Consider the following 56333-nt stretch of genomic DNA (forward strand, 5'->3'; position numbering starts at 1 on the left):
GCGCGGCGACGTAGACGTTAGCCGAATCGGCCATGATTGTGCCCCTTTCGAAGGCGTAGTGATCCGGGCCTGCCCAAGCTCATGCTGTTCGACGAGCCGACCTCGGCGCTGGATCCGGAGCTGGTCGGCGAGGTCCTCACGGTCATGCGGGAACTGGCCCGCTCGGGCATGACGATGGTCGTGGTGACCCATGAGATGGGATTCGCCCGCGAGGTCGCCGACCAGCTGGCGTTCATGGACGGCGGCGTGGTCGTGGAGGCGGGGCCGCCCAGGCAACTGCTGGCCGATCCGCAGCACGAGCGCACGAAGGCGTTCCTCTCGCGACTGCTCTGAGCGGGGTTACGTCCCGGCGCGCAATGCGATGCGCAGCTGCCCGAGCAGCACTTTGGCCGCCGGGCTCGCGGGACGGTCGGTGCGCCAGGCCAGTGCCAGGCGCCCGCGCGGTTCCGGTTCGACGATCCGGACGGTCCGCACCCCGAAGGCCGCGGCCTCCTCGGTGCTGAGCGCGGGCACGACCGCGACGCCGAGACCGCGTGCGGCCAGGCGCAGCAGCAGCGCGGGCGCCGCCGCCTCGTAGGCGATCGCGGGCTCGAATCCCGCCGCGGCGCATGCCCGCTCGAAGACGCCGCGGATTCCGGTGCCGGGGGTGAGACAGATCAGCGGACGATCCCGCAGCGCGGTCAGCGGGATCTCCGCACCGTAGTCGAGGTCCGCCACCGCGACGGCGGCGACCACCGCGGTCTCCAGCACCACTTCGATGCCGATGCCCGGTTCGAGGTCCGCGCCGGTCATTCCGATCAGGGCGATGTCGAGATCACCCCGGCCGAGGGCGGCGAGCATCCGCTCGGAGGTGTCCTCGGTGAGGCTGATGCCGACCTCGGGGTGGTCGCCGTGGAATTCGGCGAGCACGGCGGCGACGTCGAACTCCTCGACCGCCGCTCCCGAGATCAGGCCGACCCGGACCTGACCCCGCAGCAACCCGCTGAACTCGTCCACCGTATGGGTGATCCGCTCGGCGGCGGCCAGCGCCGCCTGCGCGTGCCGCAGAACGGCGGCGCCCACCTCGGTCAGGGTCACCGTACGCCCGCCACGGTCGAGCAGCGGTTGGCCGAGTTCGCGCTCCAGCTGCCGGATCTGGGCGCTCAGGCCGGGCTGGGCCAGATGCAGCCGAGCCGCCGCGCGGGTGAAGCTCGCTTCCTGGGCGACCGTGACGAAGTACCGTAGCTGACGCAGCTCCATAAGCGATCATTATAAGAACTAGAAGTGCTATCTGTTTTACTTCTTTACTCTGGCCGGGCAGGGTCGAAGCCATGGGAAACAACGCCGCACAGATCGAAGAAAACAGCGACATCTTCACCGGCCCGGTCTTCCGTCCTGGCGACGACGGCTACGACGCGGAGATCGCCGGGTTCCAGACCGCCTACACCCATCGGCCCGCGCTGATCGTGGGCGCGGTGCACACCGAGGACGTGCGCGCGGCCGTGGAATACGCCGCGCGCCACGATCTGCCGATCGCCGTGCAGGCCACCGGCCACGGACTGTCGGTCGCCGCGGACGGCGGTGTGCTGATCAGCACCCGGCGCATGACCGGCATCCGGATCGATGCGGTGCGCCGGACCGCGCATGTCCGCGCGGGAGTGCGGGCGGGCGCGCTGGTGGACGCGGCGGCGGAGCACGGACTGGCGCCGCTGAACGGTTCGTCGCCGTCGGTGGGCGTGGTCGGCTATCTGCTCGGCGGCGGCGTCGGGCTGCTCGCGCGCCGGTTCGGGTACGCGGCCGAGCACGTGCGATCGATCGAGTTGGTCACCGCCGACGGCCGGGTGCGCACGCTGACGCCGGACGACGAGTTGTTCGGCGCCGTACTCGGCAGCGGGGGCAACTTCGGCGTCGTGACCGCGCTGGAAGTCGGTCTGGTCCCGGTCATCGCGGTGTACGGCGGACAGTTGATGTTCGACACGCCGCTGGTCGAGCGGGCGCTGGACGCGTGGCGACGATGGACCGCGACCGTGCCCGAGGACCTGACCTCGACGGTCACCATGCTCGCCTTCCCGGATATCCCCCAGGTGCCCGCGCCGCTGCGCGGACGGTTCGTCGCCTCCGTCCGGATCGCTTACAACGGGCCCGCGGAAGAAGGGGAACGGCTGGTCGCGCCGCTACGGGCGGTGGGGGAACGACTGAAGGACGATCTGCGCGAAATGCCGTACCCCCAGTCGCACACCATTCACAGCGACCCTGATCATCCACACGCCTACGCCGCTACCAACGCGCTACTCGGCGAATTCACCGAGGAGACGGCCGCTGCCCTGCTCGCCGCCGCGGGCCCGGATTCCGGGGCGGGCGCGGTCGTCGACGTCCGTCATCTCGGCGGGGCGCTGGCCCGCCCGAGCGATACCGGCATCGCCGTGGATCATCGCGAGGCCGCGTATGTCGTGCGAATCATCACCGGCCCCGAGGATGGCGCGACTCGCGCCGCGATCCGCGCCGCGCTGACGCCGTGGACGCTCGGGCACAGCCTCAATTTCCTCTACGGCGCGGGCGCCGAAGCGGACGAGGCGCAGACCCGCGCGGGTTATCGGCCCGACACCTACGCCCGGCTGGCCGCGCTCAAGGCCGAGCACGATCCGCGCAATCTGTTCCGCTTCAACCGCAACATCCGGCCGGAAGCCCGCTGATCGCACCGCCGCCGCGCCCTGGTGCGGCGCGGCGGCGTCATGCTATCTTCGTGATATCACTCTGATATTGGGAGAATGTCATGCAGTTTCGATCCGCGTTCCACGTCGACGGCTTTCTGGTGCTGCTCGGGTGGTTCGTGCTCACGGTCTTGTTCGGCGGCGGCGCGGCGCTCGGTTTCGCGGTGGGCGCCAGGGACGGCAACGGCTTCGCGGTTGCCGGTGCGGTGGCGGCGGTAGTCGTGGTCGTCGTCCTGCTGCTGCTCGCCACCGGGCTGACCGTGGTGAACCCGAACGAGGCCAAAGTGGTGCAGTTCTTCGGCCGCTACGTCGGCTCGGTGAGCGAGCCCGGCTTCTATTCCGTGCTCCCGCTGACCGACCGCAAGAGCATCTCGCTGCGCGTGCGGAACTTCGAGACCCAGAAGCTCAAGGTCAACGACGCCGACGGCAACCCGGTGGAGATCGCCGCGGTGGTCGTCTACCGGGTGGTGGACAGCTTCAAGGCGGCCTTCGCCGTCGACGACTACGAGGAGTACGTCGAGACCCAGTCCGAGGCGGCCGTCCGGCACTTGGCCACGACGCACCCGTACGACGCGCATGAGGCCGATCGCACCAGCCTGCGCGACGGCGCGGAGGTAGCCGGGGAACTGACCGTCGAACTGCGGGAGCGCACCGAGATGGCGGGTATCGAGGTGCTGGAGGCGCGGATCACCCACCTTGCCTACGCGCCCGAGATCGCCCAGGCCATGCTGGTCCGCCAGCAGGCCGCCCAGGTGGTCGCCGCGCGGACCCGGATCGTCGAGGGCGCGGTCGGCATGGTCGGCCTGGCGCTGGAACGGCTCGCTCAGGAGGGCATGGTGGAACTGGACGAGGAGCGCAAGGCGGCGATGGTGTCGAACCTGCTCGTCGTGTTGTGCGGTGACCGTCCCACCCAGCCCGTCGTCAACGCCGGTTCGCTCTACTCCTGAGGCGGGCTGCCCATGGCCGAGCGCAAGAAACTGCTGCTACGCCTCGACCCGGCCGTCCACGACGCCATCGCGAAGTGGGCGGCCGACGATCTGCGCAGCATCAACGCCCAGATCGAGTACGCGCTGCGCCTGGCGCTGGAGCAGGCCGGACGCAAACCGAAGTCGCAGTGACACGACCTCGATACCGATCAGAGATGGTGCCCCGGCCCGAGGGCGCGAAGACTTGCAAGGTGTCAGCAAATGTCCGGCCATCGGAACCGAAAGGGGAAATGATGACCACGGTCGTGCACATCGATGACACCGTCCGGGATTTCGAGACGTGGAAGCCCGCGTTCGACGGTCTGGAGCAGTACTACACCGAGGCGGGAGCCCGCAACTGCCGGGTGGCGCGGTTCACGCACAACCCCAACCGGGTGCTCATCGAGCTGGACTTCGACACCATGGCGGAGGCCGAAGCCTTCCGGGACGGTCTGCACAAGCTGATCGACCTGCCGCGGACGCAGGTGCTACTGGTCAGCCACGAGGTCTTCATCCTCGAGCTGGTCGATGACCGCCGCCTCACGGCCCGGGCTTCCTCGTGACGAAGATGGCCGTACCGGGGAACAGCTCACCGCGCAGCGGGCTCCACTGCCCCCATTCGCGGTCGAGCCATTCCGGCCATTCCGGTTCGACGATGTCCTCCAGCGCCAGGCCCGCCGCGACGATCTCCCTGACCCGGTCGCCGATGGTCCGGTGGTGCTCGACGTAGGTGGGCACATCGTCGCCGTCGACCTCGACGTAAGGGGTGCGGTCGAAGTACGGGATGGTGGCGGTCAGGCCCGCCGGGCCGGGATCGTCCGGGAAGATCCAGCGCATCGGGTGGTTCACCGAGAACACCCAGCGCCCACCGGGGCGCAGCACCCGCGCGACCTCGCGCATCACCTGCGCCGAATCGGCGACGAACGGCACGGCGCCGAACGCCGAGCAGGCCAGATCGAACGACGCGTCCGCGAACGGAAGGGCCTCGGCGTCCGCCTGCACCAGCGGCACTCGCGGGCCGCCGCGCGCCATCACCGCGAGGCCCCGCTCGAGCATCCCGCGCGACAGGTCGAGCCCGACGGGGCGCGCGCCCTGCCCCGCGAGCCAGCGCGAGCACGGAGCGGAGCCGCAGCCGATCTCCAGCACCGCTTTGCCGGTGACGTCGCCGAGGAATTTCATGTCGCCTTCGTGCAGGCCCTCCGGGCACCACACGAACTCGCCGCCGGGGGAGTCCACGCCGAGGAACTCCGCGTGCGTCTCGTGGTACTGCGCGGCGTCGGCGTCCCACCACCGCCTGCTGGCCAGTCTGCTGGCCGCCGATCCGATCCGGGTCCGCACCGTGCCTGCCGTTCCGAGCAGTGCGTTTGCTTGTGCATGGCGATCTTCCGACACGCCGATCAGACTATCGGCGTGGCGACCCGACCGGTTTGCCCGCCCGGACCGAGGTCGCGTACGCTGAACGCGCGAGTGTCTTCCGTACAGCCGTACCGAAGTTCAACCCGTGCTGAGTCTCACGCGCGTCGCGTGCGGTACGTTCCTAGTGTCCGTCTTCACACCTCGCGGTGAGATCGCAGCGTACCGAAAGTTCCAATGTCCGCAACCGACCACAATCCGTCCGGAGCAAACCGACATATGCCCACCACCGTCACCTCGCCGCAGGTAGCCGTCAACGACATCGGCTCCGCCGAGGATTTCCTCGCCGCCATCGACGCCACGATCAAGTACTTCAACGACGGCGACATCGTCGAAGGAACCATCGTCAAGGTCGATCGCGACGAGGTCCTGCTCGACATCGGTTACAAGACCGAAGGCGTCATCCCCTCTCGTGAACTCTCCATCAAGCACGACGTCGACCCCAACGAGGTCGTTTCCGTGGGCGATGAGGTCGAGGCCCTTGTTCTCACCAAGGAGGACAAGGAAGGCCGCCTGATCCTGTCGAAGAAGCGGGCGCAGTACGAGCGTGCGTGGGGCACCATCGAGGAGCTCAAGGAGAAGGACGAGGCCGTCAAGGGCACCGTCATCGAGGTCGTCAAGGGCGGCCTGATCCTCGACATCGGCCTGCGCGGCTTCCTGCCCGCGTCGCTGGTCGAGATGCGGCGCGTCCGCGATCTCCAGCCGTACGTCGGCAAGGAGATCGAGGCCAAGATCATCGAGCTGGACAAGAACCGCAACAACGTCGTGCTCTCCCGCCGCGCCTGGCTGGAGCAGACCCAGTCCGAGGTGCGCAGCGAGTTCCTGCACCAGCTGCAGAAGGGCCAGGTCCGCAAGGGTGTGGTCTCCTCGATCGTCAACTTCGGCGCCTTCGTCGACCTGGGCGGCGTGGACGGTCTGGTGCACGTCTCCGAGCTGTCCTGGAAGCACATCGACCACCCGTCCGAGGTCGTCGAGGTCGGCAACGAGGTCACCGTCGAGGTGCTCGACGTCGATCTGGACCGCGAGCGCGTCTCGCTGTCGCTCAAGGCGACCCAGGAAGACCCGTGGCGTCAGTTCGCCCGCACCCACGCGATCGGCCAGATCGTGCCGGGCAAGGTCACCAAGCTCGTTCCGTTCGGCGCGTTCGTCCGCGTCGAGGAGGGCATCGAGGGCCTGGTGCACATCTCCGAGCTGGCCGAGCGCCACGTGGAGGTGCCGGACCAGGTCGTGGCCGTCGGCGACGACGCGATGGTCAAGGTCATCGACATCGACCTGGAGCGTCGCCGGATCTCGCTGAGCCTCAAGCAGGCCAACGAGGACTACCACGCCGAGTTCGACCCGTCGAAGTACGGCATGGCCGACAGCTACGACGAGCAGGGCAACTACATCTTCCCCGAGGGCTTCGACCCCGACACCAACGAGTGGCTCGAGGGCTTCGACAAGCAGCGCGAGGAGTGGGAGGGCCGCTACGCCGAGGCGGAGCGTCGCCACAAGATGCACACCGCGCAGATGGAGAAGATGGCGGCCGACGCCGCGGCCGAGGCCGCGAACGGCGGTGGCGCGTCGAACTACTCCTCCGAGAGCGGTTCGCAGTCCTCCGCGGGCCAGGCCGAGCCCGCCGGCGGTTCGCTGGCCAGCGACGCCCAGCTGGCGGCTCTGCGTGAGAAGCTGTCCGGCAACGCCTGATCGGCAGTAGCCTGAGCGACTGTGCCCCAACCGGGATTTGGTTGGGGCACAGTCGTTTTCGGTGAGATTTTCAGTCGTTCTCGTGCCGCGAGGGTTTCGTCGTGCCGCGTCGCACTCGTGGCGCGCGAGCGGGCGGCCGTAGCGCCTCGTGTGGCGCCACCATCTGGGCCGTGGTGAGCGCGACGACCTGAATCTGCTCGAGCCGCAACCCGAGCGAGGCCAGCCTGGCGATGACGCCCAGCCGATGTTCCGGCAAGCCGGGGCGGATCACCAGCGGTTCCCGCTCCGGTCGACGCAAAACGTAGGCTCGACGTTCGGCGTCGAACCGCACGGGGACACCGTCCCGGATCGCCCGGTAAGCGGCCAGATCCAGTGTGCTGTGCCGGATCGGGTCGATCAGCAGCGACTCGACGAATTGATCCGCCTGCCGCAGGAACGGCTCTTGGTCCGACGGGTCCAAATGCTCGACCCGCTGGGCCACGCGGTACCGGTAATCCTCCGCGGCGGGGCGCAGCAGGGCACGGTGCCGCTCGATCTCCGCCGCGAAGGCCACGAGCTCTTCGTGGTCCACGGCGAGACGGTCGGGCGTCGAAGCAAGGACGTCGGGCATGGTGACCCCTATCTCTCGGGTTGCGGATTACTTTGTGTGGCAACCTGATCGACGTCCGACGTCCCTTATTGTGCCGGAGGGGTCCGACAGAAACCGTGCGCGGCGCCTGGCTGTTCGCCCGCACGCCCCGGATTGTTCGGCAGGCGACTCCCGCCTCAGTAGCCCACGGTGAAGCGGCGCTGAACGAAACGCGGCTGCTCGGCCTCGTCGATGAGGGCGACCGCCACGTCTTCGGCGGAGAGGTCTCCGCCGCCGACCAAGAGTTGATCGCCGCCGATCCGGAAGCGGCCGGTGCGCTCGCCCGGATCGATCCGCCCCGAGGAGGGGCTCAGGTAGGTCCAATTGCGGTTGGACAGCCGGTAGATGTTCAACGCGTCGCGCAATGCGCGCACCACCCGCGCGTAGTCCGCGGGAACGTCGAGCACTTCGGTGAGGGTGCGAGTGAAATCGGCTCCGGTGTCCAGTAATTGGATGCCGGGCGCGACTTCCAGGCTGCCCGCCCCGCCCACCGCGATCAGCCGCACGCGCGGCCGCCGGTCGAGTGCGGCGACCATCGCCCGTGCGCCCACCACGAAGTCGTCCGCTCTGGCGATGGTGTCGGCGATGCCGTGCCCGGCGTTCACCGCGCTCACGACGACGTCGAGCCCGGCTATGGCCTCGGTGATGCTGTCGGTGTCCAGCCAGTCGGCCACCGCCCACGTTTCGCTCCCCCCGCGGGTCGGGACACGCGCCGGGTCGCGCGTGAATGCGGTGACCCGGTGCCCCCGCCGCAGTGCTTCGGTGACCACGCGGGACCCGATGACGCCGGTCGCCCCGAAAACTCCGATGTCCATCATTCTCCTTATCAATGTTCACTTACTACACGCCGTTCAGTAACAACACGGCAGATAGTACCCACACGCTGTAGGGTGTCAACCGTGGCCGAGATCGTGAGAAGTCGCCGGGAGCGCCTGCGCGCCCAGACGCTGGAGGACATCACGACGATCGCGATGCGGCTGCTCGCAGAGGGCGGTCCGGACGCGATCTCGCTGCGCGCCATCGCTCGGGAGATGGGCATGACGGCGGGCGCGATCTACGGCTACTTCGCCACCCGCGACGACCTGATCTCCACCCTCATCTCGGACGTCTACACCGCCTTGGTCGACCGGCTGGAAGCGGCGCGCGACGCCGTTCCGGCGGCGGATCCGGCCGGCCGCATCATGGCCTGGGCCGAGGCCGTGCGCGCCTGGGCAATCGAACGGCCCGCCGAATTCCGGCTCATCTACGGCGATCCGGTGCCCGGCTATCGGCCGCCGCCGGGCGGACCCGCCGTCGCGGCCGAATTGCGCGCCTGTACCGGCCTGGTCGGTCTCGCGGCCGCCGCGTGGCCACGGGCCGCGGCTACCCAGTCCGCGGGTGACTGCACGTGGTCCGACTTCGACGCGAGCTTGGTCGACCATGTCCGGTCCGACTTCCCGGATCTGCCTCCCGATGCGCTCGCCCTCGCCCTGCGTCTGTGGGGCCGGATGCACGGCCCGATCGCGCTGGAGGTGTACGGCCACCTGCGTCCGCAGTCGCAGGACCCGGGGAAACTGTTCCGCGCCGAGATGCGCGACCTGGTTCGTTCGCTCGGCTTCTAGCCCGTCGGGTTCGGCGGCGGTTCCGCGGCGGCGTCGCGGAGCGCGGACGGTCTAGCGTGCCGGTCGTGTTCCCTCGTGCGATCCCGGTTCGGCGGGGCCGTGCGCGATGTCGTGAAAGGCGTTGCGCAGCAAGGCGATGATGCGCTGCGGCGGCGCGTCGCGCAGACCATCGAGTTCGAGCAGATAACGGCCGATCACCACGCCGATGGTGAGGGCTCCCAGCAATCCGGCGCGCAGGTCCGCCTCGTCGTCGCGCAACTGCCCGGCCGCTTCCCGCTGTCGCGCGGTCATGGCCGCGCGTACCTCGTCGGCGGCGTCCGGGTGGGTGAGCATCGAGCGAATCGCCGCCAGCGTGTTGACCGGCTGGTCGGCGAGCTTGATGGCGAGCGCGTCGAGCAGGAGTTCGGCCACCTGCTGCGGCGTCCCGGTGATCGGGTGGTCGTCGGCGAAGACCGCGACACGCGCGAACAAATTCTCTTTCGATCCGAAATAGCGCATCACCAGGCTCGGATCGGTGTCCGCCTCCGTCGCCACGGCCCGGATGGTCGTCCGGTCGTAGCCGATCTCCGCGAACAACCGGCCCGCCGCCGCCAGGATTCGTTCCTCGGTGTTGCGGCGCTGCTGGGCTCGGGTGGGAGTAGCGTCCATGAATTCAGTCTACGTGCGTTGACTCAAAGGCCGCCCAGGGGTAGCTTTCGGTCTACAACTGTTGACCGAATTGGAGAGTGAGGTGGTAGCGATGTGGTCCACTGTCGCCCTGGCCCTCGTTGCCGGGATCCTGGGAGTGAACGCCGTTCCGCATTTCGTGAAAGGGATGATGGGGGAGGAGTTCCCGAACGTCACGGGTAACGCGCCCGTGCGCAACTCCGTGGCCGGATTCCTCGGACTGCTGCTGACGGCGCTGCTGGTGTCCTGGGCCGACTTGGCGAGTCATCCATGGGCCGGTGCGGTGAGCATCGGCATCGGGGGCCTGAGCATGGCGGTCTTCCACGGTCTGGGTGGGGCTTACCGCCTCAATACCGCACTCGGGCTGCCGAATCCGCCTCGGCAGATGCACGCGGGTACTACTGCCTGACCTCGCGTTCCGGGCTGGTGCGGCTTCGGCGAGGCATCCGATGAGGTGTCTCGCCGTCGCCGGTCCATGAATTTCAGCGAGCCGGTGCCGGAGCGGTGCCGGCTTTCGCTGTGATGCCGAGTGCCGCGAGGATCGCCGCCACCGCGAGAATCGCCGAGCTGATTTCGAATGCGAGCCGGAATCCCTGGGTGAGTGCGGATTCGGTGGAGATCCCGGACTCCAGCAACGCGGTGCTGCGGCTGATCGCGACGGTGCTGAGCACGCCGAGCCCGAACGCGCCGCCGAGCTGTTGCGTCGTCGTCACCAGTCCGGAGGCCAATCCGGTGATGTCCTCGTGGGTTTCACCGACCGCCGCGATGGTGATCGACACGAACGCCAAGCCCATTCCGAACCCGGCGGCCAGCATGCCAGGCAACAGCTCCCGATAGCCACCCGTGGGTGACAGCCGGGACAGCGCGAGCATGCCGAGACCGCAGGCGATCATCGCGGTGGTCAGAACCCAGCGGACGCCCAAGCGTGGAGTGAGGGCCGCCGAGGTCGCGAAGCCCGCGATCACCAACGCGCAGAACGGCAGCCAGGCCGCTCCGGTTCGGGCCGGGCTGTAGTGCATGACCTGTTGCAGGTGGAGGGTGAGGAAGAACAGCATCGACAGGATCGCCGAGCAGAACAGGACGTTGGCCGCGTTGGCGACCGCCCGATCCCGATCGCGGAAGAACGACAAGGGAATCAGGGGGGATGCGTGGCGCCGTTCGCGAACGAGGAACGCGATCAGCAGCGCGAGACCCGCACCCAGCCGGAACGCCGTCGCCGCGAGAGATGTTCGGCCGCTGTCGATCAGCCCGTAGTCGAACGCCGCGACCGCCGCCGTGATCAGGGCTGCGCCGAGCCCATCGATGCGCGGCCGCACGGCCCCGCTCCGGGTTCCCGTCTCGACCAGTCGTGGGATCGCGACCAGGGCGATCAGCGCCACCGGCACATTGATGAAGAAGCACCAACGCCAGCTCGCGTACTGAGTGATGACGCCGGAAAGCACCACGCCGAGCGTGGCCGCCAAGCCGCCGAGGCCGGCCCAGATGCCCAAGGCTCGACTTCGCGCCCGTGGGTCGGTGAACAGTCCCGCGACGATGCTCAGCGCGGCCGGGCTGGCGAGTGCGCCGCCGATGCCCTGCCCCGCGCGGCTCGCCACCACCATCAAGCCGTTCTGCGCGAGGCCGGTGGTCAGTGACGCGACCGCGAACACGGAGACGCCCACCAGGAAGACGCGCTTGCCGCCGAACAGGTCGGCGCAACGTCCGCCGAAGATCAGGAACCCGCCGAACAGCAGCAGGTAGGCGTTGACGATCCAGGTCAGGTCGCTTTCGGACATGTGCAGCGAGCGCTGGATGGTGGGCAGTGCGACGTTGACCACGGTGTCGTCCAGGTTCAGCATCATCTGCACCGAGCACAACAGCGTCAACGCCAGATAGCCGGACCTCAGGCCGGGGCGTGGTGCGATCGTCGAAGTAGTCATGGTTCCTTCATTGGTGGTGTACCACTATTACCGAGTTATGGTGACATTCAATTCAATGGTGGTCAACCACTAATTAGTGCGCCGTAGGTAGGCTGTGCCGGTGAGCGAACCGCAAGAGGTGCCGAGCATGGCGGAGTTGGTCGACGTCCTGCAGCGCGCGGTCGGGCTGGTGCGTGCGCATTTCGCCGCCGCCACAGCACGTTTGGGCGTGACCCCGGCGCAGGCGAAGGCCCTGGGGCGCCTGGCTACGCCCCTGACGCCGAAGGATCTCTCCCGTCAGTTGGGTGCCGACCTGTCGAATACCGCGAGCATGGTGGACCGCTTGGAGGCGCTGGGCTTGGTGCGCAAGGACGTGCACCCCACCGATCGCCGCGCGCGCCTGCTGACTCTCACCGAGCGGGGAGTGGAGCTCCGGAGAACTCTCGATCGAGAGGTGTTCGACAACGTGCCCGCATTGGCCGTGCTCGACGAACCGGAGCGCAGGCAACTGTACGGGCTGCTGCGCCGCGTGACGTCGGGCTGATCGCGGAGAGAGACTCGGTAGCTCGGCTCGCTGCGGATGGTTTGCCGGGAGACGCACCACATCGAGAATTCCGTCGACCGCTGGTGAATGGCAATATCCCGCTGGCGATGATGCAGGGAATTCGGTCGTCGGCGCTTTTGGGACCGTTCGGTGGGTCGGGTTGCGGGAGAGGCGGTGGAAACGGCGGCGGTTTCGGAGATGTCTTTCTCTCGTTCCGGTGACGGTCACGAATCGAAATCGAGAGCATGCCGTGGCGTCGCACGGCTTCGTCACCGAATCGCAGGAGAACTCTCGTAATTATTTACGATGGCACCCGGGCATCCCGGTCCGCTCGGAGTTCGCGCTCTGGGAAGCACGGTTTATTCGGGGACGGTCGGCGCGGAGTTCCGCCGGAAGCGAGTTCGCTGTCGCGGCCCGCGACCGATCTTGCATCTGTACTTACATTCTGTCCGGCCGATGTCGGGCACCGAGAACCGCGCGCACCGAGGGTACGCAAAACAGTGGCCCAGCCTTGGCGAGAGGCTGGGCCACTTCGAGCTCGGGTTCAGCTTGCGGTAGCAGGTACCCACCGGACCGCGGGTGCGGCCGGACGGTTCCGCATGGCAGCGAAACTGTGCCGCGCGGGACTGATGAACGCGGTGAACCAAGAGCGACGGTGCTCGGCGAGCGCCGCCGCGACAGCGGGGATCTGAATGCAGTGCACTCGCCCCGCCATGCCCAGGCGGTGGCGACCCGCCCGGTTGATTCTGGTGCCCAATGGTGTTCCTTTGCTTCGCTGGTGTCGGCCTGGATCGCCACGGCGAAGATTAGCGGAACGAAACTGATCGGCAGAGTATTTTGCCCGAGTAATTGCTTCGGCGTGTCGGAAAGTCGACGCGGCCGAACCGTAAACATCCGGAATTGTTGCGAATCGGTCTCGGCGCTGTCACGGATCGGGCAAATGGCTTCCCGGGCGGTGGAATGCGCGACCGCATCGGGTAACCGGCCGGATTGCACGTCGACGGGCCGGGCATACGAGGCGGACCGTCGCCGACGCGTTCGGGGCAGCACAGGCCCGCGCCAGGCCCGGATGCGAGACTGGTCGAATGTTACGAATCGGCCTCACCGGAGGCATGGGAGCGGGGAAATCGACGGTGGCTCGGGCACTGGCCGACCTCGGCGCGGTGGTCATCGATTCCGACCTCATCGCCAGGGAGGTGGTCGAGCCGGGCACCGAGGGACTCGCCGCGCTGGTGGAAGCGTTCGGCGCAGGCATCCTCGCCGCGGACGGCAGTCTCGACCGGCCGGCCCTGGCGGCCGAGGCCTTCGGTGACGACGCGGCGCGCGCGAAACTGAATTCGATCGTGCACCCGCTCGTCGGAAAACGTACCGCGGAATTGATCGCGGCCGCATCCGCGGACGCCGTTGTGGTGCAGGATATTCCGCTTCTGGTGGAAAACGGCCTGGCGCCGTTGATGCATCTCGTGCTCATCGTCGACGTCGACGCCGAAACGCGAATTCGCCGTTTGGTGGAATTCCGTGGTGTCGCCGAATCAGATGCGCGTGCGCGTATTTCGGCGCAGGCCACCGACGAGCAGCGCCGAGCCGTTGCCGATGTATTGCTGGACAACAGTGGCGCGCCGGGTGAGGTCGAGGCGGAGGTGCGCACGCTGTGGGCGGAGCGCCTGGTGCCCTTCGAGCGCAACTTGCGCGCCGGGACGCCCGCGCGACGCGGTGACATCCGGCTGGTGCCCGCCGATCCGGCCTGGCCCGCGCAGGCGCGGCGGCTGATCGCCCGGCTGTGGGTGGCCTGCGGCAGCGCCGCCTCCCGGATCGACCACGTCGGTTCCACGTCCGTGCCGGGGCTGCCCGCCAAGGACGTCATCGATTTGCAGATCACGGTCGCCGACCTGGCCGCCGCCGACGGCCTGCGCGATGCCATCGCCGCCGCGGGATTCCCGGCGCGGCCGGAGAATACCCAGGACAATCCCAAGCCGACGCCGCAGGACCCGGCGGGCGTGGATACCGCGCTGTGGAGCAAGCGCTTCCACCAGAGCGCCGACCCCGGCCGGTTGGCCAACGTGCACGTGCGCGTCGAGGGTTCGCCGGGGCAGCAGTACGCGCTGCTGCTGCGGGATTGGCTGCGCGCCGACGCCGGGGCTCGCGCGGAGTATCTCGCCGTCAAGCGCGAGGGTGAAGCCAAGGCCGCGGGGCTGACGGGCGCGGAGGCCACCGCGGCCTACCTCGACGTCAAAGAGCCCTGGTTCGACGCCGCGTATCCGAGGGCGCTCGCTTGGCGGGAGTCGTCGGCGCCTTGACCGCTCCCGCCCCGGCCGTCCGTCGCGCTGATCGGGTCGGGTGTGCGCAGGTCCGGGACTATAGCCAGGTCAAGGTGATGTCCATGGTCTCCAGCCAGCCCTCGAAGGTGTGACCGTTGGCGGCGATGCCGTCGATGGCGGCGGTGGCGTGCTGAACCGCCGCCTCGGCGTCGGCGAGGCTGATCAGGCCCGCGGCGTGCGCGGCGATCAGCTCATCGACGTCGAGCAGCTGCGTCTCGCGTGCGGAGCGCACGACGATGTCGAGGTAGTGATCGACGGACTTCCACTTCTTCGGAGCGACCGGCGTGAATTCACCGATGTCGAGGTAATAGTCCTGGTCGCGCCGATGCCCGGGCAGGTAGTGGAAGATGGTCGCGCGCAGGTGCAGCTTCGGCAGCAACCAGGACTCGATGTAGTGGAACTGCGGGTGATCCGAGGTGCGCGCCATGTACAGGCCCCACGGCTCGGCGTGGTACTTCTCGACCGGGCGCACGAAGCCTTTCGGATCCGTGTTCGTCAGGTCCGCGAGGTTGAAGTACTCGACTTTGGGCCGGTGCACGTCGACGATGGGTGCCTGCGTCATGCATCAAGAATCTACCGCCGTTCCCGGCGCGTCGAGCCGGAGGCAGTAATCCGCGGGCTACATCCAGGTGAGGGTGATGCCGTGGGTGGCGAGCCAGCCCTCCACGCGGTGATCGTGCGCGGCCAGCCCGTCCAGCACGGCCGTGGCCCGCTCGAACGCCCGGTGCGCCTGCGCCGTCTCGACCAGTCCCGCGGCATGCGCGGCGAGCAGTTCGTCGACGCCGAGCAGTTCGGCGGTGCCGCCGCGGCGCACGACGATGGACAAGTACTGGTCCACCGCCTTCCAGCGTTTCTGGCCGACCCGGCTGAACTCGCCGACGTCGAGGCGGAAGACCGGTTCCCGGTGGTGTGCCGGGTTGGTCCGCGCCAGCGTCGCGCGCAACGAGAGTCCCGGCAGCAACCAGGATTCGAGGTAGTGCGAATCCGGTCCGCCGACCCGGCGGGCCATGTACAGGCCCCACGGCTCGACGTGGAAGCGGTCGACCGGGCGGACGAAGCCCTTGGCGTCGGTGTTGCTGAGTTCGGCCAGATTGAAGAACTCCACCCGCGGCCGGTGCGGCGCCGGTCTGACCGGAGCGATCGGCCCTGGTGGGGCGGCCATGACGGCGCCGGCGACGGAGGGAACCACCGCGCGGATGTCTCTGGCGACGTACCCGGCGATGCCGGTCACAGCCGGCACGGCGACGAGCAATGGAATCAGACCGCTCATGGCTTTTGTCCTTCACCACGTCCGAACAACCAGATCAGGTTACACCTGGGTCGGGGTGACCGCCCGGTTCGCGATAAGGTGTTCTCTCACACGAAACCTGTTGCCGCAACGGACATTTCGGACATGTAACCGTTCGCGCCGAGCGAGGGTGCGGGGGCTGTGAGGATGCGGTCGAGCGCCGGCCGCATGGCGAACTTCCTGCCGCCGAGGTTGATAGGAGCGGGCTCGCACCGCTTCATCGAAAGTCGTTGAAATCGTTCGCTTTCGGTGTACCCACCGCGCGGTGTCGCTTATTCCCCTTCTTCTCGATGGCCGACAGGCGGCTCGATCACGTCCGGGCGCATCAGTGGCACGCGAGCTCGTGAACCTTTCGGCGGACGACCGGCCGGCGACCGATTTCGGTGTGATCGGTTTCACAGCGCCGAAGCGTGGGGAATCGCTCGGCTCGTGACCGTCCGTTGTCCACGGGAACCTGTCGGTAGGTGGGCCTAGGCTGGTGAGCATGGCATTCGCAACCGAGATTCCGGCGGAGGGCTTCGAGGGCAGGGCCGCCGAGCCGCCGCTCGCGCACTCGGAGTTCCGCCCGGTCGGCGAGATCGAGCGCGTCGGCGGCCGGTTCGAGGTGGTCAGCGAGCACCAGCCCGCGGGCGACCAGCCTGCCGCGATCGCCGAACTGGAGCGCAGGATCACCGCGGGAGAGCGCGACGTGGTACTGCTCGGCGCCACCGGTACGGGCAAGTCGGCCACCACGGCCTGGCTGATCGAGCGGTTGCAGCGGCCGACGCTGGTGATGGCGCCGAACAAGACGCTCGCCGCCCAGCTGGCCAACGAACTGCGCGAGATGCTGCCGAACAACGCCGTCGAGTACTTCGTCTCCTACTACGACTACTACCAACCCGAGGCGTACATCGCGCAGACCGACACCTACATCGAGAAGGACAGCTCGATCAACGACGACGTCGAGCGGCTGCGCCATTCGGCGACCTCGAGCCTGCTGTCCCGGCGCGATGTGGTGGTGGTCGCCTCGGTGTCGTGCATCTACGGCCTCGGCACGCCCCAGTCGTATCTCGACCGGTCGGTGCAGCTGCAGGTCGGCACCGAGATCGATCGGGACGCGCTGCTGCGGTTGCTGGTCGACGTGCAGTACACCCGCAACGACATGGCGTTCACCCGCGGCTCGTTCCGGGTGCGCGGCGACACCGTGGAGATCATCCCGTCCTACGAGGAACTCGCCGTTCGCATCGAGTTCTTCGGCGACGAGATCGAGGCGCTGTACTACCTGCACCCGCTCACCGGCGACGTCGTCCGTCAGGTCGACATGCTGCGGATCTTCCCCGCCACCCACTACGTGGCGGGCCCGGAGCGGATGGAGCGCGCGGTGCACGACATCGAGGCCGAGCTGGAGGACCGGCTCGCCGAGCTGGAACGCCAGGGCAAGCTGCTCGAGGCGCAACGGCTGCGCATGCGTACCCAGTACGACCTGGAGATGATCCGGCAGGTCGGCTTCTGCTCCGGCATCGAGAACTACTCCCGCCACATCGACGGCCGCCCGGCCGGTTCGGCGCCCGCGACCCTGCTGGATTACTTCCCGGAGGACTTCCTGCTCGTCATCGACGAGTCGCACAACACCGTCCCGCAGATCGGCGGTATGTACGAGGGCGACATGTCCCGCAAGCGCAACCTGGTGGAATACGGCTTCCGATTGCCGTCCGCGGTGGACAACCGGCCGCTGACCTGGGAGGAATTCGCCGATCGGATCGGGCAGACGGTGTATCTGTCGGCGACTCCCGGTCCGTACGAACTCGGGCAGACCGGCGGCGAGGTGGTCGAGCAGGTCATCCGGCCGACCGGCCTGGTCGATCCGCAGGTCGTGGTGAAGCCGACGAAGGGGCAGATCGACGATCTGATCCACGAGATCAGGCAGCGCACCGAGCGTGACGAACGGGTCCTGGTCACCACGCTCACGAAGAAGATGGCCGAGGACCTCACCGACTACCTGCTCGGGCTGGGGGTCCGGGTGCGCTATCTGCACTCCGAGATCGACACCTTGCGCCGCGTCGAGCTGCTGCGGCAGCTGCGGCTCGGTGAATACGACGTGCTGGTGGGCATCAACCTGCTGCGCGAGGGCCTCGACCTGCCCGAGGTGTCGCTGGTGGCGATCCTCGACGCGGACAAGGAAGGATTCCTCCGCAGCACCACCGCGCTGATCCAGACGATCGGGCGCGCGGCGCGCAACGTCTCCGGCGAAGTGCACATGTACGCGGACAAGATCACCGACTCGATGCAGTTCGCCATCGACGAGACCGAACGCCGCCGCGCGAAACAGATCGCCTACAACGAGGAAATGGGCATCGATCCGAAGCCGCTGCGCAAGAAGATCGCCGACATCCTCGATCAGGTGTACCGCGAGGCCGACGAGACCGAGGTGGAGGTCGGTGGCTCCGGACGCAACGCCAGCCGGGGCAGGCGCGCGCAAGGCGAGCCGGGGCGGGCGGTGAGCGCGGGCGTGTACGAGGGCCGCGACGTCAAGTCGATGCCGCGCGCCGAACTGGCCGATCTCGTAAAGGAACTCACCGCACAGATGATGAACGCGGCTCGGGAGTTGCAGTTCGAACTCGCCGGGCGGTTACGCGACGAGATCGCGGATCTGAAGAAGGAATTGCGCGGCATGGACGCCGCCGGGTTGAGTTGATCCGGGGCGCGGCGGCGCTGCCTCCGCGGTCCGTTCCCGGAACGACCGCGGAGGCAGCCGAGCCCTCAGGCCTGGGTGGCCATCCATTCGTTCACCCGGCGCTCGGCCTCTTCGCGCGAGACGTCCTCGACCTTGGTGAGCACCACCCAGCGGTGCCCGAAGGGATCGATCACCACGCCGAACCGGTCGCCGGTCACGAAGGTCTGCGGCTCCTCGACCTTGCGGGCGCCGTGTACGACGGCGCGCCGCACCACGGCGTCGACATCGGGGCAGTAGTGCACGATCGAGGTGTGCACCCACTCGCCGTTCGGCGCCAGCACGCCGTTGTCCGGGATGGGCAGCCCCATCTGCAGGGTCGAGTCGCCGATCTTCAGTTCGGCGTGCGCGGGCTGCCCGTCGGGCATGTCGTTGCGAGTGACGACCTCGGCCTCGAAGACGGCGGTGTAGAAATCGATCGCTTTGTTGCCGTCGCCGACCGCGAGGAAACAGGTGATCGAGTGGTAGCCATCGGCAATGGGATTCACTGTGTTCGTCATGACCACTACTTTCGCCGGTCCGAGCCCCCGGGTCTTGTAAGAAAGCGACACCGTGCCGCATAGCGCCGAATCATCCGCCGCCGAGCCGCCGCAGGCCCGCAATCCCCCTGCTCCCGCGGACACGAAGGGCATTCTGCATCCGGACGAGCAGGCGAAGCATCGCTCTCTGGTTCGCTTGCCGCCGGGTCCCGCGGTCGACCGCTACGTCGAGTGGTACTGGGCGGTGAGCTGGGATCTGCGGGGCAGGCCGCCGTACCGGGCGGAGGTGCTGTCCTATCCGAGCGTGAACGTCACCTTCGAGCGATCCGAAACGCGCACCGGCGGATTCGTCAACGGCGTGACCACCACGAAATTCATCCGCGAACTCAGCGGGCTCGGGGAGACGTTCGGCATCCGCTTCCGTGCGGGCGGGTTCGGCGCCTTCACCGGCCTGGATGTCGGCTCGTTCCGCGATCGCGCCGTGCCACTCGCCGACGTGCTGCCCGACGCCGCGAGCTTGACCGAACGCGTGCTGGACGCGCCGACGGTCGAGCGGCGTCGCCACGTCGTCGAGGAATACCTCGCCGACCACCCCGCGGTCGAGGACCCGACCTATCGGTCGGTGCTGCGCATCATCGACGCCATGGCGACCGACCAAGAGCTCACCAGGGTCGATCAGATCGCCGAGCGGTTCGATGTGCCCGCCCGCACGCTGCAGCGCATGTTCCGCCGCTACGTCGGCGCGGGGCCGAAATGGGTGCTGCGGCGCTATCGATTGCAGGACGGTGCCGATCTGCTCGCGAAAGGCCGTACCGAGGACCTCGCCGCGTTGGCCGCGGAACTGGGCTATTTCGACCAGGCCCATTTCTCGCGTGAGTTCACCGCGGAAGTGGGTATGGCCCCCCTGGAATACGCCAAGAATTCACTACGTCTCCGGAACGAGGTCACCGCCAAAGTCATCCCGACGAGGGCTTAGTTGCCGGACAGCCGACGAGGAGTTGGACATGGATGTCGTGGTGTTGATCGGACGAGTGTTGTTCGCGCTGCTGTTTCTGGCCTCCGCCCTCGGGCATTTCACTCAGACCGAGGCGATGGCGGGGTATGCGCGGAGCAAGGGCGTCCCGATGGCCAAGGCCGCAGTGTTCGGCTCGGGGGCGCTGTTCCTGCTGGGCGGCCTCAGCGTGCTGTTGGGCATCTGGGCCGACCTCGGTTCGCTGCTGTTGGTGGTCGCGCTGCTGCCGTCGGCGGCCGTGATGCACCGGTTCTGGCAGGAGTCCGATCCGCAGACCAGGCAGGGCGAGATGATCCATTTCAACAAGGACGTCGCCCTGGCGGGCGCCGCCCTGATGCTGTTCGCGTTCTTCGCGCACGTCGACGAACTCGGATTGACGATCACCGGTCCGCTTTTCGACCTCTAGTCCGCGCTAATATTGCGCGTCCTTTTCACCGCAGGAAGAAGAAGCCATGGACATCATCGGAGCGATTCTCGGCATATTCTGGGCAAACTATCGGCAGTGGCCGTAGCCGCACGGTAGTCCGGGCCCGATCGGTCCGTTCCTGGCACGTGATCAACGTGTGGGGCGGACCGATCTTCGTGTGACGGACCTGGCTCTGTGATGAATATCCCAGGCCCGCAACGGCGTTGAAGGCGGTTGTGGCACATCACAGGTTTAGTTCTCCGAAATTGTGTCTGCCCTGGTTGGTCCGGCCCTTCCGGTATTCCCTGGCGAATACGCGGCGGGAATGGCCGGACGGCCCCGGTGTGATGTCTTGCGATTTCTGAAATTTCCGCACCGGTTGCCGCTATGGTCGACCCCAGTCGCCGCGCCGGCGCGCCGTCGAACCAGAGGCGAACCCGTGCGCAGCACCCGACACACCGCATAGTTGGAGGAGAAATGACCGCCTACCGGACCATTGTCGTCGGTACCGATGGCTCGGACTCGTCGTATGTCGCCGTCGAGAAGGCAGGGGCGCTGGCCGGTGTGTCCGGCGCGACCCTGGTCGTGGCCTGCGCGTACTACCCGACCGACGACCGCGATGTCGCCGCCGCGGCCGACGTGCTCAAGGAGGAGGCTTACCAGGTACGCGGTTCCGCGCCGACCAATGAGATCCTGCGCGTCGCCAGGGACAAGGCGATCGCGGCGGGTGCGGCCGACATCATCGAGCGCGCCATCGTCGGCGAGCCGGTGGAATCGCTGCTGGCGCTGGTCAAGGAGGTCGACGCCGATCTGCTGGTCGTCGGTAACCGGGGCCTGAACACCCTGGCCGGACGGCTGCTCGGCTCGGTGCCCTCCGATGTGGCGCGCAAGTCGCGCTCCGACGTCCTGATCGTGCACACCGTGCGCTGAGTCCCGCCTCGACCGAAAGGCTCCGTGCCCATCGCGAATAGCGTTGTGGCACGGAGCCTTTCGTCTTCCGGTGCGTCGGTGATCAGCGCAGCCGGTCGAGCACGGCGGGCAGGTCCGCGCTGTGCACGACGCCGAGCCGCTGGGTGGCGCGGGTCAGCGCGACGTACAGATCGTTCAGCCCACGCGGCGATTCGTCGAGGATGTCCCGCGGTTCCACCAGGTAGACCGCGTCGAACTCCAAACCCTTCACCTCGTGCACCGTCAGCACGCGCACCGATTCGCCCGCGAGGTCGGCCAGCGGTGCCACCAGCGCCTGCGGCGCGATCACCGCCGTGGTCCCCGGCCCCGTCTCGGTGGCGACCAGCCGGGCGACCTCCGCGTGCACGTCGCCGGGCTCGACCCGGTACGCGCGCGGCGCGACGCCGGTCTCGCGGACCGAGCGCGGCGCGGTCGCTGCCGGATCGATCGCGGCGAGGACGTCGGCGGCGACGTCCATGATCTCCGCGGGGGTGCGGTAGTTGACGGTGAGTTCGGTCAGCTTCCACCGGGCCGCGACGTAGGGCTCCAGCATCCGCTGCCACGAGGACGTGCCCGCCGGGTCGCCGGTTTGCGCTACGTCGCCGACCACCGTCACCCACCGGTTCGGGATGCGCCGCATCACCATGCGCCAGGCCATCTCCGACAGCTCCTGCGCCTCGTCCACGATCACATGGCCGTAGGTCCAGGTGCGGTCGCCCGCGGCGCGCTCCGCGGTCGTCTGGCGGGTGCGGAAGTCCTGGCGTTCGGCCAGCTGGCTGGCATCGATCAGGTCGTAGGCCATCAGGATCTCGGGATCGAGGTCGTCCTCCAGATCCTGGGGCGCGGAGCCGGTCAGGATGTCGAGGGCGTCCTGCGCCTCGGCGAGCTGGGCGCGCCAGCGGCGGCGGGCGCGTTCGCGTTCCTCGGTGTCGTCCACGCCGAGCAGTTCGGCCAGCTCGTCCAGCAGCGGTGCGTCCGCCGGGCTGAACCGCCCGTCGTCCGGCCGGAGCAGTTCGGCGCGGTCGGCCGGATCCAGCGAGCCGGCGGCCCGGTCCAGTCGCTTCGGGTCGGCGAGCAGTTCGGCCAGGACATCCTGCGGGGACAGGATCGGCCACAGTTTCGCGATCGCCGCCTGGATCTGCGGGTCGGCGCGCATCTCGTCGCGGATCTCGGTGAGATCGGCCGAGCTGAGCAGACTGGGCCCGCCGGAGAGGTCGGCGCCCATGGTCGCGGCGAGCTGATCGGTCAGCGCATCGATCACCGAGGCGGCGAAGATCGGCCGCGCCAGGTTGTGCGGGCGGCGCGAGGAACGGGCGCGGCCACGGGCCTTGGTGGCGATCTTGCGATCCAGCGTGACCGGATAGCCGTCGAAGCCCAGCCGGATCGGTTCGGCGGGCACCTCCTGACGGTCGCGCACGGCCTGCTTGAGCACCTCGAGTATCGTCAGCGCCCCCTTGATCTCGCCCGCGCGCAATGAGTCCTCGCGCGTGGCCCGCACGCCGGGGTACAGATCGCCGATGGTGGACAGCAGCACGCCGGTTTCGCCGAGCGACGGCAGCACCTGCCCGATGTAGTCGAGGAAGGTGGCGTTCGGCCCGATGATCAGCACGCCGCTCTTGGCCAGCTGCTGCCGGTAGGTGTAGAGCAGATACGCCGCCCGGTGCAGCGCGACCGCGGTCTTGCCGGTGCCGGGCCCGCCCTGTACCACGAGCACGCTCTTGTGCTCGGAGCGGATGATCGCGTCCTGCTCGTGCTGGATGGTCTCGACGATGTCGTTCATGTGGCCGGTGCGCGCGGCGTTGAGCGCGGACAGCAGCGCGCTCTCGCTGCCGACACCGCCGTCCGCGGCCGTGACGCCGGCCCGGTGCGCGGCCGTCAGATCGAGGTACTCGTCGTTGATCGCGGTGACCTTGCGGTTGCGCGAGCGGATGTGCCTGCGCCGGGTCACCCCGTCCGGCGCCGCGGTGGTGGCCAGGTAGAACGGCCGCGCCAGCGGGGCGCGCCAGTCCAGCAGCAGGCTCTCGTAGTCGTCCTTCTCGTCGAGAATGCCGAGCCTGCCGATGTAGCGGTACTCCTCCTGTTCACCGTCGAGGTCGATGCGGCCGAAACACAAGCCGTGCTCGGCGGCGTCGAATTTCGCCAGGTCCTCGGTGTAGAGCTGGCTGAAGGACTCCCGTTCGCTGCGGGCCTGCGGCGTGCCGCCGGTCTCCAGCAGCACGGTGCGCAGGCGGTTGCTCGCGTAGTCGCGCATCTCGTCGAGCCGCTCGTACAGCACCGACAGGTAGGCCTGCTCCTGATCGGTTTCGCGGGTCCGCTCGGGGGCGCCGCCAGCGGCACGGTCCTGAGTGAGGTCGGGCAAACTGAACTCCTTGTCACCGCGAACAGGCGCGAGCACGCCGCCGGGATCGGGCAGGTGCACGCACGGAAAGCAGAGTTGTCGAGTCTACTGGGGTTGCGACGGGCTCGCCGTAACCGCAGGTGAGGCCCCCGGCGCCGGGGCGAGGGCGAGGGGTGCGAGCTGCACCGGCGTGAAGTGCTCGACCACCGGGAACGGGTCGTAGAAGTGGTGTAGCAGGTCCTTCCAGCGCTGATATTCCGGCGAGCCCCGGAATCCGACGACATGATCGTCGAGCCGGTCCCATTCCACCCGGAGCAGGTAGCTGCCCGGCGACTCGACACCGCGCGACAGCGACAGCGACCGGAAGCCGGGCATGCTCGCGATGATCGGCCGTGCCGCGGCGAAGGCGGCTTCGAAATCGGCGGCGAGTTCGGGACGAACCGGCAGCAGTGCGTGTTCGATGATCATGGCGAGCTCGTCAGGACGCGTGGGTGCTGTTGGGTCTGCGGCCTTTGGTGACGGTGCCTTCCCGCCGCCCAGGCGGCTTCGCGCGGTACATCGCCAAGTCCGCGTCGTGCAGCACCGCCTCCGGACTGCGCCGGTCGCCCACCCCCAGTTCGGTGACGCCGATCGAGGCGTTCACCTCGATCCGGTGCCCGCGCGCGATGATCGGGTCGGCCATGGTGGAGCGCAGCCTGCTCACCAGTGCGTCGATGTCGACGCGGCGGGTGCGGCCGGACAGCAGGACCAGGAATTCGTCGCCGCCGAGCCTGCCGACGATGTCGTCGCCGCGCAGCGCGCGCTGCAGGCGCTGGGCGACGATCTGCAGCACGGTGTCGCCGATGGCGTGCCCGAGCGTGTCGTTGATCGTCTTGAACCCGTCCAGATCGATGAACAGCACGGTGGACACCGGCAGCAGTTCCTCGGTGCTGGCCAGCGCGGCGGCCAGCTGGGACAGGATCAGCGAGCGATTGGCCAGCCCGGTCAGCGAGTCATGCGTGGCCTGATACTCCAATTGCCTTCTGCTGGCGCGGAATTCGGTGATGTCGGCGAAGGAGGACACCGCCGACGAGCGCGGATCGCCTGGATTGAGCAGGCGGCTGCTGCCCGACAGCCAGCGCCGCTGGCCGTCCACCCGGTCGACGCCGAAGACATAGCCGGTGATCGTCTCGCCCGTGGCCAGGGTGCGCGCCACCGGATGGCGGCTCGGCGGCAGCGGCTGGGCGTTCGCGTCCAGCAGCACCAGCGGCAACGACTGGATGGTGCGCCCGATGACCATGCCGTCGGGCCCCTCGGTACCGAAGATGCGCTTGGCCGCCGGGTTCATCGACTCGATCCGGCCCTCCGGATCGATCACCACGACGCCCTCCTCCAATTGGGACACGACCGTGGTGAAGTAGTGCTCGGCCCTGCGCTGCGCGGCCTCGGCATGGCGCTGGGCGGTGAGGTCGTGGATGACCACCTGATAGGCGAGGTGATCGTGCCACGCGGTCAGCACCGACACCGTCTCCACGGGCACGGTGCCGCCGTCCAACCGCATCAAGGTCATCTCGGTGGGAATCGAGGCCGCGCCCGCGGTGGTGAGGGTGCTGATGCGGTCGAGCATCGAGGGGACGGAGGCGGGGTGGACGAAGTCGGTCAGCGGGCGGCCGATGATCTCCTCGGCGTCCTCCGCGGCGAGCAACCGGACGGTGGCCGGGTTGACGTAGACGACCCGGCCACGCTCGTGCACACAGATTCCGTCCGGGGTGTGCTCGACCAGGGAGCGGTAGCGCGCGGCCAGCTGTTCGGCGGCGTCGACCGCCGCGGCCAGCTTGTCGTCACCCACTCGAACCCCCGATCATCGACCCCATTATGGCCATTGGAACACGGGATTATTCTGGTATCGACGTGGACAAGATCACATCCTCCACGCTATTGCTTCGATCACAGTACTGGCACGTTCTCTGGCCGGATCCGGCGATCATGGCAGAAACCGGTTTCTGCGTCGAGGCGGGGCAGACGGTTCGGCCCGCCCTGGGAGCCGGTGAAGGAGCGATACATGCCGGGTGCCGACCCGAACGCCGCTACGCGGTTCCGCACCGATCCGCGGCGGCCTCGAGACAACATGACCATCGCCGGGATCGGCGCGATCACCGGGTACGGGTGGGGACGTGAACAGCTGTGGGACGGCTTGCTCAGCGGCAAGTCGGCGGCGGCTCTGCAACCGGGCTACGGGCCCGGCCGCGACGACGACGCGTGGGTCGCGCTCGTCCCCGACGGCGGAGACCCCGAGGTGAGCACGAGCCGGTACGGGCGGGCCGTGCACGAGGCGGCGCGGGAGGCCGTCGCCGACGCACGCGACCGGGGCTGGCGGCCCGGCCGCACCGTCGGCCTGCTGCACGCCATCGTGCTCGGCGACGTGGTGAACTGGCGCGACTTCTACCTCGTCGACGGCGGCCGCCGCCGGTCGAGGGACTACCTGCGGCTGTTGCCGTCCACGCCGGTCTCGATGCTGATGCAGGAATTCGGCTTCCACGGCCCGGCGATGAACATCTCCGCCGCGTGCAGTTCCGCCAACGTCGCGCTCATCACCGCGAAGCTCTGGCTGGACGCGGGCATGGCCGACGACGTGATCTTCGTGGCGACCGACCTGTCGGCCACCCCGGACATGCTGGACAGTTTCGTGCGGCTCGGCGCCGCGGTCGCGGACGCCGAACCGCTGGACGCCTGCCGTCCCTTCCAGGAGGGCAGTCGCGGGTTCAGCATGGGCGAGGCCTCGGTGGCGTTCGTGCTGACCCGTTCGGCGGATCGGCCTTACGCGGCGGTGCTCGGCGGCGCCATGTCCAACGACGCCTATCACGTGGTCTCGGTCGATCCGACACACGAGCAGATCCTCGACTGCACTCGCGGCGCGCTCGCCGCAGCGCACGTCACCGCCGCCGACGTGCGCTATTTCAACGCGCACGGCACCGGGACCCGGCAGTGTGACGTGGCCGAGCACCATCTGCTCGCGGACGTGTTCGCCGACCGCCCGCACGTCTACGCGGTGAAACCGCTGGCGGGCCACTGCCAGGGCGCCGCCGCCGCCGTCGAGGTCGCGGCCGCCGCGCTCGGCTACGACCGGGGCATCGTGCCCGCGGCCCCGATCGTCGCGCCCGCGCATCCACGGCTGCTGGACGGGCCCACACCGTTCGAAGGCGGCATCACCGTGAAGCTATCCCTCGGTATGGGTGGCAACAACTCCGTCGTGGTGCTCGGCGCCGCGTGATCGTGGCCGCCGCGCGCGGCGCGGCGCGTGCCCCGGGACGAGCCTGAATCCGGCCTGCGCCAGTCTTTTTCGCTCAATGGGGACTTTCGGCCCTGTTCGCGGCATCCGCCCGGTGCTGGCATGGGGTGGGACGAGTCGATCCGGAAGGCGGGGCAATGCAGATGGTCTTATCGGGGCTGCGATTCGCGTCGGACCAATGGACGACGGCCGCGGGGCCGGAAGTGGCGGTGACCACGCGTGGAGAGGTCTCGGCCATGGACGTGACGCGGGCGGTGCGCGCCATCACCCGGGTTTTGCGCCGGCATCATCTCGACGCGCCCGCCCGGGTGCGTCTCGGCGCGCCGTCCGATCCGGAGGCGCCGACGGTTGTCCAGGTCGACGTCCACCACCGGGGTGTGGTCACCCGGGTGCAGGTCACCGGGCCGCGCGGGTTCGCGGTGACCTTCGCCGCCGAGCGGCTCGACCGCCGACTGGCCCGCTCGGCCGCGGGCGAGACGCGGACCTGGCCCGATCCGTCCCGCCCTCCGCTGGCCCGCGCGGGTGCGCCACGTCCGATCGTGCGCCGCAAGCGGTGCGTCCTGTCCGTCTGCACGCCCGCCGAGGCGGTCGCGGTGCTGGACGCCATGGATTACGACGCCCACCTGTTCATCGACGCCGAGACCGGTGAGGACGCGGTGGTGCACTGGGCGGAGGCGGGCGTGCGACTGGTCCGCCAGCGGGCGACGTATCCGCCGATCCGGTCGACGGAGCTGGTTCGCGGCACCCCGCCGATCGTGGCCGACGCGGATCCCGCCGCCTGTCTGGACCCGGCCGAGGCCGCGAGCATCCTGTGCCACAAGGGATTGCCGTTCCTGTTCTGTACCGATCCGGGTAGCGGGCGTGGCGGGTTGCTGTACCGGCGCCACGACGGCGACCTGGCGATCGTGCTGCCCGCCTGACTCTCAGGCCAGCGGCGCGGACCAGTGCACCTTGGTGCCGCCGCTGTCGGTCCGCCCCACCGTGCAGTGACCGTCGGACATGCTCGCACGCTGCGCGAGGTTGGCCAGACCGCTCGGTGTCACCTGCGCGGGCATTCCCGCGCCGTTGTCCTCGACGACCACGGTCAGTTCGTCGCCGACGGTGATCTCGACGGCGAGCCGGTTCCCGCCGGAATGGCGCACCGCGTTGCTGACCGATTCGCGCACCACGGCTTCCGCGTGGTCGGCGAGCTCGTCGCCGACCACCGACAGCGGCCCGGAGAACCGCACGCTGGTCCGGAACGCGCCGTCGGCGGTCTGCTGGCGGATGGCGTCCTCGAGCCTACGGCGCAGTGGGTCGCCGCCGTGCAGGTCGAAGATCGACGTACGGATCTCCTGCACGACCTCCTGCAGACCGTCCATCTCCACCGAAAGCCGTTGCCGCAGCACGGGATCCTCGGTGCGGGCCGCGGTGGCCCGCAACCCGAGCCCGACCGCGAACAGTCGCTGGACCACATGGTCGTGCAGGTCGCGTGCGATGCGGTCGCGGTCGGCGAGCACGTCGAGTTCGCGCATTCTGCGCTGGGTCTCGGCCAGTTGCATGGCCAGCGCCGCCTGATCGGTGAACGCGGCGGTCAGGTCCACCAGTTCGCCGGGGTACGGGGCACACCCGGGTGGCCGCACCACGATCAGTACACCGAGCGCGAGGTCCGCGGTCCGCAGTGGCAGCACCAGCGCGGGCCCCGCGGCGCCGACCTCGGCCCCGAGATCGACCGATTCGGCGTCGGCTAACCGCACCGGCGCGCGGCGAGTGAACGCCGTGCCGGTGGCGGTATCCGCGATGCGCACCCGCTCCGGGCCCCTTCCAGGGCCGAACCATTGCGCCACAACGAGTTCCGTGGCTTCATCGGGCGGCGTCCCCGGCGCCACCACGGCCAGCAGCGCCTGCTGCGAACCGGTCAGCGCGCGGGCGCGCGCCACCACCTGCGCGAGCACGAGATCCGGCGCCGTGCCCGCGAGGAACTCGGTCGCGATGTCGCGCGTCGCCTCGATCCACGCCTGCCTGGTCCGCGCGGATTCGTACAGCTTCGCGTTCTCGATGGCGATACCCGCCGCGGCGGCCATGGCGAGCACGATGGCCTCGTCGTCCTCGGTGAACGACTGTCCCCCGGCCTTTTCGGTGAGGTAGAGATTGCCGAAGATCTCCTCGCCGACCCGCACGGGGACGCCGAGGAAACTGCCCATCGGCGGATGGCCGGGCGGAAAGCCCACAGCGGCCGGATGTTCCGACAGATCGTCCAGCCGGATCGGGTGCGGGTGCGCAGGCAGCAGGCCCAGTACGCCGTGTCCCTCGGGGGAGCGGCCGATGTGGGCGGCCATCGCGTCGTCGACGCCATGGAAGATGAACTCGACCAGCCGGTCGTCGTTGCCGCGGATGCCGAGCGCGCCGTAGCGGGCCGCGACCGAGCGGGTGGCGGTTCGCAGCAGGGCGCGCAGGGTGTCGAGCACCGTTGACGGGAGATGCTGGGTGAGGATCGTCATGGATGAGTGGGGGAGGCCGGTGGGGGGCGCACAGCGGGCTCAGTTTAGTCGGGGACCGGTGCGCCCGGGGCGCAGTTGTGCGGAGCGGTGACCGGTCTCTTCGGAGACATCCGCGCCGCGCTGCTGTGGGTGCTCGCACCGTGCTGACCAGTTCGTTCGCCGCGCGTGCTCGAGATTTTCCATCCCACCACCGCGGAGTGATCTCGCGCACCGCGCATCTGTTGGGGCGCCGCCGGCCGTCCTGCGTCGGGCCGCCTGGTGTAACTGCGTCGACCAGGGAATGCCGAATGACGTCGCGCTGTTGACCAGTGGTGCCGGGAGGGCGATGCTACGGAGGCGTCCTGGCCCGTTTCCCGGCTCATCCGCAATGTCCGGCCGCCGGGGTCCCGCCATTCGCCCAGGTGACGGCCGGTCCGCGAAACTTGTCGGTGCCCATGCCTAGCATGGCGGCCGGGGGGATGTCTGGACGCCGAACACGAAGGAGAAGGGACGGCCGTGGCGGAACGCCTCACTGTGCGCGGAGCTCGGGAGCACAACCTCAAGGGTGTCGATCTCGACCTGCCCCGCGACAGCCTCATCGTGTTCACCGGTCTGTCCGGCTCCGGCAAGTCGAGCCTGGCCTTCGACACGATCTTCGCGGAGGGGCAGCGGCGCTACGTCGAGTCGCTGTCGGCGTACGCGCGGCAGTTCCTCGGTCAGATGGACAAGCCCGACGTCGACTTCATCGAAGGCCTCTCGCCCGCGGTGTCCATCGACCAGAAGTCGACCAACCGCAACCCGCGCTCGACTGTGGGCACCATCACCGAGGTCTACGACTATCTGCGGTTGCTCTACGCGCGAGCAGGCACGCCGCATTGCCCCGTCTGCGGCGAGCTGATCGCCAAGCAGACGCCGCAACAGATCGTCGACCAGGTGCTGGCCATGGAGGAGGGCATCCGATTCCAGGTGCTCGCGCCGGTGGTGCGCACCCGCAAGGGCGAGTTCGTCGACCTGTTCGACCAGCTCAACACCCAGGGCTACTCCCGCGTGCGGGTGGACGGCGTGGTCTATCCGCTCACCGATCCGCCGAAGCTGAAGAAGCAGGAGAAGCACGACGTCGAGGTCGTCGTCGACCGCCTGGCGGTGAAGCCGAGTTCCAAGCAGCGCCTGACGGATTCCATCGAGACCGCGCTGCGCCTGGCCGACGGCATCGTGGTGCTCGACTTCGTCGATCGCGATGAGCACGCGCACGACCGGGAGCGCCGCTTCTCCGAGCGCCTGGCCTGCCCGAACGGCCACCCGCTCGACATCGAGGACCTGGAGCCCCGCTCGTTCTCGTTCAACTCGCCCTACGGCGCCTGCCCGGACTGCACCGGCCTCGGCATCCGCAAGGAGGTCGACCCGGAACTGGTGGTGCCCGACCCGGCGCTGAGCCTGAACGACGGCGCCATCGCGCCGTGGTCGCGCGGCCAGACCGCCGAGTACTTCACCCGGCTGCTCTCCGGCCTCGCCGATTCCATCGGCTTTTCCATGGACACCCCGTGGCAGGATCTCCCGCCCAAGGCGCGTAAGGCCGTGCTGGAGGGCAGCGCCGACCAGGTGCACGTCTCCTACACCAACCGCTACGGCCGCAAGCGCTCGTACTACGCGGACTTCGAGGGCGTGATGCCGTTCCTGCAGCGGCGCATGGAGAACACCGAGTCCGAGCAGATGAAAGAGCACTACGACGGGTACATGCGCGACATCCCGTGCCCGGTGTGCAACGGCGCCAGGCTGCGCCCGGAGATCCTCGCCGTCACCATCGCCGCGAACGGCGACAAGAAGTCCATCGCCGACGTCAGCGATCTGTCCATCGGCGAGTGCTCGGCGTTCCTGAATTCGCTCACCCTGGGCGAGCGCGAGGCGGCGATCGCGGGGCAGGTGCTCAAGGAGGTGCAGGCGCGGCTGGGCTTCCTGCTCGATGTCGGCTTGGAGTACCTCACGCTGTCCCGCGCGGCCGCCACCCTCTCCGGCGGTGAGGCGCAGCGGATCCGGCTCGCCACCCAGATCGGCTCCGGCCTGGTCGGTGTGCTGTACGTGCTCGACGAGCCGTCCATCGGCCTGCACCAGCGGGACAACCGCAGGCTCATCGAAACCCTCACGCGGCTGCGCAATCTGGGCAACACGTTGATCGTGGTCGAGCACGACGAGGACACCATCCGCGCGTCGGACTGGGTGGTCGACATCGGCCCGTTCGCCGGCGAGCACGGCGGCACGGTGGTGCACAGCGGGCCCTACGAAGAGTTGCTCACCGATCCGAACTCGCTCACCGGGGCATATCTGTCGGGCCGGGAACGCATCGACGTGCCGCTGGTGCGCCGCCCGGTCGCCAAGAAGCGGCAGCTCACCGTGGTCGGGGCGAGCGAGCACAACCTGAAGGGCATCGACGTCGCCTTCCCGCTCGGTGTGCTCACCTCGGTGACGGGCGTCTCCGGGTCGGGCAAGTCGACCTTGGTGAACGACATCCTGGCCACAGTGCTGGCGAACCGGCTCAACGGCGCCCGGCAGGTGCCGGGCAGGCACACCCGGGTCAACGGGCTCGACCACCTGGACAAGCTGGTGCAGGTGGACCAGTCGCCGATCGGCCGGACGCCACGGTCCAACCCGGCCACCTACACCGGCGTCTTCGACAAGATCCGAACGCTGTTCGCGGCCACCACCGAGGCGAAGGTGCGCGGATACCAGCCGGGCCGGTTCTCCTTCAACGTCAAGGGCGGTCGCTGCGAGGCCTGCTCCGGCGACGGCACGCTGAAGATCGAGATGAACTTCCTGCCGGACGTCTACGTTCCCTGCGAGGTGTGCCACGGCGCCCGCTACAACCGGGAAACCCTCGAGGTGCACTACAAGGGCAAGACCATCGCCGAGGTGCTGGACATGTCCATCGAGGAAGCCGCCGAGTTCTTCGAACCGGTCACCTCGATCCACCGCTACCTCAAGACCCTGGTGGACGTCGGGCTCGGCTACGTACGTCTCGGCCAGAGCGCTCCCACCCTCTCCGGTGGCGAGGCCCAGCGAGTGAAACTCGCCGCCGAGTTGCAGAAGCGGTCCACCGGCCGCACGGTGTACATCCTCGACGAGCCGACCACGGGCCTGCACTTCGAGGACATCCGCAAGCTGCTGAACGTCATCAACGGCCTGGTGGACAAGGGCAACACGGTGATCGTCATCGAGCACAACCTGGACGTCGTCAAGACCTCCGACTGGGTGATCGACATGGGTCCCGAGGGCGGCTCCGGCGGCGGCACCGTGGTGGCGGAGGGCACGCCGGAGGACGTCGCGGGCGTCGCGCACAGCTACACCGGCCAGTTCCTGAAGGAAGTGCTGGACCAGCCACCCGCTCCGCAGAGCGTCGCGAAGAAGGCTCCGGCGAAGAAGGCCGCGGCCAAGGCCACCAAGCGTCCGGCGAAGAAGGCCGCGGCGGTCGGCTGACCTCTCGTGCGATGCGGCGCGGTCCGGGTGCACCGGGCCGCGCCGCCGTTCGTTCAGCGGTTGGCGATGGCGTGGATCAGTTCGGTGAGTTCCTTCGGCTTGGACCACATCGGCCAATGTCCCGTGGGCAGGTCGACGTACTCGGCGTCGATGCGTGCCAGTTCGGCGAAGAGGGGAGTTTCACCGTTGTCGCGCAGCTTCTCGACCACGTCGGCGGTCATGCTGCTGCAGATCACGGTGGTCGGGACCGACAGGCGAGCGTCCGAATCGCTCAACCGGAGCGGGGCGGCCGCGACGGACGTGGGCTCCGACACGGCACGCTCGCGAAAGCGCGCCAAGGCGGCCTCGTCCAGGCCCGCCAGGCTGTTGCCCGCGGCCTCCAGTTCCGGCCATTCCGGCAGAATCCATTCGCGCACGGCGACGTCGAGCGCGGAGTTGATGACGAAACCGTTCGGCAGCGGCGCGCTGTCGACGTAGATCGCGCGGCGGAACAGCCCGGGCGCGCGGTCGATGGCGAGATAGGCGGGTGCCGCCCCGCCGGAATGCGCCACGAGCACGACGGTCTCGCCCTCGGGCACCGCCTCGACGATGGCTTGCGCCTGGGACTCCAGGGTGGCCGACAACCGGTCCGGGTCGGCTTCGTCCAAGCCCGGCAGTGTGAGCGCCACTACCTCGTTGCCACGCCGCCGCAGGTCGGGTGCGACCTCGTCCCACGCCCACGCACCGAGCCAGAATCCGGGAGCGAGAAGAATCCGAGTAGCCATGGGCTCACTGTGCCCTACCCGTTGGTAAATTTCCTAAACATCGTTGTACCCAACGGTATTCGCTCACAATTCCACCGGTACTTCGGAATTCTCTGCTCGACCGGGCGGAACGCTGAGAATGGATCGGGCGGGCACGTCACCGATGGACGACCTGCTCCTGACCCGCCGCGGCCTGTCGATTGTTCAGCGCGGTGCGGTGGTCCGGCGTCTTCCAATGCCAGGCTCGGGAACCGCGCGAGGTCAGTAGACCGGACCGGTGTATTTCTCGCCCGGGCCTTTGCCCGGCTCGTCGGGATGCGCGGAAGACTCACGGAAGGCGCGTTGCAGGGACTGCAGCCCCTCGCGCATCGGTCCCGCGTGCGGACCCAGGTACTCCACCGACGCCGTCACGAGTCCGGCCAGCGCGGTGATCACGCGGCGCGCCTCGTCCAGGTCGCGGCGCGGGCTGGTGTCGGGGTCCTCGTCCGCCAGCCCGAGCTTCTCGGCCGCCGAACTCATCAGCATCACGGCGGCGCGGCTGATCACCTCGACCGCGGGGATGTCGGCCAGTTCGCGTACGGAGGCGTCGAGCTCGTCAGTCATGCCTTCAGGCTAGCGACGCCACCCGGAGCATCCGGAGGTGGCCGATCTCCGTGACGTTCTTCATCAGCTCCGCGTTCACCCAGCCCGCCAGATGCGCGATGGTCAGCCCGGCGTCGGCGGGCCACGGATAGGCGGAGGGACGGTCCAGATCGGCCTCGTCCAGCCCGGCGAGCAGCCGTTCCCATTCGATGCGCAACTCGCGCAGGCAGGCGATGGCCGCGGCGCCGTCACCGGGCCAGTGCACGTCCTGCCGCGCGGGCGGGGTGAGACCCTCGGCGTGGTCGATGGCCGTGCCCCACCACCAGCCGATATGCCAAGTGAGCCAGCCGATCGTCGGGACGGGCACGGGGTCGGGTTCGGTGTCGGCCCAGTCCGGCCGCCACACCCCATCGGCGTCGGGGCGTACCGTCCAGGTGAGCTCGGCGGGCTCCCAGAGGAAGTCCTCCGGTGTGAGTGCGTCGAGGTGGATCCCGGCGAGTGACCAGGTCAGGTCGAACTGCCATCGCAGCAGGTCGCGGCGTGGTGTGAGCACTGGGGGAGCGTGGCATGCCGGGCCTGGCCGGGCAACGCATTTTCGGCCGATTCGGCGATAGCCGAACGGAATGTTAGACTCTCCGCTGACGACCGCCCCGGGCTGTCCCGGGGCTGATAAGTGGAGCCCGACTCCCACCGTTGCCGACGAGTCATCGTACGGTTCAGCGGTCCGGTCACCCACCCCGCGAGGGTGGGTTTCTCGTGCCGGGGTTCTCATGGAGAACCTGCCGCGCGAGAGTCGACCCGAGTTCGCTCGTGGTCGGTGATCGGTCGACATCGGGCCCCGTGCGCGGAATACCGCACCGGGGCCTTCGTGTTGAACAGGGGTTGCAGTTATTGCGCGCGGTCGTCTGACGACACCGCTTGACCTAGGAGGCCCCATCAGCACTGAGACCCGCATCAACGATCGCATCCGTGTTCCCGAGGTCCGGCTCATCGGACCGGGCGGCGAGCAGGTTGGGATCGTGCGTGTTGAAGATGCACTACGCGTCGCCCTCGAAGCCGACCTCGATCTGGTCGAGGTGGCACCGGATGCCCGTCCGCCGGTCTGCAAGATCATGGACTACGGCAAGTTCAAGTACGAGACGGCGCAGAAGGCGCGCGAGTCTCGGAAGAACCAGCAGCAGACGGTGATCAAGGAGCAGAAGCTCCGCCCGAAGATCGACGATCACGACTACGAGACCAAGAAGCGCAACGTCGTGCGCTTCCTCGAGGCCGGGTCCAAGGTCAAGGTGACGATCATGTTCCGGGGACGCGAGCAGTCCCGCCCCGAACTCGGTTTCCGGCTGCTGCAGCGGCTGGCGTCCGACGTCGCCGATCTGGGTTTCGTGGAAACCTCGGCCAAGCAGGACGGTCGCAACATGACCATGGTCCTCGCCCCCCACAAGGGCGCGAAGACCCGGGTGAAGGCGCAGCAGGAGTCGGCTTCGCGCCCGGCGCCCGGCGCCGCCCCGGCCGGTCAGCCCGCCGCGGAGCAGGCCGAGACGGCCGGCCCGCAGTAACACCGATCAGAACACCGGCGGTCCGCCCCGACCGCCGGGACGACAGATAGAGGAATCCATGCCGAAGATGAAGACGCACAGCGGCGCCTCGAAGCGATTCAAGGTGTCCGGTAAAGGCAAGCTGCTGCGCCAGCAGGCGAACCGTCGCCACCTGTTCGAGCACAAGCCCAGCCGCCGGACTCGTCGTCTGGACGGTGTGGAAGTCGTCGCCTCCGCCGACGTCCGTCGCGTGAAGAAGCTGCTCGGTCTCTGATCGCGCCCCCGCGCAGACCGGCACGCACCCGCGACCGGAGTACCTCCGTCGCCACCCCCGACCCATTTCCGGGCGCCGCCCCGCGCCCCCAGATCGAACAGGACTGACCAGTGGCACGCGTCAAAAGGGCCGTCAACGCTCAGAAGAAGCGCCGTTCCATCCTCGAGGCCTCCAAGGGCTACCGCGGCCAGCGCTCGCGGCTGTACCGCAAGGCCAAGGAGCAGCAGCTGCACTCGCTCGCCTACGCCTACCGGGACCGCCGGGCGCGCAAGGGTGACTTCCGCAAGCTGTGGATCGCGCGCATCAACGCCGCCGCGCGGATCAACGACATCACCTACAACCGCTTCATCCAGGGCCTGAAGGCCGCCGGTGTGGAGGTGGACCGCAAGATCCTCGCCGAGCTCGCGGTGTCGGACGCCGAGGCGTTCGCCGGCCTCGCCGCGGTCGCCAAGGCCGCCCTGCCGCAGGATGTCAACGCACCGGCCGCCTGAGTCGCGTTCGTTGACACCCGGACGACTTTCGGAACGACCCGTGGAAGCGCTCAGTGAGCGCAATCCGCGGGTCGTTTCCGCTGTCAAGCTGCAACGCGGAGCGCAGCGCCGCAAAGCGGGCCGATTCCTCGCCGAAGGAGCCAATGCCGTCGCCGCGGCCCTGGAGACCGCGCGCGTCCACGAGCTGTTCTATTCGCAGGCGGCCGCCGAACGCGACCACGCGCTGATCGCGGGCGCGTCCGCGGCGGGCGTCCGCACCACGCTGGTCAGCGACCGCGCGGCGGAGCATCTCGCGGAAACGGTCACGGCGCCGGGCTTGGTGGCGGTCTGCGATCTGCTCGACGTGCCCCTGGCCGCGATCCTCGACGCCGGACCCCGGATGCTCGCCGTCCCGGTCGAGATGGCCGAGCCGGGAAACGCAGGCACGGTCATCCGAGTCGCCGATGCGGTCGGCGCCGACGGCGTGGTGCTGGCGGGCGACACGGTCGACCCGCACAACGGCAAATGCGTGCGAGCCAGCGCGGGCAGCATCTTCCATGTGCCGATCGCCCGGCACCGCGATGTCGCCGAGACGCTGGACGCGATGGCCGCGGCGGGCATCACGATCCTCGCTACGGCGGCGAACGGCGAGGTCGACCTCGACGACGCCGACGAATTGTTCACCGAACCGGTGGCCTGGCTGTTCGGCAACGAGGCGCACGGCCTCGACCCGGCTGTCGCGCGCCGCGCCGACCACCGCGTCCGCATTCCCATTCGCGGCCGCGCCGAGAGCCTGAATCTGGCGACGGCCGCCGCGATCTGCCTTTACGCGAACTCACGCGTGCGGTATTAGATTTCCAGCGCCTGCGGCTGGGGGTTCGCGGCCCCTTTGTGGCTCGAACGGAATTCAGTCGCCTTCGGTGCTCAAGTTCTCCAGGATTTCTGTCGCCCACGTCGCGGGCACCGCGTCCGGGCCCGCCACTCGCATCGCGCTCATGACGGTGAGCAGCATTCCGGTGGAGAGGAAGCGGCGCGCCTCGGTCTCCGGCGCTCCGGTCAGGTCGCGGATCAGGTGGTAGATACCGCCGAACCGGGCCCGGACCTGGTCGCCGATCTCCGGGTCCGCGCTGGCCGCGAAGCCGTGCAGCAGAAGTTGGAGCAGTTCGCGTTCGGCGAGGAAGACCGAATAGCCGGTGGCGAGGGCGGCGAGGGCTTCGTCGGGGGCCGCCTCGGGTGATGCCTCGGCGCGCGCGGCGCGGAAGATCTCCTCGATCCGGTCGCAGACGCGGTGCTGGGCGGCGCGGAACAGGTTCTGCTTGGTGCCGAACAGCCGGATCACGTAGGGCTGTGACACGCCCGCTCGCCGGGCGATCTCGTCGGTCCTGGTGGCGGCGTAACCGCATTCGGCGAACGCGGAGACCGCCGCGCGCAGCACCTGTTCGCCCCGTTCGGAGGCCGTCATCCTGGTTCTGGTCGCCATCGTTCTCCGTCTTCGCTGGTACCGGCCTTGCTCTTGACATGTTATCAGTCGATGCATACCGTTTCGGGCATTAGTTATCAGTCGATTACAACAAGGACTGGACATGACCGAGACCCTTCCATCCGCCACGGCGCCCGTCGCCGCGACCGAGGCGACGATCGGCGGTCGCAGGCTCGCCGCCGTCCTCGCCGCGGTCGGTATCCCGATGTTCATGGTCACGCTGGACAACCTGGTCGTGACGAACGCGCTGCCGGTGATCCGCACCGAGCTGGGCGCCTCGCTGGCCGACCTGCAATGGTTCGTCAACGCCTACACGCTGTCGTTCGCCTCGCTGTTGCTCACCGCCTCCGCGGTCGGTGACCGACTGGGCAGGCGGCGGATCTTCCTGCTCGGCATCGCGCTGTTCACACTGGCGTCCGCGGTCTGCGCACTGGCGACCGGACCGGGCATGCTCATCGCGGCGCGGGCGGTACAGGGATTCGGCGCGGCGGGGGTGATGCCACTGTCGCTGACACTGTTGTCGGCGGCGGTGCCGGAGAAGATGCGCAGCGCCGCCATCGGCATCTGGGGCGGGATCGCCGGCCTCGGCGTCGCGCTGGGGCCGCTCATCGGCGGCGCGGTCGTCGAGGGGCTGAGCTGGCAGTGGATCTTCTGGGTGAACGTGCCGATCGGGCTGGTCGTGCTGCCGTTCGCGCTGCGGGTGCTGGCGGAGTCGCACGGCGGCAGCCGACGAGTCGACCTGCCGGGACTGCTGTTGTCGGCGGGCGGCGTGCTGGCGGTGGTGTGGGGCGTCATCCACGGCGCCGATGATGGCTGGACGTCTCGCGGCGTGCTGTCCGCGCTGGTCGGCGGCGTGTTGCTGCTCGGTTGCCTGATCGCCTGGGAGCTGCGCACGCCGGAGCCGATGCTGCCGCTGCGCCTGTTCCGCTCCCGCGCGTTCCGGGTGAGCAACATGACCGGCTTCACCTTCTCGATGGGCGTCTTCGGCTCGATCTTCCTGCTGGCCCAGTACTTCCAGGTCGTGCAGGGCTACGGACCGCTGCAATCCGGCATTCGCACCATGCCGTGGACGATGGCGCCGATGGTGGTCGCTCCGCTGGCGGGTTTGATCGTCGACAAGGTCGGCGCCCGTGCACTGCTCACCACCGGACAGACATTGCTCGCCGTCGCGCTGGGCTGGATGGCGTTGGTCACTTCCGTCGACGCGAGTTACCTGTCGTTCGTCGGTCCGTTTCTGCTCGGCGGGATCGGCATGGGCCTGACCTTCGCGCCGGGCGCGACGGTGGTGATGGCCGCCGCGGCGGAGGAGGACCGCGCGATGGCCTCGGGAACCAACAACACCCTGCGGGAAGTCGGTGTCGCCATGGGCGTCGCGGTGCTGGCGTCGGTGTTCGCGGCGCGGGGCTCGTACCTGGATCCGCAGAGCTACGTCGACGGACTGGTGCCCGCGGTGTGGGTCGGTGCCGCGATCGTGGCGGTCGGCGCGCTGGTGTCACGGTTGCTGCCCCTCCACATCACCGCCGCGCGCTGACCGCACTGTCGCGCGCTGATCGCAGAGCGCCCGGTCCCTCGGTATCGCCCAGGGCGGGGCGTTTCGCGGCGGCCGCCGGAGCTGGTCTTTCTCTCTCCTGACCGGTCACCGCCTGCGAGCACGTGATGACTCGCGCCGTTCCGGACGGGTAACGGGCTGGGCCGGCGTGCGCCCGGCAGGCTCGCCGGTACCACACGGCTCGCGCGGCGTGGCGGGTAATCCGCGTGAATCCGCCGAGGCCCATCGAATACGATTGCGACCAGCAGCAATGCGGGCAGGCGAGCAGCGGTGCCCGCGACTTGATCCCCAGGGGAGAGACGGAGCATCGTGGCCGACGACATCGACGCAGGCGAGCAGAACGCGGCGCTGACCGAGGAGGCACTGGCCGCGGCCGCGGCGGCCGCCGAGAAGGCGTTCGCCGCTGCCGCCGACCTGGATGCGCTCGCGGTCGCGAAAACCGAGCACCTCGGCGGCAAGGCGCCGCTGGCGCTGGCACAACGCGCGCTGGGCAGCCTACCCAAGACGGAGAAGGCGGACGCGGGCAAACGGGTCAACGTCGCCAGGTCCAGGGTGTCGGAGGCGTTCGAGTCCCGCCGCGCCGCGTTGCTGGCCGAGCGCGACGCCGCCGTGCTGGTCGCCGAGACCATCGACGTGACGCTGCCCGCGCGCCGGGCGGCCGTCGGCGCGCGGCATCCGATCACCGTCATCTCCGAGCAGATCGCCGACGTGTTCGTCGCGATGGGCTGGGAGGTCGCCGAAGGTCCCGAGGTGGAGACCGAGCACTTCAACTTCGACGCGCTGAACTTCCTGCCCGACCATCCGGCCCGCACCATGCAGGACACCTTCCACATCGCGCCGGAGGGCTCGCGCCAAGTGCTGCGCACGCACACCTCGCCGGTGCAGGTGCGTTCGATGCTGGAACGCGAGCTGCCGATCTACGTGGTCTGCCCGGGCCGCACCTTCCGCACCGACGAACTGGACGCCACGCACACACCGGTGTTCTCCCAGGTCGAAGGCCTTGCGGTGGACAAGGGCCTGACCATGGCGCATCTGCGCGGCACGCTGGACGCGTTCGCTCGCGCGCTGTTCGGACCACAGACCCGCACGCGCATGCGGCCCAACTACTTTCCGTTCACCGAGCCCTCCGCCGAGGTCGACGTGTGGTTCCCGGACAAGAAGGGCGGTGCGGGCTGGGTCGAATGGGGCGGCTGCGGCATGGTGAACCCGAAGGTGCTGATCGCCAGCGGGATCGACCCCGACGCGTACAGCGGGTTCGCCTTCGGCATGGGCCTGGAGCGCACGCTGCAGTTCCGCAACGGCATACCGGACATGCGCGACATCGTCGAGGGCGACGTGCGTTTCACGCTGCCCTTCGGCATCCGGTCCTGACCTCACCCTTCGATCGAGAGAGCGAAACGTCAAGTGCGAGTAGCGCAGTCCTGGCTGACCGAAATCATCCAGCGCACCAACCCGGAGTGGTCGGTGACGCCGGAGGAGCTCGACGCGGGATTCGTCCGGGTCGGGCTGGAAGTCGAAGAGCTCGACCAGCTCGAGCGGATCGCGGGTTCGGAGGAGGGCGGCGAGCCGCTGGTGGTCGGCCGCGTCGCCGAGATCACCGAACTGACCGAGTTCAAGAAGCCGATCCGCTTCTGCAAGGTGGACATCGGTAAGCCCGAGTTGCAGGAGATCATCTGCGGCGCACGGAATTTCCAGGTCGGTGATCTGGTGGTCGTGGTGCTGCCCGGCGGCGTGCTGCCCGGCGGGTTCGAGATCACCTCGCGCAAGACCTACGGTCACGTGTCCAACGGGATGATCTGCTCGGTCGCCGAACTGGGGATCGGCAAGGACCACTCCGGCATCCTGGTGCTGGAACCGGGCACCGCCGAGCCCGGCGCCGACGCCAACGCGCTGCTCGGTCTGGACGACACCGTCATCGAGCTGAACATCACTCCCGACCGCGGCTACTGCTTCTCCGTTCGCGGCCTGGCGCGCGAGCTGGCCTGCGGTTTCGATCTCGAGTACGCCGATCCGGCGGTGCGCACCCTGCCCGACCACGAGCAGGAAGCCTGGCCGATCCGGGTCGAGCCGGACTCCCGGTGCACGCGTTTCGCGGCCCGCCGGGTCACCGGCGTCGACCCGGAGGCGGTGAGCCCGTGGTGGTTGCAGCGCAGGCTGCTGTTGTCGGGCATACGTCCGATCTCGCCCGCCGTGGACGTCACCAATTACGTGATGCTGGAGCTTGGGCAGCCGCTGCACGCCTTCGACGCGAACAAGGTGTCGGGCGGATTGGTGGTCCGTTCCGCGCACAAGGGCGAGAAGTTGCGCACCTTGGACGACGTGGAGCGCGCGCTCGACGTCGAGGACGTGGTGATCGCCGACGATTCCGGCGTCATCTCCTTGGCCGGTGTGATGGGCGGCGCGAGCACCGAGGTCGGCGCGGAGAGCACCGACATCCTGCTCGAGGCGGCCACCTGGAACCCGCTGCTGATCTACCGGACCGCGCGCAGGCACAAACTGGTGTCCGAGGCGGGCAAGCGGTACGAACGGGTCGTCGACCCGGAGATCAACGTGGCCGCGCTCGATCGAGCGGCCACGCTGCTGGCCGAAATCGCCGGCGGCACCATCGAACCCGTGCTGACCGACGTCCGGACCCCGGTCCCGCCGCCCGAGCCGATCCGGATGGATATCGACCTGGCCGACCGCGTCGCGGGCGTCACGTACGCGACCGGCACCTCGGCGCGCCGCTTGGCCCAGATCGGCTGCACGGTCGAGGTCGGCGTCAGCGAGGCCGGGCACGCTCAGCTGGTGGTGACCCCGCCGAGCTGGCGGCCCGACCTGGCTCAGCCCGCCGACCTGGTGGAGGAGGTGCTGCGGCTGGAGGGCCTGGAGCGGATCCCGTCCGTGCTGCCCGCCGCACCGGCCGGGCGTGGGCTCACGCCGACCCAGCGCCGCCGGCGCGCCGTCAGCCGCGCGCTGGCGTTCGCGGGCGCCGTGGAGGTGCCGCCGCCGGTGTTCCTGCCCGCCGGAGTGTTCGACACCTGGGGCCTGGACGCCGACGACCCGCGCCGCGCCACCACGAGGGTGCTGAATCCGCTCGACGTGGAGCGCGCCGAGCTGGCCACCACCCTGCTCCCCGGTTTGCTCGAGGTGGCGGCCCGCAATATCTCGCGGGGCGCGCGTGACTTGGCGATCTACGGCATCGCGCAAGTCGTGCTGCCGGGCGCGAACACCAGAGCGGTCGACCCGCTGCCGGTGGACCGGCGCCCCACCGACGACGAGATCGCCGAGTTGCTGGACTCGCTGCCGGAACAGCCGGTGCACGTGGCCGCCGTCCTGACCGGCCGCCGGGAGCCGCGCGGGCCGTGGGGGCCGGGCCGTCCGGTCGAAGCCGCCGACGCGTTCGCCATCGCCGACGCCGTCGGCGACGCCGCCGGTGTGACCATCGAGCGCCGTGCGGCGGCCCAGCTGCCCTGGCATCCCGGTCGCTGCGCCGAGCTGGTGGTCGACGGAACGGTCGTCGGCTACGCGGGTGAGCTGCATCCCGCCGTGCTGGAACGTTCCGGCCTGCCGCCGCGCACCTGCGCCGTCGAACTCGACTTGGACGCGCTGCCGCTGCGCGAGTCCCGGCCGGTCCCGACGGTGTCGCCGTTCCCGGCGGTGCTCCAGGACGTCTCGGTGAGCGTCGAGAAGACCGTCCCGGCGGCGTCCGTCGAGTCCGCACTGCGCACCGGCGGCGGCGAGCTGCTGGAGGACATCGCGCTGTTCGACGTGTACGAGGGCGCTCAGGCGGGTGAGGGACGTAAGTCGCTCACCTACGCCCTGCGTTTCCGTGCCACCGACCGCACCCTCACCGAGGACGAGGCCAGCGCGGCGCGCGACGCGGCGGTCGCGGCGGCGGCTGACGCCGTGGGCGCGGTGCTGCGCGGCTGATGTCGTGGGCGCGGTGCTGCGCGGCTGATGTCGTGGACGCGGTGCCGTGCCTGATGTCGCGGCACCCGCCCGACCCGGCCTCGCCTGTTCAGGAGTAAGAACGTGGGCATGCGACACCCGGCCCGTCCGATCCTCAACGCGCTGACTTATCTGCCGGAGCGGACGGTGCTGCAAACTCCGGCGCTGCTCGGCATGGAGTACACGGACCTGTCCCTGCCCACGGCGGACGGGGAGACCGTGCACGCGTGGTGGATGCCTGCCCGCGATTCGATCGGGCACATCCTGTTCGCGCACGGGAACGCGGGCAATCTCGGCGACCGGGTGCCGATCTTCGCGTTGCTCACCGGGGCCGGTTTCGACGTGCTGGCCTTCGACTACCGCGGCTACGGGCGCAGCACCGGGAAACCGACCGAGCACGGCACCTACCTGGACGCGCGCGCGGCGCGCCGGGCGCTGCTGGAACAACCCGGCGTCGATCCGAATCGTGTGCTGTACCTGGGCAAGTCCCTCGGGGGCGGTGTCGTGCTCGAACTGGCACAGCACCATCCCCCGGCCGGAGTGATGCTGATGTCCACCTTCAGCGGCCTGCGCGATGCGGCTCGCTCGGTGTATCCGTTCCTGCCCGCGGCCTTGGTGCCTGACGCCTATCCGAACGAACGCCGCATTCGCGCGCTGCGCGCTCCGGTGCTGATCATGCACGGCGACCAGGACGAACTGCTGCCGCTGCGGCACGCGCAACGGCTCTACGCCGCGGCGCCGGAGCCGAAACGGCTCGTGGTCTTTCCCGGGGCCGGGCACAACGATCTGATCGTGGTGGGCGGCTCGGCCTGGTACGACCTGGTGCGCGACTGGGCGGGTGCGCGCGTGCGGCCGTGAACGGCCTTCGGTGCGGTCGCGCGTGCGTAGCCTGGCGGTATGAGTGACAACAGCGAAATCGCGAGCCGGTTGGCCGGGCTGCCGGACGCGGAGCTGGCAGGTGTACTGCTGGCCGCGACGGCGGCGCGTCCCGGGTTCGCGGCGGTCCACGCCGCGCTGGTCGGGCTGTTGGAAACCGGTGATGCGGCTGCGGCCGGAAATGTGACTCCTGCCACCCCGGCCGGCGAGCCTGGGTTCCCGCAGCACACGCCCGATGTGTCGGGCCAGGTCGGCGGCGGTTCCGCGGTACCGGCGGTACCGGTACCGCCGCCGGGTATGCCGGAGTCCGCCGCGAGTGGCGGATATTCGGCCTCCGGTGTTCCTACTTTCGAGTCAGTTCGCGATAAGGTCGAGCATCGCTACGACACCGCGCAGGGGATGGGTGAACTCGACCGGCAGACTCCAGCGGGCCGCAGCGTGGACGAACAATGGCAGGCACGTGAGCAAGCCGCGCGTGAGCGCCTGGACCGGATCCGGAAATCGTTGCACGGCAACGACGCCGACCCGCACCAGCCGTGAACCGCGCCGGGCGCGCCGCACGAGGTGTGATGGGTGGAATTCGATGAGCGAGCCGCGTGAGATCGCCGAACGGCTACTGGAGGCCCAGGTGGCATTCCTGCTCGCCGAGGTGACCGGCGAGCGTTTCGCGGAGGTGGTCGCGCGCGACACCGAGGCGGTGCTCGGAGTCGCCGACACGCTCGTCTTCCGGGACGTGGTGAAGATCGACCAGGCCAAGCAGACCGTCCGCACGGTCGTCGAGCTGATCGGCGGCAGTCCGGTTCTCGCCGATATGGTCGGGGTGTTCGCCGACTCCATCTACGACCACATCGCCGCCAACCACGACTACACGCTCGGCGAGGTGGTCGAGCGCGAGCCGGTGGAGGCGCTGCTGGAGAAGATCTTCGGCATGCACCAGGCGCAGGAGCGCATCCTGGACCGGCTCACCGAGAGCCCGCTGGTGGCGACGGTCGCGTCGAAGTTCGTGGACAAGCTGATCAACGACTTCGTGCAGGCCAACCGGGAGCGCGCCGAGAAGATCCCGGGTGTGTCCTCGCTGATGTCGCTGGGTCAGTCCGCGGCCAATCGCGCCAAGAAGGCCGCCGACGGCACCTTCGTCGGCGACCTCGCGGGCAAGGGCGCGCTGTTCGCCCTCAAGCGGACCAACAACGCCATCCGCGAGATGCTGCGCGACGCCCCGGTGCACGCCGCCGCGATGGAGTTCTGGGATCTGCATGCCGACGAGCCGGTCAGCGGTCTGCGCGAATACCTCAGCCAGAAGGATCTCAACGAGCTGGTGCTGCTGTGCTACGAGATCGCCGTCACCACCCGCGAGAAGGAGTACTTCGGCCTGCTCCTGGACGAGTGCGTGGAGGTGTTCTTCACCAAGTACGGCGACTACACCTTGGCGGCCATGCTGCCCGAACTCGGTCTGACCGGCGACGACATCGTCCAGGAGATCCTCCGGTACGGACCGGCGGTCATCGAGGGCGCGAAGCGCGAAGGCGTTCTCGCCGGGTTGATCCGCGAGCGCCTCGCCCCCTTCTACACCTCCGACGAGGTACTCGGCATCCTCTCTGACTGATTTCCAGCGCCTGTGTTGGTTTTTCCAGCGCCAACGGCGCATGCTCGGTCTCGCTTCGCTCGAAACCGGTGATCGAGCTGGTGTGGTTGCGTGCGAGAGTAACCGGCGATCTGAGTTCCGCCGATGCCGCCGCGAGATGGTCGTGGTTGTCGGCTGCGCTGGGCGAATCCGTACCCGGTCCTGCCTCGAGTGGGGCGGTGCTACTTCGGCAGCGCCGGGACGATCGCTTCGCCGACGGTCGCGAGGCGATCGCAGGGGTTCTGGTCCGCGGTCTTGTTGACCAGGGTCAGTTGCAGCAGGCCCTGCCGGGCGGGGAAGAGCACGTCGCACATCTGGTCTTTGGCGGCGTCGTCCACGCGGAACTGGCGTCCGGTGCGTCCGGCGATGGTGACGTCCTGGAAGTCGACATTGCCCGGCTTCCGCTCGAACTCGGCCACGGACATGTTGTTGGAGAACACGCCGAGGGTGAAGTCGGCGCCCTTCCATCCGCAGATCTCCCAACCGGGCTGCTTCACCCCGCCGACGCCGACCTGCTTGCTCGCCGGATCGAGTCCGGCGCTCGTCAGCGCGGCGTCGGGGATGCCGGTGCAGGGATCGAACAGCGGGGTGGCCGTGCCCGCGGCGCTCGCGGTTTGCGTGCTGGTCGTCGCGGAGGACCCGCCGGATTCGTCGCCGCAGGCGGCCAGTCCTAACGCGAGTGCTATCACCAAGGGAACCAACGTAATTCGGTGCGCCATCCAGCCCTCTTGCCATCCGGTGTGTCGCGCCGGACTGTATCAGAGTCGGGCCGCGAGGTTTCGCGGCGGGCGAAGGTGGGTAGGACACAACGAGTCTCGGCATTCGTTCGCGGATGCCGGTTTTGTCGCGCTCGTAACTCTTCGTTGCCAGTGTGTTTAGAAGTCCGCACAGTGTCCGTTTTGCCCGATTCTCGCGTTGACGACGGGTAGGCCGTGTGACAGTTTCCCCTTGATTTCCACGTGCTCGCTGTGGAGCAGGCGCGGCGGCTGATCGGAGGAGCAGAGGGTGGTGCGGTCACCTGGACGACCGGAGAATTCCGGCGGCACACCGGTTGTCCCCCTCCGCATTTCCGACGGTGAACGCCAGGTGTCCGGCGGTGGAATTGTGCGCCCGCGAACCATCCGCGGGCAGCTGGCCCGCATCCTCGTGGTGTCGCTCGTGCTGGTGCTCGCGCTGTTGGGCACGCTGGTGGCGCGCGAAGTGGACGCGTATCGGAAGAGCCGGGACACCGTCGCCGCGGTGACCCTCGCGCTGGCGGTACAGGACCTGGTGCACGAGACACAGCGCGAGCGCGGCCTGACCAATGGCCTGCTCGGCGGCGACCAGCGCTTGCGCCAACTGGTCGACGACCAGCGCGGTGCGGTCGACCGCGCCTTGCGCGCCCTGCGGCAGGCGGCGGCGGACGGCCCGCCCGGCGCGGATCGGGTGCGGGAGGCCGCCCGGCCGCTGGCCGATCTGGACGCGACCCGATCCACCATCGACCAGCGGCGAACACCCCGGCAGGCGGCGTTCCAGTACTACACCGACGCGATCGACGCCATGAACCACCTGTCCCTCGGTCTGGATCAGGCCGCCGACCCGGTGGTCCGGCACGGACTGCAAGCGCTGTACGCGCTGGGTGAGGCGAAGGAGCAGACGGCTCGCGAGCGCGGCTTCCTCAACGGCGTCTTCGCCGCGGATGCCTTCGGGCCGGGCGAGTACGTGCAATTCCTCGACATCCGCGCGGCCAAACTGGCCGGACTGGCCGCGTTCGCCCGCGACGCGACCGGCGCGCAGCAGGCGCGCTTGGACGCCGTGCCGGACGGCGCGGACGCGGACGCGGCCGCGGAGTCGGAGAACGTGGCGATCGCCGCAGGCGGCGGACCGCTGGCGCGCCGGGTCGATCCGATCGCCTGGTGGACCAGGATGACCGCGGTCATCGACCAGCAGCGCACCGTGCAGCAGACGGTCGGCGCCGACGTGCGGCAGCGGGCAGAGGTGTTGCGCGGCGACGCCGCGCTGACCCTCGGCGCATTCGTGCTCGCCGCGCTGGCGGCGATCGCGCTGGAGGTGGCGCTGGTTGTCGCCGCGGTGCGGGCGATCGTCCGGCCGCTGGCCGCGCTGGCCGCGGACGCCGACGACGTGTCCGGTCGGCGGCTGCCCGACGTGATCTCGGCCTGGCGCACCGGTGACGACACCCGGCCGCCGGACCCGCCCGCCCCGGTGCGACCGCCGCCGGGGGCGGGCGTCGAGATCGTCGCCGTGGCACGAGCGCTGGATCGGGTGCAGTCCACCGCCTTCGCCCTCGCGTCGGAGCAGGCGCTGGTGCGCCGCAACACCACCGAGTCGATGGTCAGCCTGGCCCGCCGCAACCAGAACCTCGTGCGCCGCCAGCTCGGCCTGATCAGCGAATTCGAACGAGAGGAGCTCGATCCCAAGGCGCTGTCGAACCTGTTCGAGCTCGACCATCTCGCCACCCGCATGCGCCGCAACGCCGAAAGTCTGCTCGTGCTGGTCGGCGAGGCGAGCCCGCGCCGCTGGGCCGAACCGATCCCGCTGAGTGACGTGATCCGCGCGGGCCTGTCCGAGGTCGACGACTACCGCAGGGTGGTGCTGCGCCGGATGGACGACGTGCTCATCGCCGGCGCGACGGCCAGCGAACTGGCGCACATACTCGCGGAGCTGATCGAGAACGGGCTGGCGTTCTCGCCACCGGATGTCGAGGTGGAGATCTACGGGCGCGCCGGGCCCAACGGGTACCTGCTCGCGGTGGTCGACCACGGCGTTGGCATGCCCGCCGACCAATTGGCCCAGGCCAACGCGCGATTGCGCGGCGAACAGGACTTTGTCGTCGCACCGACCCGCCACCTCGGCCACTATGTGGTCGGCAGGCTCGCCGAGCGGCTCGGCATCACGGTCGAACTGAGCGTCTCGCCGGTGAGCGGCATCGCCGCGCGCCTGACGCTGCCGCCCGGCATGGTCGAGACCGAGCCGGATCGGCGCGACGATCCCGCCACCTCCCACACCGCCACGGTGGGCGATACCGCTGGGTCTCCGACCGGTTCGAGGTCGACGAGGCCGCAATCGCGCGGTACCGCTACCGGTACGACGGGCGACCGCGCACCGGCGCACACCGGGTCGTCGCCTGACACGCAGTTCGTTTCCGCACGGACCGAGCCGACAGCGAGCGTCGGCCTCACCGAATCCCGCCGCGCAGAAGAGCCGTTCGGACCGGCGCCGAGCGAACCCGCGGCGCGGCACACCAAGAACGGCTTGGTGAAACGAAACAAGAAGGCCCGCGCTGCCGCCACCGGCGTGCGGCCCGACGCGCCGCCCCGGACGGAGCCCGCCCCCGCGGTCGAGCGCTCACCCGAGGAGATCCGCAGCATGCTGTCCTCCTTCCGGACGGGACATCAGCGTGGCGCGCCCGCACGGCACGCCGCCGCGCGGCACGACCGCGTCCGCGCCGCCGACGCGGCGCCCGAATTCCAGCCCGCCGCGACCATGGCAGAGGAGATCCGGTGACCACCCACATATCGAGCGCCGACCCGCACACGTTCAATTGGATGCTGGCCAACTTCGTTCGCGAGACCGACGGTGTGCGCGAGGCGGCCGCGGTGTCCTCGGACGGCCTGTTGATCGCCATGTCCGACGGACTGGACCGCGCCTCGGCCGACCGGCTCGCCGCCATGGTGTCCGGGCTGGTCGGGCTGGCCCGCAGCGCCTCGCGCAGTTACTCCTTCGACGGCCTGAGACTCATCATGATCGAGATGCGGCGCGGGTTCCTGCTCGTCTCCGCCATGGGCGACGGCAGTTGTCTCGGGGTGATCGCCGACAGCGGGTGCGATGTCGGTCTGGTCGGCTACGAGATGGCGGTGCTGGCCGACCGCGCCGGTGCGCTGCTCGATCCCGCGCTCATCGCCGAACTGCGTGAGTCGCTGCGGCGATGAGACACGAATTCGCTTCCGGCGAGGACCGATTCGTGCGGCCCTTCGTGGTCACCGCGGGACGCACCAGGCCGCTGCTGGACGGACTGCGCATCGAGACGTTGGTGCGTGCCGAACCCGCCGCGTTGTCCGCGCCGCTGCGTTTCGAGCAGCGCACCCTCGTGCGGCTGTGCCAGCGGCCGCACTCCATCGCCGAGATCGGCGCCGCGCTGGGCGTGCCGGTCGGGGTCGCCAAGGTCGTGGTCAGCGACCTGGCCGCCACCGGGCACGTGACCGTGCGCTCCGCCGACCAGCTCACCGCCGCCGCCATCGAGAGGATCAGAGACCTTGTCCGGGCACTCTGACATGCGAACGCCGACCATGCCGTCCTCGGTGAAAATCGTGGTCAGCGGTGGTTTCGGCGTCGGAAAGACGACATTCATCGGAGCCATCTCCGAAATCGAGCCGCTGGTGACCGAGGCGGCGATGACCGAGATGGCCGTCGGCGTGGACGACGCGGGGCACCGCGATGACAAGACGCAGACCACCGTCGCCCTCGACTTCGGGCGCATCACCCTGGACAGCGCACTGCTGCTGTACCTGTTCGGCACGCCGGGCCAGGACCGTTTCGTCTTCCTGTGGGACGACCTGGTCGACGGTGCGCTCGGCGCGGTGATCGTGGTGGACACCGGCCGCGTCGACGACTGCTATCCGGTACTGGACTATTTCGAGGCACGCGGTACGCCGTTCGTGATCGCGGTCAACCGTTTCGACGGCAGCACGCGTTTCGACCTCGGCGAGGTCCGCGAGGCGCTCGAACTGGAGGATTGGATCCCGGTGCTGGAATGCGACGCCAGGCAGCGCGATTCGGTCAAGGAGGTGCTGGTCTCGCTACTCGAACAGGTCCTGTTGCACCGGGCGGATCACCTCACCGCCAGGGACGCGGGCTGAGGGTCGCCGCGAGAATGCGCCGCGACCGATGAATTCGCCGCGCGGGCGTCGTCGGTACTGTTGCCCGGCCCTGACGAAGAAGGAGCAACATCATGAGCAACGGCGCGGACCTCGCACTCACCCACATCGGCGTCCTGGTCGGTGACCAGGACAAGGCCCTGGAGTTCTATCGCGACGTGATCGGCCTGGAAGTGCGCGCGGACCTGCCGTTCGCCGGTGGGCGCTGGCTGACCGTCGGCCCGGCGAAGCAGCCTGGCATCGAGTTCATTCTGGAGACCCCCGAGATGGTGCCGGACGAGGCGGCCGGCGCGGCGGCGCGGGCCCGCCTGGCCAACGGGGCGCAGGGGACGTTGATCTTCACCACCGACGCCGTGGACGCCACGTTCGCCCGGCTGCGCGACGCCGGGGTGGAGGTGACGCAGGAGCCGATCTCGCAGCCGTACGGCGTCCGCGACTGCGGGTTCCGTGACCCGTGGGGCAACCACCTGCGCTTCTCCGAACTTCCCGGCTGAGCCGGGCGCGGCCGGTGTGGGCCGCGTCGCATTTCCCGGCGGGCCGGAGGACAATACTGTCTGATCATGGGTGAAACGACGAGCGAGACCCAACAGGACGCCATCCGGCCGCTGCGCGACGACATCCGGTTTCTCGGTGGCGTGCTCGGCGACACCATTCGCGACCACGAGGGGCCGGAGGTCTTCGACCTCATCGAGCGCGTGCGTATCGAAGCGTTCCGGGTGCGCCGCGAGGAGGTCGGTCGCAGCGCCGTCGCCGAGATGCTGGACGGCGTGGACATCGCGGTGGCCCTTCCGCTCATCCGCGCGTTCAGCTACTTCGTGCTGCTGGCCAACCTGGCCGAGGACATCCAGCGCGACCGCCGCCGCGTCGCGCACGAGACGGCGGGCGAACCGCCGCAGGACTCGTCGCTGGCGGCGACCTATCGCAAGCTGGACGCGGCGGCGCTGGACGGAAACCGGGTCGCGGATCTGCTGGCCGACGCGCTGGTGTCCCCGGTGATCACCGCGCACCCGACCGAGACGCGCCGCCGCACCGTCTTCGACGCGCAGGCCCGGATCACCGAGCTGATGCGCCTGCGCCAGCGCTACGCCGAGAACGAGCGCGAGCGCGCCGACCTCGAGCGGCGGATCCGCCGCCAGGTGCTGAGCCTGTGGCGTACCGCGCTGATCCGCTTGGCGCGCTTGCGCATCCAGGACGAGATCTCGGTGGGTCTGCGCTACTACGACCTGACCCTGTTCGACGTGATCCCGGCGCTCAACGCCGAGGTGCGCGCCGCGCTGCGCTCGCGCTGGCCGGGGGCCGAGCTGCTGGCGCGCCCGATGCTGCGTCCCGGCTCGTGGATCGGCGGCGATCGCGACGGAAATCCGTACGTCACCGCCGAGGTGGTGCGGCAGGCCGCCTCCCGCGCCGCGGGCGTGGCGTTCGAACGCTACCTGCGCGAGCTGGTGGAGCTGGAGAAGACGCTGTCGTTGTCGGCCCGGCTGGTCACCGTGACGCCCGAGGTCGCCGCGCTCGCCGAGACCGGATACCCCGATCCGGCGGCGCACGCCGACGAGCCGTATCGCCGTGCGCTGCACCATGTCCGGGCCCGGCTGACGGCCACCGCGCTGACGGCGCTCGGGGAGGTTCCGCCGAACGGGCTGGATACCGGGGCGCGGCCCTATCCGACCCCGCAGGCCGCCCTGGACGACCTGGACGCGATCGATGCCTCGCTGCGGCGCAGCGGCGACGGCCTGCTCGCCGACGATCGTCTCGCCGCGTTGCGCCATGCCATGGAGACGTTCGGCTTCCATTTGCAGAGCCTGGACATGCGCCAGAACTCCGAGGTGCACGAGCAGGTCGTCGCCGAACTGCTGGCCTGGGCCGGGGTGCACCCCGACTACGCGAGCCTGCCGGAGTCGCGACGGGTGGAACTGCTCGCCGCCGAGCTGCGCACCCGCCGCCCGTTGCTCGGCCCGCACGCACGGCTGAGCGAACTGGCGGGCAAGGAGCTCGGCATCGTCCGCGCCGCCCGGGACGTGGTGGACACGCTCGGCGCGGAGGCGGTGCCGAACTACATCATCAGCATGTGCACGTCGGTCAGCGATCTGCTCGAAGCCGCCCTGTTGCTGAAGGAAGGCGGACTGCTCGACCCCGGGGAGCCGGACGGGCCGCCGAGCTGCCCGGTGGGCATTGTCCCGCTGTTCGAGACCATCGAGGACCTCGGCGCGGGCGCGGACACGCTGTCCGCGGCGCTGGAGGTGCCGGTCTATCGCGACCTGGTGGCCGCGCAGGGCATGCGTCAAGAAGTGATGCTCGGCTACTCCGACTCCAACAAGGACGGCGGGTATCTGGCCGCCAACTGGGCGCTGTACCGGGCCGAGCTGGACCTGGTCGAGGTCGCACGCAAGACCGGCATCCGGCTGCGGCTGTTCCACGGCCGCGGCGGCACGGTCGGCCGCGGCGGCGGCCGCAGTTACGACGCGATCCTCGCCCAGCCTGCCGGGGCGGTGCGCGGCTCGCTGCGGCTGACCGAGCAGGGCGAGGTGATCGCCGCGAAGTACGCCGAACCCGGTGCGGCGCACCGCAATCTGGAGTCGCTGATCGCGGGCACCCTGGAGTCGACGCTGCTGGACGTGGAGGGTCTCGGCGCCGACGCCGAGCCGTCCTACGGCATCATGGACGACCTGGCGGCCCGCGCCCGCGCCGCGTACGCGCGGCTGGTGCACGAGACGCCCGGATTCGTCGAGTACTTCCGGCAGTCCACGCCGGTCGCCGAGGTGGGCGATCTGAACATCGGCAGCAGGCCCGCCTCGCGCAAGCCGACGAATTCGGTCGCGGACCTGCGCGCCATCCCGTGGGTGATGTCGTGGAGCCAGTCGCGGGTGATGCTGCCGGGCTGGTACGGCACCGGCAGCGCGCTGGAGGAGTGGATCGACGGCGACCCGGAGCGCCTGGCCACCTTGGCGGATCTGTATCGCCGCTGGCCGTTCTTCCGCACGGTGCTGTCCAATCTGGCGCAGGTGATGGCCAAGAGCGATCTGGACATCGCCGCCCGCTACGCGGAACTCGTGGACGACGTGGCGTTGAGGGAGCAGATCTTCGGCATGATCCGCGACGAACACGCCCGGACCGTCCGCATGCACGCCGCGATCACCGGCAACGATCACCTGCTGGCCGACAACCCGTCGCTGGCCGAGTCGATCCACAACCGCTTCCCCTACCTGGAACCACTGAACCAGATGCAGGTGGAGCTGCTGCGCCGCCTGCGCGCCGGGGACGACTCCGAACTGGTGAAACGCGGCATCCTGCTGACCATGAACGGCCTGGCCACCGCACTGCGCAACTCGGGTTAGCCGCCGAAGGGCCCGCGTCCGGTAGGAAGGACGTCGTGTCGATCGACGAAGCAGCCGTGGCGGCGCTGGCGGACCGCCGGATCGGTCCCGAGCACAAGGGCATGCCACCCGCGTTCTGGGGCCGGACCGTGCGCGAACTCCGCGCTGCCGCCCCGGCGCTCGACCAACTGGAGACGCCGGTGCTCACGGTCGATCGCGCGGCCCTCGCGGAGAACATCGCGGTCATGGCCGAGTGGGTGCGCGCGGCAGGCGTTCGGCTGGCGCCGCACGGCAAGACGACGATGGCGCCGCAGGTGTGGGCCGATCAGCTGGCCGCGGGCTCATGGGGCATCACCCTGGCCACCATCTGGCAGACGCAGGTGGCGCGATCCTTCGGCGTCGCGCGGGTGCTGCTGGCCAACGCGCTGGTGGACCCGGTCGGATTGCGGTGGGTCGCGGCGGAATCGGCGCACGATCCGTCTTTCGAGTTCTACTGCTGGGCCGACAGCGCCGAAACGGTTGCCTTGATGGACGCGCATCTGCGCACCGCCCCCGAGTCGGCACGGATTCGGGTGCTGGTGGAACTCGGCGGCCCGCACGGCAGAACCGGCGCACGCACGGTGGAACAGGCGCACGCCGTAGCTCGGGCGATCGATGGCGCGTCCCGGCTGACGCTCGCCGGGGTGGGCGGTTACGAGGGCGCGCTCGCACACGACCGCACTGCGACCGGTATCCGCGCGGTGCGCGACTACCTCGGGAAACTCGCCCGGCTGCACCGGGAACTCGCCGCGGCGGGGCGATATCGCGGCCCGGCCGTCGTCACCGCCGGTGGGAGCGCCTATCCGGAGCTGGCGCTCGAGTACCTCGGCCCGCTGTCCGACGAGCAGGGCAGGCAAGGTGTCGCGACGACGGTCGTGCTGCGCTCGGGCGCGTATGTCATCCACGATGACGGCTTCTACGCGAGCATGTCGCCATTGGCGGCTCCCGAGTGCGCGCGGCCGCTGCGCTCGGCGATGCACGGCTGGGCACGCGCACTCTCGCGCCCGGAGCCCGGCCTCGCATTGCTCGACGCGGGCAGACGCGATCTGCCTTTCGACGAGGGGATGCCGGTTCCGCAACGCGTCGCAGGACCGCTGGGCGGTGCGCTCGATTCGGACGCGACGGTATCCGCGCTCAACGACCAGCACGCCTTCCTCCGGTTACCGGGCGGCGCCGCCACCGAGTTGCCCATCGGGGCGGTCGTTCGGCTCGGTCTGTCCCACCCGTGCACGGCTTTCGACAAATGGCGGCTGATCCCGGTGATCGATGACGCCGACGCGCCCTCGCCGCGAGTGGTGGATCTCCTGCACACGTTCTTCTGACGGTGGCGCCGGGCTTCGGCCGCGCTGCCCGGCGTTAGTCGTTCGAAGCGAGCAGCGCGCGCACCAACCGGTCCAGCATCGGACGGGGATCGAAATCCGGTGCCGGATCCACCAATTGATGCAGGATGATGCCCTCGAGCTGGCCGACCAGGATCTGTGTCGTCGCCCGGTCCCCGCCGACGTTCGCCAGCAGGCTCGCGGCCCATTCGGTCAGCCTGCGGTGGCCGCTGCGCACGGTCTCGCGCAGCGCGGGCGAGGTCCGCGCTTCTTGGAACAGCGCGTAGCGCGCCAATGTCCGTGCGCGGTCGGTCCGCACCGCGTGGACGACGAAGGCGGCCGTGCCGTCGACGAGTTCCTCGATGGTGGCGGGGGTGGGCCGCCGGTTGAGCGCCGCCCAATCCGCGTAGTCGCGAGCTTCGAGGCGCTCGGCGATACCGGTCAGCAGCGCCGCACGGGTGCGGAAGTAGTTGGACGCCGATCCGGCGGGCATGCCCGCGACCTCGTCCACCGCGCGGTGGACGAGGGCTCGGATCCCGCGGGACCCGAGCAGCTCGATCGCCGCGTCCAAGACGAGTTCGCGCTTACCGGACATCCCTCGATACTACAGCGGTAGTGATACCGGTTACAGTCCGGCGCGGCGGCACTACATTCGTAGTAACGTTCGGGGCAGCCGAGTGGTCCGGAGAAAGGGGAAACGATGCCCGAGGTGGTCATCGTGGGGGGTGGCATCGGTGGTCTGGCGACCGCGGTCGCCTTCCTCCGGCAGGGCCGGCGCGTCGAAGTGCTTGAGCGGGGCGCCGAAATCGGCCGGACATCACCCGGCGGCCGCGCACGGCAGGTGAGTAGTCCATCCGCCGATGGACCTCGGCGGATCCGCTTGTCTCACCGGGCTTCCCGGGCCGAATGTCGGTGCGGCGGCACTCTCGGGACCCGGATCATCCG

Annotated in this window: 53 protein-coding genes and 2 pseudogenes (1 of these 55 running past the window's edge); 35 read left to right on the forward strand and 20 right to left on the reverse strand. The window is 69.2% G+C overall.

What is annotated here, in order from left to right:
- Positions 1-72 precede the first annotated feature (72 nt).
- Positions 73-333 (forward strand): annotated as a pseudogene (locus ACWEO7_RS10025) (ectoine/hydroxyectoine ABC transporter ATP-binding protein EhuA); the annotation flags it as partial.
- 6 nt (positions 334-339) lie between these two features.
- On the opposite strand, the gene ACWEO7_RS10030 reads toward ACWEO7_RS10025, so the two are convergent.
- Positions 340-1239: a LysR family transcriptional regulator gene (locus ACWEO7_RS10030; RefSeq protein WP_452422360.1), complete on the reverse strand. Its 900-nt coding sequence runs from the start codon at positions 1237-1239 to the stop codon at positions 340-342.
- Between the two features lie 71 nt (positions 1240-1310).
- Between ACWEO7_RS10030 and ACWEO7_RS10035 the strand changes: the two genes are divergently transcribed.
- From ACWEO7_RS10035 to ACWEO7_RS10050, 4 genes are all read left to right on the forward strand, one after another.
- On the forward strand, positions 1311-2672 hold the full coding sequence (locus ACWEO7_RS10035; protein WP_452422361.1) for an FAD-binding oxidoreductase: 1362 nt from the start codon (positions 1311-1313) through the stop codon (positions 2670-2672).
- 80 nt (positions 2673-2752) lie between these two features.
- A complete protein-coding gene (locus ACWEO7_RS10040; RefSeq protein WP_355078229.1) occupies positions 2753-3637 on the forward strand; it encodes an SPFH domain-containing protein in 885 nt (294 codons plus the stop codon).
- Between the two features lie 12 nt (positions 3638-3649).
- Positions 3650-3808, forward strand: a complete 159-nt coding sequence (locus ACWEO7_RS10045; protein ID WP_168434213.1) for a toxin-antitoxin system HicB family antitoxin — start codon at positions 3650-3652, stop codon at positions 3806-3808.
- Between the two features lie 101 nt (positions 3809-3909).
- Positions 3910-4218 carry a hypothetical protein gene (locus ACWEO7_RS10050; protein ID WP_452422362.1) on the forward strand — a complete coding sequence of 103 codons (309 nt, stop codon included), beginning with the start codon at positions 3910-3912 and terminating at the stop codon, positions 4216-4218.
- Here ACWEO7_RS10050 and ACWEO7_RS10055 read toward each other — a convergent pair.
- Positions 4196-5047: a class I SAM-dependent methyltransferase gene (locus ACWEO7_RS10055; protein ID WP_452422364.1), complete on the reverse strand. Its 852-nt coding sequence runs from the start codon at positions 5045-5047 to the stop codon at positions 4196-4198. The genes ACWEO7_RS10050 and ACWEO7_RS10055 overlap by 23 nt on opposite strands.
- A 240-nt stretch (positions 5048-5287) precedes the next feature.
- On the opposite strand from ACWEO7_RS10055, the gene rpsA reads away from it, so the two are divergent.
- Positions 5288-6754 (forward strand): 30S ribosomal protein S1, encoded by a 1467-nt coding sequence (gene rpsA, locus ACWEO7_RS10060; RefSeq protein ID WP_039797295.1) that lies wholly within the window; start codon positions 5288-5290, stop codon positions 6752-6754.
- 70 nt (positions 6755-6824) lie between these two features.
- On the opposite strand, the gene ACWEO7_RS10065 is transcribed toward rpsA, so the two are convergent.
- Positions 6825-7325, reverse strand: a complete 501-nt coding sequence (locus ACWEO7_RS10065) for a hypothetical protein (protein WP_452422366.1) — start codon at positions 7323-7325, stop codon at positions 6825-6827.
- A gap of 194 nt (positions 7326-7519) precedes the next feature.
- Positions 7520-8197 (reverse strand): NAD(P)-dependent oxidoreductase, encoded by a 678-nt coding sequence (locus tag ACWEO7_RS10070; RefSeq protein WP_452422368.1) that lies wholly within the window; start codon positions 8195-8197, stop codon positions 7520-7522.
- Between the two features lie 84 nt (positions 8198-8281).
- On the opposite strand from ACWEO7_RS10070, the gene ACWEO7_RS10075 reads away from it, so the two are divergent.
- Positions 8282-8983: a TetR/AcrR family transcriptional regulator gene (locus ACWEO7_RS10075; protein ID WP_452422370.1), complete on the forward strand. Its 702-nt coding sequence runs from the start codon at positions 8282-8284 to the stop codon at positions 8981-8983.
- Between the two features lie 51 nt (positions 8984-9034).
- Here ACWEO7_RS10075 and ACWEO7_RS10080 read toward each other — a convergent pair whose 3' ends face one another.
- Positions 9035-9631, reverse strand: coding sequence for a TetR/AcrR family transcriptional regulator (locus ACWEO7_RS10080; RefSeq protein WP_452422371.1), 597 nt, complete (start codon positions 9629-9631; stop codon positions 9035-9037).
- A 91-nt stretch (positions 9632-9722) separates the two neighbouring features.
- Here ACWEO7_RS10080 and ACWEO7_RS10085 point away from each other — a divergent pair, with 91 nt between their 5' ends.
- A complete protein-coding gene (locus tag ACWEO7_RS10085; protein ID WP_452422373.1) occupies positions 9723-10058 on the forward strand; it encodes a hypothetical protein in 336 nt (111 codons plus the stop codon).
- Between the two features lie 73 nt (positions 10059-10131).
- Here ACWEO7_RS10085 and ACWEO7_RS10090 read toward each other — a convergent pair whose 3' ends face one another.
- A complete protein-coding gene (locus ACWEO7_RS10090) occupies positions 10132-11568 on the reverse strand; it encodes an MFS transporter (RefSeq protein ID WP_452422375.1) in 1437 nt (478 codons plus the stop codon).
- A gap of 100 nt (positions 11569-11668) precedes the next feature.
- Between ACWEO7_RS10090 and ACWEO7_RS10095 the strand changes: the two genes are divergently transcribed.
- Positions 11669-12091: a MarR family winged helix-turn-helix transcriptional regulator gene (locus ACWEO7_RS10095; protein WP_452422377.1), complete on the forward strand. Its 423-nt coding sequence runs from the start codon at positions 11669-11671 to the stop codon at positions 12089-12091.
- 1085 nt (positions 12092-13176) lie between these two features.
- Positions 13177-14388: a dephospho-CoA kinase gene (gene coaE / locus ACWEO7_RS10100; RefSeq protein ID WP_452422379.1), complete on the forward strand. Its 1212-nt coding sequence runs from the start codon at positions 13177-13179 to the stop codon at positions 14386-14388.
- A gap of 58 nt (positions 14389-14446) precedes the next feature.
- Here the strand turns inward: coaE and ACWEO7_RS10105 are convergent, their stop codons facing one another.
- Positions 14447-14971 (reverse strand): DUF402 domain-containing protein, encoded by a 525-nt coding sequence (locus tag ACWEO7_RS10105; RefSeq protein WP_452422381.1) that lies wholly within the window; start codon positions 14969-14971, stop codon positions 14447-14449.
- Between the two features lie 57 nt (positions 14972-15028).
- A complete protein-coding gene (locus ACWEO7_RS10110) occupies positions 15029-15679 on the reverse strand; it encodes a DUF402 domain-containing protein (protein WP_452422383.1) in 651 nt (216 codons plus the stop codon).
- 502 nt (positions 15680-16181) lie between these two features.
- Between ACWEO7_RS10110 and uvrB the strand changes: the two genes are divergently transcribed.
- Positions 16182-18371, forward strand: coding sequence for an excinuclease ABC subunit UvrB (uvrB, locus tag ACWEO7_RS10115; RefSeq protein ID WP_452422385.1), 2190 nt, complete (start codon positions 16182-16184; stop codon positions 18369-18371).
- A gap of 65 nt (positions 18372-18436) precedes the next feature.
- Here uvrB and ACWEO7_RS10120 read toward each other — a convergent pair whose 3' ends face one another.
- Entirely contained in the window at positions 18437-18907 is a 471-nt protein-coding gene (locus tag ACWEO7_RS10120; protein WP_452422387.1) for a VOC family protein, read from the reverse strand.
- 52 nt (positions 18908-18959) lie between these two features.
- Here ACWEO7_RS10120 and ACWEO7_RS10125 point away from each other — a divergent pair, with 52 nt between their 5' ends.
- The 3 genes from ACWEO7_RS10125 (at position 18960) to ACWEO7_RS10135 (ending at position 21234) form a co-directional block, all read left to right on the forward strand.
- Positions 18960-19862: an AraC family transcriptional regulator gene (locus ACWEO7_RS10125; protein WP_452422388.1), complete on the forward strand. Its 903-nt coding sequence runs from the start codon at positions 18960-18962 to the stop codon at positions 19860-19862.
- A 28-nt stretch (positions 19863-19890) separates the two neighbouring features.
- The gene (locus ACWEO7_RS10130) at positions 19891-20304 is read left to right on the forward strand and encodes a DoxX family protein (RefSeq protein WP_452422390.1); all 414 of its coding nucleotides are present in this window, start codon (positions 19891-19893) and stop codon (positions 20302-20304) included.
- 477 nt (positions 20305-20781) lie between these two features.
- Positions 20782-21234 carry a universal stress protein gene (locus tag ACWEO7_RS10135; protein WP_452422392.1) on the forward strand — a complete coding sequence of 151 codons (453 nt, stop codon included), beginning with the start codon at positions 20782-20784 and terminating at the stop codon, positions 21232-21234.
- Between the two features lie 82 nt (positions 21235-21316).
- Here ACWEO7_RS10135 and ACWEO7_RS10140 read toward each other — a convergent pair whose 3' ends face one another.
- The 3 genes from ACWEO7_RS10140 to ACWEO7_RS10150 all read right to left on the reverse strand — a co-directional run bounded on the left by ACWEO7_RS10140 (position 21317) and on the right by ACWEO7_RS10150 (position 25418).
- Positions 21317-23611, reverse strand: coding sequence for a HelD family protein (locus ACWEO7_RS10140; RefSeq protein WP_452422394.1), 2295 nt, complete (start codon positions 23609-23611; stop codon positions 21317-21319).
- Between the two features lie 84 nt (positions 23612-23695).
- Positions 23696-24058: an antibiotic biosynthesis monooxygenase family protein gene (locus tag ACWEO7_RS10145; RefSeq protein WP_452422395.1), complete on the reverse strand. Its 363-nt coding sequence runs from the start codon at positions 24056-24058 to the stop codon at positions 23696-23698.
- 10 nt (positions 24059-24068) lie between these two features.
- Positions 24069-25418: a diguanylate cyclase domain-containing protein gene (locus tag ACWEO7_RS10150; protein WP_452422397.1), complete on the reverse strand. Its 1350-nt coding sequence runs from the start codon at positions 25416-25418 to the stop codon at positions 24069-24071.
- A gap of 279 nt (positions 25419-25697) precedes the next feature.
- Between ACWEO7_RS10150 and ACWEO7_RS10155 the strand changes: the two genes are divergently transcribed.
- A complete protein-coding gene (locus ACWEO7_RS10155) occupies positions 25698-26840 on the forward strand; it encodes a beta-ketoacyl synthase N-terminal-like domain-containing protein (protein WP_450016299.1) in 1143 nt (380 codons plus the stop codon).
- Between the two features lie 155 nt (positions 26841-26995).
- Positions 26996-27778, forward strand: a complete 783-nt coding sequence (locus tag ACWEO7_RS10160; RefSeq protein WP_452422399.1) for a sigma 54 modulation/S30EA ribosomal C-terminal domain-containing protein — start codon at positions 26996-26998, stop codon at positions 27776-27778.
- Positions 27779-27781: 3 nt separating this feature from the next.
- On the opposite strand, the gene ACWEO7_RS10165 is transcribed toward ACWEO7_RS10160, so the two are convergent.
- Complete coding sequence (locus ACWEO7_RS10165; protein WP_452422401.1) at positions 27782-29338, reverse strand: sensor histidine kinase; 1557 nt, start codon at positions 29336-29338, stop codon at positions 27782-27784.
- A gap of 495 nt (positions 29339-29833) precedes the next feature.
- Between ACWEO7_RS10165 and uvrA the strand changes: the two genes are divergently transcribed.
- Entirely contained in the window at positions 29834-32785 is a 2952-nt protein-coding gene (uvrA, locus tag ACWEO7_RS10170) for an excinuclease ABC subunit UvrA (protein ID WP_452422403.1), read from the forward strand.
- Positions 32786-32838: 53 nt separating this feature from the next.
- Here the strand turns inward: uvrA and ACWEO7_RS10175 are convergent, their stop codons facing one another.
- From ACWEO7_RS10175 to ACWEO7_RS10185, 3 genes are all read right to left on the reverse strand, one after another.
- Positions 32839-33549, reverse strand: coding sequence for an alpha/beta fold hydrolase (locus ACWEO7_RS10175; RefSeq protein WP_452422404.1), 711 nt, complete (start codon positions 33547-33549; stop codon positions 32839-32841).
- A gap of 240 nt (positions 33550-33789) precedes the next feature.
- On the reverse strand, positions 33790-34131 hold the full coding sequence (locus ACWEO7_RS10180; RefSeq protein WP_397078091.1) for a DUF1844 domain-containing protein: 342 nt from the start codon (positions 34129-34131) through the stop codon (positions 33790-33792).
- Between the two features lie 4 nt (positions 34132-34135).
- The gene (locus ACWEO7_RS10185) at positions 34136-34663 is read right to left on the reverse strand and encodes a DinB family protein (RefSeq protein ID WP_452422406.1); all 528 of its coding nucleotides are present in this window, start codon (positions 34661-34663) and stop codon (positions 34136-34138) included.
- Positions 34664-35000: 337 nt separating this feature from the next.
- On the opposite strand from ACWEO7_RS10185, the gene infC reads away from it, so the two are divergent.
- From infC to ACWEO7_RS10205, 4 genes are all read left to right on the forward strand, one after another.
- Positions 35001-35666: a translation initiation factor IF-3 gene (gene infC, locus ACWEO7_RS10190; RefSeq protein WP_452422532.1), complete on the forward strand. Its 666-nt coding sequence runs from the start codon at positions 35001-35003 to the stop codon at positions 35664-35666.
- A gap of 58 nt (positions 35667-35724) precedes the next feature.
- Positions 35725-35919: a 50S ribosomal protein L35 gene (gene rpmI, locus ACWEO7_RS10195; protein ID WP_039797322.1), complete on the forward strand. Its 195-nt coding sequence runs from the start codon at positions 35725-35727 to the stop codon at positions 35917-35919.
- Positions 35920-36029: 110 nt separating this feature from the next.
- A complete protein-coding gene (gene rplT / locus ACWEO7_RS10200) occupies positions 36030-36410 on the forward strand; it encodes a 50S ribosomal protein L20 (RefSeq protein WP_452422408.1) in 381 nt (126 codons plus the stop codon).
- 40 nt (positions 36411-36450) lie between these two features.
- On the forward strand, positions 36451-37242 hold the full coding sequence (locus ACWEO7_RS10205) for a TrmH family RNA methyltransferase (protein WP_452422409.1): 792 nt from the start codon (positions 36451-36453) through the stop codon (positions 37240-37242).
- A gap of 54 nt (positions 37243-37296) precedes the next feature.
- Here the strand turns inward: ACWEO7_RS10205 and ACWEO7_RS10210 are convergent, their stop codons facing one another.
- The gene (locus tag ACWEO7_RS10210) at positions 37297-37869 is read right to left on the reverse strand and encodes a TetR/AcrR family transcriptional regulator (RefSeq protein WP_379256340.1); all 573 of its coding nucleotides are present in this window, start codon (positions 37867-37869) and stop codon (positions 37297-37299) included.
- A gap of 103 nt (positions 37870-37972) precedes the next feature.
- Between ACWEO7_RS10210 and ACWEO7_RS10215 the strand changes: the two genes are divergently transcribed.
- From ACWEO7_RS10215 to ACWEO7_RS10240, 6 genes are all read left to right on the forward strand, one after another.
- Positions 37973-39400, forward strand: a complete 1428-nt coding sequence (locus ACWEO7_RS10215) for an MFS transporter (RefSeq protein WP_452422411.1) — start codon at positions 37973-37975, stop codon at positions 39398-39400.
- A gap of 327 nt (positions 39401-39727) precedes the next feature.
- A complete protein-coding gene (gene pheS, locus ACWEO7_RS10220; RefSeq protein ID WP_452422413.1) occupies positions 39728-40789 on the forward strand; it encodes a phenylalanine--tRNA ligase subunit alpha in 1062 nt (353 codons plus the stop codon).
- Positions 40790-40822: 33 nt separating this feature from the next.
- The gene (gene pheT, locus ACWEO7_RS10225; protein WP_452422415.1) at positions 40823-43330 is read left to right on the forward strand and encodes a phenylalanine--tRNA ligase subunit beta; all 2508 of its coding nucleotides are present in this window, start codon (positions 40823-40825) and stop codon (positions 43328-43330) included.
- 108 nt (positions 43331-43438) lie between these two features.
- Positions 43439-44206 (forward strand): alpha/beta hydrolase, encoded by a 768-nt coding sequence (locus ACWEO7_RS10230; RefSeq protein ID WP_452422533.1) that lies wholly within the window; start codon positions 43439-43441, stop codon positions 44204-44206.
- A 39-nt stretch (positions 44207-44245) separates the two neighbouring features.
- The gene (locus ACWEO7_RS10235) at positions 44246-44764 is read left to right on the forward strand and encodes a PspA/IM30 family protein (protein ID WP_452422417.1); all 519 of its coding nucleotides are present in this window, start codon (positions 44246-44248) and stop codon (positions 44762-44764) included.
- Positions 44765-44807: 43 nt separating this feature from the next.
- The gene (locus tag ACWEO7_RS10240; RefSeq protein ID WP_452422418.1) at positions 44808-45827 is read left to right on the forward strand and encodes a hypothetical protein; all 1020 of its coding nucleotides are present in this window, start codon (positions 44808-44810) and stop codon (positions 45825-45827) included.
- Positions 45828-46027: 200 nt separating this feature from the next.
- On the opposite strand, the gene ACWEO7_RS10245 is transcribed toward ACWEO7_RS10240, so the two are convergent.
- Positions 46028-46534 (reverse strand): DUF3558 domain-containing protein, encoded by a 507-nt coding sequence (locus ACWEO7_RS10245; protein ID WP_452422534.1) that lies wholly within the window; start codon positions 46532-46534, stop codon positions 46028-46030.
- Between the two features lie 415 nt (positions 46535-46949).
- Between ACWEO7_RS10245 and ACWEO7_RS10250 the strand changes: the two genes are divergently transcribed.
- From ACWEO7_RS10250 to ACWEO7_RS10280, 7 genes are all read left to right on the forward strand, one after another.
- Positions 46950-49349 (forward strand): sensor histidine kinase, encoded by a 2400-nt coding sequence (locus tag ACWEO7_RS10250; RefSeq protein WP_452422419.1) that lies wholly within the window; start codon positions 46950-46952, stop codon positions 49347-49349.
- Positions 49346-49774, forward strand: a complete 429-nt coding sequence (locus ACWEO7_RS10255; protein WP_450024143.1) for a roadblock/LC7 domain-containing protein — start codon at positions 49346-49348, stop codon at positions 49772-49774. The genes ACWEO7_RS10250 and ACWEO7_RS10255 overlap by 4 nt, the downstream gene beginning before the upstream one ends.
- Positions 49771-50115, forward strand: a complete 345-nt coding sequence (locus tag ACWEO7_RS10260) for a DUF742 domain-containing protein (protein WP_355080657.1) — start codon at positions 49771-49773, stop codon at positions 50113-50115. Before ACWEO7_RS10255 ends, ACWEO7_RS10260 begins: the two co-directional genes overlap by 4 nt.
- A gap of 16 nt (positions 50116-50131) precedes the next feature.
- Positions 50132-50701: a GTP-binding protein gene (locus ACWEO7_RS10265; RefSeq protein WP_452422536.1), complete on the forward strand. Its 570-nt coding sequence runs from the start codon at positions 50132-50134 to the stop codon at positions 50699-50701.
- Positions 50702-50793: 92 nt separating this feature from the next.
- Entirely contained in the window at positions 50794-51213 is a 420-nt protein-coding gene (locus ACWEO7_RS10270; protein WP_450024149.1) for a VOC family protein, read from the forward strand.
- Positions 51214-51279: 66 nt separating this feature from the next.
- Positions 51280-54051 carry a phosphoenolpyruvate carboxylase gene (ppc, locus tag ACWEO7_RS10275; protein ID WP_452422420.1) on the forward strand — a complete coding sequence of 924 codons (2772 nt, stop codon included), beginning with the start codon at positions 51280-51282 and terminating at the stop codon, positions 54049-54051.
- Positions 54052-54092: 41 nt separating this feature from the next.
- Positions 54093-55391, forward strand: coding sequence for an amino acid deaminase (locus ACWEO7_RS10280; RefSeq protein ID WP_452422538.1), 1299 nt, complete (start codon positions 54093-54095; stop codon positions 55389-55391).
- A gap of 34 nt (positions 55392-55425) precedes the next feature.
- Here the strand turns inward: ACWEO7_RS10280 and ACWEO7_RS10285 are convergent, their stop codons facing one another.
- Positions 55426-55983 carry a TetR/AcrR family transcriptional regulator gene (locus tag ACWEO7_RS10285; protein WP_452422422.1) on the reverse strand — a complete coding sequence of 186 codons (558 nt, stop codon included), beginning with the start codon at positions 55981-55983 and terminating at the stop codon, positions 55426-55428.
- A gap of 105 nt (positions 55984-56088) precedes the next feature.
- Here ACWEO7_RS10285 and ACWEO7_RS10290 point away from each other — a divergent pair.
- Positions 56089-56274: pseudogene (locus tag ACWEO7_RS10290) on the forward strand (FAD-dependent oxidoreductase); the annotation flags it as partial.
- 52 nt (positions 56275-56326) lie between these two features.
- Here ACWEO7_RS10290 and ACWEO7_RS10295 read toward each other — a convergent pair.
- On the reverse strand, positions 56327-56333 hold the 3' portion of the coding sequence (locus tag ACWEO7_RS10295; protein WP_452422424.1) for an aminoglycoside phosphotransferase family protein. Its footprint extends 740 nt past the window's final position; the window shows 7 of its 747 coding nt (coding positions 741-747); the start codon falls outside the window, past its right edge — the gene reads right to left on this strand; it ends in the stop codon at positions 56327-56329.

Source organism: Nocardia sp. NPDC004260 (assembly GCF_053603155.1).

Coding starts and splice junctions, on each gene's coding strand:
- ACWEO7_RS10030 (WP_452422360.1), bottom strand. CDS start 1,239: ATGGAGCTGCGTCAGCTACGGTACTTCGTCACGGTCGCCCAGGAAGCG.
- ACWEO7_RS10035 (WP_452422361.1), top strand. CDS start 1,311: ATGGGAAACAACGCCGCACAGATCGAAGAAAACAGCGACATCTTCACC.
- ACWEO7_RS10040 (WP_355078229.1), top strand. CDS start 2,753: ATGCAGTTTCGATCCGCGTTCCACGTCGACGGCTTTCTGGTGCTGCTC.
- ACWEO7_RS10045 (WP_168434213.1), top strand. CDS start 3,650: ATGGCCGAGCGCAAGAAACTGCTGCTACGCCTCGACCCGGCCGTCCAC.
- ACWEO7_RS10050 (WP_452422362.1), top strand. CDS start 3,910: ATGACCACGGTCGTGCACATCGATGACACCGTCCGGGATTTCGAGACG.
- rpsA (WP_039797295.1), top strand. CDS start 5,288: ATGCCCACCACCGTCACCTCGCCGCAGGTAGCCGTCAACGACATCGGC.
- ACWEO7_RS10070 (WP_452422368.1), bottom strand. CDS start 8,197: ATGGACATCGGAGTTTTCGGGGCGACCGGCGTCATCGGGTCCCGCGTG.
- ACWEO7_RS10080 (WP_452422371.1), bottom strand. CDS start 9,631: ATGGACGCTACTCCCACCCGAGCCCAGCAGCGCCGCAACACCGAGGAA.
- ACWEO7_RS10085 (WP_452422373.1), top strand. CDS start 9,723: ATGTGGTCCACTGTCGCCCTGGCCCTCGTTGCCGGGATCCTGGGAGTG.
- ACWEO7_RS10090 (WP_452422375.1), bottom strand. CDS start 11,568: ATGACTACTTCGACGATCGCACCACGCCCCGGCCTGAGGTCCGGCTAT.
- coaE (WP_452422379.1), top strand. CDS start 13,177: ATGTTACGAATCGGCCTCACCGGAGGCATGGGAGCGGGGAAATCGACG.
- ACWEO7_RS10105 (WP_452422381.1), bottom strand. CDS start 14,971: ATGACGCAGGCACCCATCGTCGACGTGCACCGGCCCAAAGTCGAGTAC.
- ACWEO7_RS10110 (WP_452422383.1), bottom strand. CDS start 15,679: ATGAGCGGTCTGATTCCATTGCTCGTCGCCGTGCCGGCTGTGACCGGC.
- uvrB (WP_452422385.1), top strand. CDS start 16,182: ATGGCATTCGCAACCGAGATTCCGGCGGAGGGCTTCGAGGGCAGGGCC.
- ACWEO7_RS10120 (WP_452422387.1), bottom strand. CDS start 18,907: ATGACGAACACAGTGAATCCCATTGCCGATGGCTACCACTCGATCACC.
- ACWEO7_RS10130 (WP_452422390.1), top strand. CDS start 19,891: ATGGATGTCGTGGTGTTGATCGGACGAGTGTTGTTCGCGCTGCTGTTT.
- ACWEO7_RS10135 (WP_452422392.1), top strand. CDS start 20,782: ATGACCGCCTACCGGACCATTGTCGTCGGTACCGATGGCTCGGACTCG.
- ACWEO7_RS10145 (WP_452422395.1), bottom strand. CDS start 24,058: ATGATCATCGAACACGCACTGCTGCCGGTTCGTCCCGAACTCGCCGCC.
- ACWEO7_RS10155 (WP_450016299.1), top strand. CDS start 25,698: ATGACCATCGCCGGGATCGGCGCGATCACCGGGTACGGGTGGGGACGT.
- ACWEO7_RS10160 (WP_452422399.1), top strand. CDS start 26,996: ATGCAGATGGTCTTATCGGGGCTGCGATTCGCGTCGGACCAATGGACG.
- ACWEO7_RS10165 (WP_452422401.1), bottom strand. CDS start 29,338: ATGACGATCCTCACCCAGCATCTCCCGTCAACGGTGCTCGACACCCTG.
- ACWEO7_RS10175 (WP_452422404.1), bottom strand. CDS start 33,549: ATGGCTACTCGGATTCTTCTCGCTCCCGGATTCTGGCTCGGTGCGTGG.
- ACWEO7_RS10180 (WP_397078091.1), bottom strand. CDS start 34,131: ATGACTGACGAGCTCGACGCCTCCGTACGCGAACTGGCCGACATCCCC.
- rpmI (WP_039797322.1), top strand. CDS start 35,725: ATGCCGAAGATGAAGACGCACAGCGGCGCCTCGAAGCGATTCAAGGTG.
- ACWEO7_RS10210 (WP_379256340.1), bottom strand. CDS start 37,869: ATGGCGACCAGAACCAGGATGACGGCCTCCGAACGGGGCGAACAGGTG.
- ACWEO7_RS10215 (WP_452422411.1), top strand. CDS start 37,973: ATGACCGAGACCCTTCCATCCGCCACGGCGCCCGTCGCCGCGACCGAG.
- ACWEO7_RS10230 (WP_452422533.1), top strand. CDS start 43,439: ATGCGACACCCGGCCCGTCCGATCCTCAACGCGCTGACTTATCTGCCG.
- ACWEO7_RS10235 (WP_452422417.1), top strand. CDS start 44,246: ATGAGTGACAACAGCGAAATCGCGAGCCGGTTGGCCGGGCTGCCGGAC.
- ACWEO7_RS10240 (WP_452422418.1), top strand. CDS start 44,808: ATGAGCGAGCCGCGTGAGATCGCCGAACGGCTACTGGAGGCCCAGGTG.
- ACWEO7_RS10260 (WP_355080657.1), top strand. CDS start 49,771: ATGAGACACGAATTCGCTTCCGGCGAGGACCGATTCGTGCGGCCCTTC.
- ACWEO7_RS10265 (WP_452422536.1), top strand. CDS start 50,132: ATGCCGTCCTCGGTGAAAATCGTGGTCAGCGGTGGTTTCGGCGTCGGA.
- ACWEO7_RS10270 (WP_450024149.1), top strand. CDS start 50,794: ATGAGCAACGGCGCGGACCTCGCACTCACCCACATCGGCGTCCTGGTC.
- ppc (WP_452422420.1), top strand. CDS start 51,280: ATGGGTGAAACGACGAGCGAGACCCAACAGGACGCCATCCGGCCGCTG.
- ACWEO7_RS10285 (WP_452422422.1), bottom strand. CDS start 55,983: ATGTCCGGTAAGCGCGAACTCGTCTTGGACGCGGCGATCGAGCTGCTC.